Raw genomic sequence first — 56,039 nt, forward strand, 5'->3', positions numbered from 1 at the left:
CGGCGCCAGCACCTGGCCGCTGATCGAGGCGCCCGCGTAAAGGCTCTGGAAGCGGCCCTGCGCGCGGTCGGGGGCCTGGTCGGCGACGTAGGCCGTCGCAGTGGTCTTGTAGAGGATCTCGCCCGCGGTCAGTGACGCCATCATCGTGACGGCGAACAGCGCCCCGGCGCCGGGGATCAGCACCGCGTAACCCAGCCCCACCAGCAGCAGTCCGGTGCCGACGACGGACAGCGGCGCCCGACGGCGCAGTACGTGTGCGGCGGGGAGTTCCAGCAGCAGGATGATCCCGCCGTTGACGGCCAGCAGCCAGCCGTAGAACCGGGTGCCGTGGCCGTGCTCGGCGAGGAAGACGGGCAGGGTCGAGTACTGCTGCCGGTAGACGAGGTCGACACAGAGGATCGCGGCGAGCAGGACCAGCACGGCGGGCCTGGCCCGCAGCTCCCGCCGGAGGCCGGGGGCGCCGGGGTCGCGGCGGGCCGGCCGGGTGTGCGCGGTGCCGTGCGCGGGGAGCACCGCCGCCGCGTACCCGGCGAAGAGCAGGGTTCCGAGGCCGTCGGCGACGAACAGCCAGTCGTACGAGAAGTGCGCGGCGATCAGCGCGCCGAGCGGCGGACCGACGGCGAACCCGGCGTTGCCCGCGGCCCGTACCAGGGCGAAGCTCTGGCGCCGGCCGCCCTCGGGCACGGAGACCGCGACGAGCGCGGCGTTGGCGGCGCGCACGACGCCCGCCGCGTACTGCGCGAGCGGCAGCACCCCGTACATCGCGGCGACCGGAAGGACCGGCAGGACCGCGAGTGCCGCCCCGCCGGCCAGTGCGCCGGCCAGCAGCATGCGGCGGTGGCCGTAGTGGTCGCCGAACCAGCCGCCGGTGAAGTTTCCCGCGACCAGGCCGATGCCACCGATGCCCGCGAGGACTCCGGCCTGCGGGACGCCCAGCCCGCGCGGGCCGGTCAGATAGACGAAGAGGTAGATGAAGGTGAAGCTGACGACCGCGTTGAGGAACGAGCCGAAGGCCAGCAGCCGCACCGTGCGCGGCACGTCCCGCACGAACCCGGAAAACCTCATCCCCAGCACCCTCCCCGGTGAGTTTCCTTTGGGAACGGACTATGTCATCGTGGTTTCCTGCTGGTCAATCCGGTGAGCGGCGAACAGGCGGACACCGGGACGAACGGAGGAGTCCATGCCCCAGCGCACCAGCCTGGCCGACGCCGACTGCGCGATCGCCCAAGCGCTCGATGTCGTGGGCGACTGGTGGACCCTGCTGATCGTGCGGGACACGGCACGCGGGGTGCACCGCTTCGACGCGCTCCAGCAGGAGCTGGGCGTGTCCCGCAAGGTGCTGACCGAGCGGCTGCGACTGCTGGTCGACGCGGGGGTGCTCTCCCGGGAGCCCTACCAGGACCGGCCGCCCCGGTACGAGTACCGGCTCACCAGGCGCGGACGCGCACTGCTGCCCGTGCTGATCGCGCTCCAGGACTGGGGCGACACCTGGGTGCTGGGGGACGGGGAGACGACGGCCACGACCGCGGAGGCCTCGAAGGAGGCGGCGCGGGTGCACGCCCTGGTGGGCACCCGCCTGCCCGAGCTGCGGCTGCTGGACCACGACGGTGCGCCGCGCGACCCGGTCGCCGGCACCCCGTACACCGTCCTGTACTTCTTCCCCGGCGCCCATGCCCGCCGGGACGCCTACCCGCCGGGCTGGTCCGAGATCCCGGGCACGAGCGGCTGCACCCTCGAATCCTGCACCTACCGGGACCGGTCGGCCGAGTTCGCCGAAGCGGGCGCATCCGTGCACGGGGTGTCCACCCAGCGCCCGGACGAGCAGCGGGCCTTCGCGGACGCGGAGCGGCTGCGCTTCCCGCTGCTGTCCGACGCGGAGCTGGAGCTGACGGCGGCGCTGCGCCTGCCCACCTTCCGCGCGGGCGGCACCAGCCGGCTGAAGCGGCTGACGCTGGTGGTGGACCGCGACCGGACGGTCCGCGAGGCGCTGTACCCGATCACCGACATCGAGGCGAGCGTCCGGGCCGCCCTGGCGGCGGTACGGAACGGGGGCCCGCCCGGCGCGTGAGGGGCGGGCGGGTACGGAGCCGTCACTCGACGCCTGCGGACGGAGCCGTCACCCGGCGATCCGCCGCAGCATCTCCCGCGCGTACGCCTCGTCGTACTCGCCGCCGGTGAGCAGCACCTGCAGACAGATCCCGTCCATCAGCGCGATCAGCGCCCGCGCGGTGGCCGGATCGGTGCGCCGGGACAGCAGTTCGGCGGTGCTGTCGGTCCACTCGGCGGCGACGGGCCGCAGCGCGGGCCTGCGGAGCGCGGCGAGATACAGCTCGTACTCCAGCTCGGCCCGTCCGCGTCCGCCGGCGAAGTACTCCCCCAGCAGCCGGGCCAGCTCCCCGGCCAGGTCGGCCGCCGGGTCGGCCAACGCCCCGCTCTCCCCCATGACTTCGGCGAAGTTCTCGTTGGAACGGCGCAGCGCCGCGATCAACAGCTCGTCCAGCGAGGCGAAGTGATAGGTCGTCGAGCCGAGCGGCACATCGGCCTCGGCCGCGACGGAGCGGTGGCTCAGCCCCGCGATGCCCTTGGCGCCGACCACCCTGATCGCGGCGTCGATGATGCGGTCGCGCCGCTCGGGGTCGTAGCGGCGCGCCATCAGTGGGCCCCGCCCAGATTCAGCACCACCACTCCGGCGATGACCAGCGCTATGCCCGCCAGTTTGACCGGGCTGCCGGACTCGCCCATGAAGAGGATGCCGATGGCGGCGACCGCGGCGGTGCCGATCCCGGCCCAGATCGCGTAGGCGGTGCCCACCGACAGCGTCTTCAGCGTCTGGGCGAGCAGCCCGAAGGCCACGAGGTATCCCACGACGGTGATCAGCGAGGGCCAGAGCCGGGTGAAACCCTCGCTGTACTTCATGGCGGTCGTGCCGGCCACCTCCGCCGCGATCGCCGCGGCCAGCAGTCCGTATCCCATGTGTACGAGTGTACGCATCGCCGCCGGTGCGACGGTACGGGCGGGGCCCGCGGACCGGGGCGCTACGGTGTCCCGACCAGCAAACCGGACAACGACACATGACGGAGCGGCAGTGGCGCAGGACGCAGGGTGGGGCGGCGGAGCACCGTACGGAGGGCCCCCGGGACCGCCGGGATGGGGCGGCTGGATGCCACCGCCGAAGCCCGGGGTGATACCGCTGACGCCCCTGAAGCTCGGGGACATATTCGGCGGCGCCTTCAGCACGTTGGGGCGCTACTGGAAGCAGCTGTTCGGCATCGGCGCCGCCGTGTACGGCGGGGCGGTGGTGATCATGGCCGTCACGGCCCTGATCGGGTACTCCGCGGTCAGCGGCCATCTGCACCGGGTCGTCTCGCTCAGCGCCGAGGAGGACCCGGTGCCCTCCGACGTGGTGCCGATGGTGATCGCCTTCGGAGTCGTCTGGCTGGTCGCCATGATCACCTTCGCGGTCGCCACGGCCATGATGTACGCGACCGTTCCCACGGTCCTTCAGGAAGCGGTGCTGGGCAGGTCGACCACCTTCTCCGTCATCTGGCGCCGGGCCTGGTCCCGCGTGCCGGCGGTGTTCGGAACGGTGGTCCTGACCTGCCTGATCGCGGTGATCCCGATGGTGCTCATGGTGGTCGGCTTCTTCGCGTTGATCATCGGCGCCATCACCCTGTCGCAGGGCGACGGGATCGTGCTGTGGACCGTGCTCGGCTTCCTGGGCGCCCTGGCCACCGCGCCGCTCGCGATCTGGCTCTGGGTGAAGTTCTCCCTGGCCCCCTCGGCCGTGGTGTTCGAGGGGCAGTCCCCGGTGGCCGCCCTGCGCCGCTCCTCGCAACTGGTGCGCGGCGACTGGTGGCGGATCCTCGGGATCTCCCTGCTGGCCTTCGCCCTGGCCGGGGCGGCGAGCTACATGATCCAGGTCCCGTTCTCGTTCCTCGGCATGTTCTCCGGCGTCATCGGCGGAGCCACCCTGGACGAGGATCCGAACCCCGCCTCGATCGCCTTCGCCATGAGCGGTTACCTGGTGATCATGGCGCTCGGGCAGCTGATCGGCCAGTTCATCGCGGCGACGTTCCCGCAGCTGGTGACCGGACTGCTCTACGTCGACCGCCGCATGCGCACGGAGAACCTGGGCCCGGCCCTCGCCGAGGCGGCGGCCGTACCTCCGGGGTACGGCCCGCAGTACGGCCACTGACAGCGTCGGCCGGCCGACGGGCCGGGACGATGTGCCCGGCGACCTCGACGGCCGTGTCCGCCGGCTTCCCGGCGGACACGGCCCGTTCGTATCGCCCGGCCGCGACCGATCGCGGGGGCGTCCGGCCGGTCAGCCCCCGACGGTGAACCAGACCGCCCGGGACTTCTTCCACTCGGCGTTGTCGAGGTCCTTCGCCTCCGTGCCGTCCCCGTACAGATCGGCCGATCCGGAATCCGTGATCAGCTGGGCCCGGGCGCCCGGCACCGTAAGGTCCGGCACGTCCACGACGGCCTCCCAGCCGCCCGGGTCGGCGGTCGGCAGATCGGCCCGCTCGACCGGTGCGTGCGAGGCGACCCCGTCCCAGGAGTAGAGGGCGTACGGGTCGGAGTTGTCGTCGGCCGCCCAGGAACCGGCCACGATCAGGTACTGGTCGGCGGCGTTCTTGCGGATGTCCCGGATGCTGAGCCCGCCGAGGTCCAGCTCGATCGGCTCGCCCATGACCGCCTTCGCCCCGCTGCCGGCCACCCGGTCGAAGTTGGTGACGGGCACGATCAGGGCCTTGCCACCGGCCTTCGGCGGCACGAGCGGGGCCCGGAAGCCGAGGTACGCGGTGGTCGTCGAGCCGGGCGCGAACTCCAGGCCCTCGATGTTGAACCCGTCGATCTGCTTGGGTGCCTCACCGTCGTCGGTACCCGCGGCGAAGCCCAGCCGGTCGCCGTTCGCCTCGTCCCACGCGACGAGATCGTCACGGAGCTTTCCGTACTTGCCGCCCACCGTCAGCCGGGTGGCGGCGCCCGAGCCGGTCACCGTCGTGGTGAAGACGGTGTTGCGGTCGGACTTGTACTCGCCGTCCTTGTTGTTGCCGAGCGAACCGGTCCAGTAGATGGTGTCGCCGACCCGGGCCGCGCCCTCGATGTCGACCTCCTTGTCCGCCCCGAGCTCCGAGCCGACGTCCCAGCTCTTCACGGGCCCGCCGGACGCGGAACGGTCGTACAGCCGCAGCGTGTTGGACTCGTCGTCGGCCACGACCACGTAGCCGCCACCGACATCGACGGCGGCCGAGGCGTCCGAGGAGCCGGTGAGGTAGCGGGTGTCGGCGGCGTTCCGCACGGCGGCGGACGCGGCGTAGTGCAGCTTCTTCGTGGCGGTCTTGCCACCGAGCCCGGTGACCTTGATCGTGAGGTCGGTGTAGCCGCGTCCGTGCGCGGTCACGGAGAGCCGCCGGGTGGCGCCGGTGACGGTCACGTCCCCGGTCCCGGCGACGGACGACTTGGAGCTCGCGGACGCCGCCACGCCGAGCGCGCTCGCGTCGGCTCCGCTCTGCGCGACGGTGACGGTCACCACCGGGTCACCGCTCGCGCCGACGGCACCGGAGAGGTAGGAGGCCGAGAAGGCGATCGTCGGCGTTCCGTAACTCGCGGCGTGCGCGGGGGTGTTGAGCCCGAGCGCGGCCAGCAGGAGAATTCCGCCCGCGGTGGCGGCCACCCTGCGGTCGGGGAGCGAAAACTGATGCAGCACGGCATGCCTCTCGTCGGCGTGATGTCGCGGGTACGTTCCGATACCCGTGCCAACGACGGACACACATCATGAGTACGGCAGACGAAACAACGACGAAGAACGGCCCCCGGCGCGAAGCCGGGAGCCGTTCTTCATCCGTGGCGGGCCAGGACGTCTCAGACGTTGAAGCCCAGGGCGCGAAGCTGCTCGCGCCCGTCGTCCGTGATCTTGTCCGGGCCCCACGGCGGCATCCAGACCCAGTTGATCCGCAGCTCGTTGACGATGCCGTCGGTCGCGGACTTCGCCTGGTCCTCGATGACGTCGGTCAGCGGGCAGGCCGCGGACGTCAGCGTCATGTCGAGGGTGGCGATGTTGGCGTCGTCGATGTGGATGCCGTAGATCAGGCCCAGGTTCACGACGTCGATGCCCAGCTCGGGGTCGACCACGTCGTAAAGCGCCTCGCGGACCTCCTCCTCGGAGGCCGGCTTGGTGGTCAGAGTCTCGTTGTCGCTCATGCGGTCTTCCCTTCGGACAGCGCCTTCGCCGTCGCGTCCTTCCACGCCATCCAGCTCAGCAGCGCGCACTTCACCCGGGCCGGGTACTTCGAGACGCCGGCGAACGCGACCGCGTCCTCCAGCACCTCCTCCATCGCGTCGTCCGGCTCCAGCTGGCCCTTCGACTGCATCAGCTCCAGGAAGGTCTCCTGGATCTTCTGCGCCTGGCCCAGCTCCTTGCCGACCAGGAGATCGTTCAGCACGGAGGCGCTGGCCTGGCTGATGGAGCAGCCCTGACCCTCGTACGACACATCGGCGATGGTCTCGCCGTCGTACTTCACCCGGAGAGTGATCTCGTCGCCACACGTCGGGTTGACGTGGTGCACCTCTGCGTCGCCGTCCCGCAGGCCACGCCCGTGGGGGTGCTTGTAGTGGTCCAGGATCACTTCCTGGTACATGGAATCAAGCTTCACCAGTCAACCCTCAGCCGCTCGCCCATTTATCCGAAAAAGTTCCGTACGTGCTCCAGGCCGTCCACCAGGGCGTCGACCTCGGCGGGCGTGGAGTACAGATAGAACGACGCTCGCGTGGTCGCAGGAATTCCGTACCGCAGGCAGACCGGCCGCGCGCAGTGGTGTCCGACCCGGACCGCGATGCCCTGCTCGTCGAGCACCTGGCCCACGTCGTGCGGGTGGATGTCACCGAGCGTGAAGGAGATCGTGGCGCCGCGGTCCTCGGCCGTCGCCGGACCGATGATCCGCAGGTCCGGGACCTCCAGGAGCCGCTTCACCGCGTACTCGGTGATCGCGTGCTCGTGGCGGTAGATCTTCTCCATGCCGATCGCCGAGAGGTAGTCCACGGCCGCGCCGAGGCCGACGGCCTGGGCGATCGGGGGCGTACCGGCCTCGAACTTGTGCGGCGCGGGCGCGTACGTCGACGAGTGCATCGACACGGTCTCGATCATCTCGCCGCCGCCGAGGAACGGCGGCAGGTCCTCCAGGAGCTCCTGCCGTCCCCAGAGCACGCCGATGCCGGTCGGGCCGACCATCTTGTGACCGGTGAAGGCCACGAAGTCGGCCTGCAGCGCCTGCACGTCCAGCACCATGTGCGGGGCGGCCTGCGAGGCGTCGATGCAGACCAGCGCGCCGACCTGCTGGGCCCGGCGGATGATCTTCTCGACCGGGTTGATCGTGCCCATGATGTTGGAGACCAGGGTGAAGGAGACGATCTTCGTCTTCTCGGTGATGATCTCGTCGATGTTGGACAGGTCGAGGCGGCCGTCGTCGGTGATGCCGAACCACTTCAGCTTCGCACCCGTGCGCTGCGAGAGCAGCTGCCACGGCACGATGTTGGAGTGGTGCTCCATCTCCGTGGTGACGATCTCGGTGTCGTGGTCCACCCGGTAGGGCTCGTCGGCCCAGCCGAGCATGTTCGCCACGAGGTTGAGCGACTCGGAGGCGTTCTTGGTGAAGATCACCTCGTCGCGGCTGGGTGCGTTGATGAACGCGGCGACCTTGTCACGGGCGCCCTCGTACAGCGCCGTGGCCTCCTCCGCGATCGTGTACACACCGCGGTGCACATTGGCGTTGTGCCGCTCGTAGTACTCGTTGAGGGCGTCGAGCACCTGGCGCGGCTTCTGCGAGGTCGCAGCGCTGTCCAGATAAACGATCTTCTTCCCGTCGTGGACCGTACGATCCAGCAGGGGGAAGTCCTTGCGGATCGCCTCGGTGTCGAGGAGGCCGGAGAGCCCCTGGCGGGCGTCAGTCACGCGGAAGCGCCACCCTTCACATATGCCTCGTAGCCCTCGTTCTCCAGCTTGTCGGCGAGCTCGGCGCCGCCGGACTCGGCGATGCGGCCGTTGGCGAAGACGTGCACGAAGTCGGGCTTGATGTAACGGAGGATCCGCGTGTAGTGCGTGATCAGCAGGGTGCCGACCTCGCCGGTCTCGCGGACCCGGTTGACGCCCTCGGAGACGATGCGCAGGGCGTCGACGTCCAGGCCGGAGTCGGTCTCGTCGAGGATCGCGACCTTCGGCTTGAGGAGCTCCAGCTGGAGGATCTCGTGGCGCTTCTTCTCACCGCCGGAGAAGCCCTCGTTGACGTTGCGCTCGGCGAACGCCGGGTCCATCTGGAGGCCGGCCATCGTCTCCTTGACCTCCTTCACCCAGGTGCGCAGCTTGGGTGCCTCGCCGCGGACGGCGGTGGCGGAGGTGCGGAGGAAGTTGGAGACCGAGACACCGGGGATCTCGACCGGGTACTGCATCGCGAGGAACAGGCCGGCGCGGGCGCGCTCGTCGACGGTCATCTCCAGGACGTCCTCGCCGTCCAGGGTCACCGAACCGCTGGTGATCGTGTACTTGGGGTGACCCGCGAGGGAGTACGCGAGGGTGGACTTGCCGGACCCGTTGGGGCCCATGATGGCGTGGGTCTCGCCCTGCTTCACGGTCAGGTCGACGCCCTTGAGGATCTCCTTCGTGGCGTTGTCGGCCTCGACGGAGACGTGCAGGTCGCGGATTTCAAGCGTTGCCATGGGTGACTCAGGACTCCTGGGTGACGGAGACGAGCACATCGTCCCCTTCGATCTTGACGGGGTATACGGGGACGGGGCGCGTCGCGGGAAGGCCGGACGGCTTGCCGGTGCGCAGGTCGAAGCTGGAGCCATGCAGCCAGCACTCGATCGAGCAGCCCTCGACCTCTCCCTCGGACAGTGAGACGTTCGCGTGCGAGCAGATGTCGTTGATCGCGAACACCTCGCCCTCGGTTCGGACGACGGACACCGGGACGCCGTCGAGCTCCACCCGCTTCGGGGTGTCGTCCTCCAGCTCACTCAGCGCACAGGCTTTGACGAAGGCCATCACACGGAAGCCTTCAGCTCGGCCTCGATCTTTTCGAGCAGCCGCGCCTCGACGTCCGGCAGGCCGATCTGCTGGACGAGCTCGGCGAAGAAGCCGCGCACGACGAGCCGGCGGGCCTCCTCGGCGTCGATGCCCCGGGACATCAGGTAGAAGAGCTGCTCGTCGTCGAAACGGCCGGTCGCCGAGGCGTGGCCGGCGCCGACGATCTCGCCGGTCTCGATCTCCAGGTTCGGCACGGAGTCGACCCGCGCGCCGTCCGTGAGGACGAGGTTGCGGTTCATCTCGTAGGTGTCGGTGCCCTCGGCGGCGGCCTGGATGAGGACGTCGCCGATCCACACGGCGTGTGCGCCGTCGCCCTGGAGCGCGCCCTTGTAGGCGGCGTTGGACTTGCAGTGCGGGGTGTTGTGGTCGACCAGGAGGCGGTGCTCCTGGTGCTGGCCCTTGTCGGTGAAGTACAGACCGAAGAGCTCGGCCTCGCCGCCGGTGCCCGCGTAGTTGACGCGCGGGTGGAGGCGGACGAGGTCGCCGCCGAAGGTGACGACGATCGACTTGAACGAGGCGTCCCGGCCGACCAGCGCGTTGTGCTGGCCGACATGGACCGCGGTCTCGTCCCAGTCCTGCACGGAGACGACGGTGAGCTTCGCGCCGTCGCCGAGGACGTAGTCCACATTGGCGGCGAGCACCGCGTCACCGGTGTGGTCGATGACGACGACGGCCTCGGCGAAGGCGCCGAGCTCGACGACCTGGTGGCCGTAGGCCACGCCGCCCTCGCCGTGCACCGCGATGCGGATCGGCTCGGTGAGCACGGCCTCCTTGGCGACCGTGACGACGGACGCCTGCTCGAAGGAGGAGTACGCCTGGGCGGCGACGCGGTCCACCGGGGTGCCGGCCCGGCCGAGCCGGGAGTCGTCACGGCCGACGGTCTCGACGGTGACGCCCTCGGGGGCCTCGATCGCGACCTTCACACCGCCGCCGGTGGAGACGGCCGTGCCGTCGTGCAGCCCGCGCAGCCGCTCCAGCGGCGTGAACCGCCACTCCTCCTCACGGCCGTGCGGAACCGGGAAGTCCGCGACGTCGAAGGACGGGGGTGCGCTCATGCGCGTGGCGACGGTCGACTCGGCGGCCACCGCGATGGATCCGGTGGTGGTGGAGCCCGCCGGGATGTTCTGAGCCTCAGCCATGGCTGTCGTGGTGCTCACTTTCTCTGTCGAAATCGGGGAATCCGGTCGTCGGGCGTGTCAGCCGACCGAACCCTCCATCTGCAGCTCGATCAGCCGGTTGAGCTCAAGGGCGTACTCCATCGGCAGCTCCTTCGCGATCGGCTCGACGAAGCCGCGCACGATCATCGCCATCGCCTCGAACTCCGTCAGACCGCGGCTCATCAGGTAGAAGAGCTGGTCCTCGGAGACCTTGGAGACGGTCGCCTCGTGCCCCATCGACACGTCGTCCTCGCGGACGTCGACGTACGGGTAGGTGTCGGAGCGCGAAATCGTGTCGACCAGCAGCGCGTCGCAGAGCACGTTGGACTTCGCGCCCGGCGCGCCCTCGCCGATCTCGATCAGACCGCGGTAGGAGGTACGGCCGCCGCCTCGCGCCACCGACTTGGAGACGATGTTGGAGGAGGTGTTCGGCGCCATGTGGACCATCTTGGCGCCGGCGTCCTGGTGCTGGCCCTCGCCCGCGAAGGCGATGGACAGGGTCTCGCCCTTGGCGTGCTCGCCCATCAGGTAGACGGCCGGGTACTTCATGGTGACCTTGGAGCCGATGTTGCCGTCGACCCACTCCATGGTCGCGCCCTCGTAGGCCACGGCGCGCTTGGTGACCAGGTTGTAGACGTTGTTCGACCAGTTCTGGATCGTCGTGTAGCGGCAGCGGCCGCCCTTCTTCACGATGATCTCGACGACCGCGGAGTGCAGCGAGTCGGAGGAGTAGATCGGGGCGGTGCAGCCCTCGACGTAGTGGACGTAGGCGTCCTCGTCGACGATGATCAGCGTCCGCTCGAACTGGCCCATGTTCTCCGTGTTGATACGGAAGTAGGCCTGGAGCGGGATGTCGACGCGGACACCCTTGGGCACGTAGATGAACGAGCCGCCGGACCATACGGCCGAGTTCAGCGAGGCGAACTTGTTGTCGCCGACCGGGATGACGGTGCCGAAGTACTCCTTGAAGAGCTCCGGGTGCTCCTTCAGCGCGGTGTCGGTGTCGAGGAAGATGACGCCCTGCTCCTCCAGGTCCTCACGGATCTGGTGGTAGACGACCTCGGACTCGTACTGCGCGGCGACACCGGCGACCAGGCGCTGCTTCTCCGCCTCCGGGATGCCGAGCTTGTCGTAGGTGTTCTTGATGTCCTCGGGCAGGTCCTCCCAGGACTCCGCCTGCTTCTCCGTGGACCGCACGAAGTACTTGATGTTGTCGAAGTCGATGCCCGACAGGTCCGAGCCCCAGTTCGGCATGGGCTTCTTGTCGAAGAGCCGCAGGCCCTTGAGGCGCAGCTTCAGCATCCACTCGGGCTCGTTCTTCTTCGCCGAGATGTCGCGGACGACATCCTCGGAGAGCCCGCGCTTGGCTGCGGCGCCTGCCGCGTCGGAGTCGGCCCAGCCGAATTCGTACGTACCCAGACCCTCGAGCTCAGGGTGGGCAGTCTCCGTAGGGAGCGTCATGCGGGGTTCCTCCCGGCCGTGCTTGCAGATGCTGAATTGGTGGTCTGTGGTGCTGAGTGGCCGCTGCGCGGAATGTACGTCGTGCACACACCGTCGCCGTGGGCGATGGTGGCCAGACGCTGCACATGCGTCCCGAGGAGGCTGGAGAAGAACTCCGTCTCCGCCTCGCACAGCTGCGGGTACTGCTCGGCGACGTGGGCGACCGGGCAGTGGTGCTGGCACAACTGCTCGCCCTGCTGCGGGCCGGGCGCGCTACGCGCCGTAGCAGCGTACCCGTCGGCGGACAGGACCTTGGCCAGCGCTTCGGTGCGGGCCTCGGGGTCCGCGGCCTCGACCGCCGTGCGGTACGCCTCGGACTGGGACTCGATCCTGGCGCGGGCGAAAGCGGCGACCGCTTCCTCGCCCGCGGTCTCGGCGATCCAGCGCAGGGCGTCCGCCGCGAGCTTGTCGTAGGACTGGTCGAAGGCGTCCCGGCCGCAGTCGGTGAGGGCGAACACCTTGGCCGGGCGGCCACGGGTCCGAGCCCCGTAGACCCGCTGTTCACGGGCCTCCACGACGCTGTCGGAGACAAGGGCGTCGAGATGGCGCCGGACCGCCGCCTGGGTGAGGCCGAGGCGCTTCGCCAGCTCGGCGACGGTGGACGGGCCATGGTCCAGGATGGAGCGCGCGACCCGGTTGCGCGTCGAGCGCTCTCCGGTCGCGAGTTCCTCCTGCGGAGCCTCGCCAACGTATTTCACAACGCCATTGTTGCGTAATTCATCCGGCCCTGACAACCACGGTCCGAAACGATCTACGGTGCCGCTCATCACTTAGGGTTACCTAATTCGGCCCCGGCAGACGGGGTCGTTCCGCCCCTGCCTAGACTTGACGGCCATGAAGAGCGAGTCGGCCGTAGAGGTCCGCGGCCTGGTGAAGCGCTACGGCCCCAAGACCGCTGTGGACGGCCTCGACCTGTGTGTACGCACCGGCGCCGTCACCGCCGTCCTCGGCCCCAACGGCGCCGGCAAGACCACCACGATCGAGACCTGCGAGGGCTACCGCCGCCCCGACGCCGGGACCGTGCGGGTCCTCGGCCTCGACCCGGTCGCCGACGCCGCCGCGCTCCGCCCCCGGATCGGCGTGATGCTCCAGTCGGGTGGCGTCTACTCCGGGGCGCGCGCCGACGAGATGCTCCGCCACATGGCGAAGCTGCACGCCCACCCGCTGGACGTGGACACCCTGATCGAGCGCCTCGGCCTCGGCAGCTGCGGCCGTACGTCCTACCGGCGGCTCTCCGGCGGCCAGCAACAGCGGCTCGCCCTGGCGATGGCCGTCGTGGGCCGTCCCGAACTGGTCTTCCTGGACGAACCGACCGCCGGCCTGGACCCGCAGGCCCGCCGCTCCACCTGGGAGCTGGTGCGCGAGCTGCGCACCGACGGCGTCTCGACCGTCCTGACCACGCACTTCATGGACGAGGCCGAGGAGCTCGCCGACGACGTCGCCGTCATCGACGCGGGCAAGGTCATCGCCCAGGGCAGCCCCGAGACGCTCTGCCGCGGCGGCGCCGAGAACACCCTGCGCTTCACCGGCCGCCCGGGTCTCGACATGGGCTCGCTGCTGAAGGCGCTGCCCGACGGCTCCGAGGCGGCCGAGATCCTCCCGGGCGCGTACCGCATCACCGGCGACGTCGGCCCGGAGCTGCTGGCCACCGTCACCTCCTGGTGCGCCCAGCACGGAGTGATGCCGTCGGGCATCTCCGTGGAGCGGCACACCCTGGAGGACGTCTTCCTGGAACTGACCGGCAAGGAGCTGCGCGCATGAGCGCCGGTACGTACACCCCGCGGCCGGGCGCCGCCCCGCTGGGCCGCATGATCGCCGCGCAGACCGCGTTGGAGACGCGGATGCTGCTGCGCAACGGCGAGCAGCTGCTGCTGACCGTGATCATCCCGACGCTGCTGCTGGTGCTGTTCAGCGCGGTCGACATCGTGGACACCGGCGCGGGCGAGTCCGTCGACTTCCTGGCACCCGGCATCCTCGCGCTCGCCGTGATGTCCACGGCCTTCACCGGCCAGGCCATCGCCACCGGTTTCGAGCGGCGGTACGGGGTGCTCAAGCGGCTCGCGGCCTCGCCGCTGCCGCGCTGGGCGCTGATGACCGCCAAGACCCTCGCGGTGCTGGTCACCGAGGTGCTCCAGGTGGTGCTGCTCACGGTGATCGCGTTCGCGCTCGGCTGGTCGCCGCAGGGCAACCCCCTCGCCGTCCTGCTGCTGCTCGTGCTCGGCACGGCGGCCTTCTCCGGGCTCGGGCTGCTGATGGCCGGGACGCTCAAGGCGGAGGCGACGCTCGCCGCGGCCAACCTGGTCTTCCTGCTGCTGCTGGTCGGCGGCGGGGTCATCGTGCCGCTGGACAAGTTCCCGGACGCGGTGCAGTCGGCGCTCGGGCTGCTGCCGATCGCGGCGCTGTCGGACGGTCTGCGGGACGTGCTCCAGCACGGTGCGGCGATGCCCTGGGGCGACCTCGGCATCCTGGCGGTGTGGGCGGTGCTCGGGCTGGGCGCGGCGGCGAGGTTCTTCCGCTGGGAGTGAGCCCGGTGGCCTCCCGCACGCGAGCGCGCGGACGCGCTCCGTCGACGTTTCGGGGCAACTCGTCCCCCTCGTGAAAGCTTGCACAAGCCGCCGCCTACGATGGTGCGCGTGCCCAAGCTGACCCGAGCCGAAGTCGCTCAAGCCGCGCGGAACCCGCTCCTGTACATCGCCGAGCGATGGACCCCCTCCCCCCGTACGGTCCGCCGTGCGGCCATGTCCGCCGTCGTCATGGCCGTGCTGATCGTCGTGACTGGTGGCGCGGTACGGCTGACCGGCTCCGGCCTCGGCTGCCCGACCTGGCCCAAGTGCACCGACGAGAGCCTCACGGCGACGAGCGAGATGGGCTTCCACGGCGCCATCGAGTTCGGCAACCGGATGCTGACGTACGTCCTGTGCGCGGCCGTCGGGTGGGCGATCATCGCCGCCCGGTCCGCCAAGCCCTGGCGGCGCAGCCTGACGAAGCTCGGCTGGGTGCAGTTCTGGGTGGTCATGGGCAACGCCGTGCTCGGCGGCATCGTGGTGCTGGTCGGCCTCAACCCGTACACCGTCGCGGCGCACTTCCTGCTCTCCACGGCGCTGCTCACCGTCGCGATGGTGACCTGGCAGCGGACCCGCGAGGGCGACGAGGCGCCCCGGCCGCTGGTCGGCAAGGCGGTGTCCCAGCTGACCTGGCTGCTCACGGTCGCCGCGGGGCTGCTGGTCGCGGTCGGCACGGTCGTCACGGGCGCCGGGCGGCACGCGGGCGACTCCAGCGATGTGCACCGCATCCCGATCGACTGGAAGATGATCGCGCAGCTGCACGCCGATCTGGCCTGGGTCGTGGTGGCGCTGACCGTCGCGCTCTGGTTCGTGCTGAAGGCCGTCGACGCGCCGGCCGGCCCGCTGCACCGCGCCCGTGACCTCTTCCTGGTGCTGATGTCTCAGGGCGTGATCGGCTACGTGCAGTACTTCACCGACACGCCGGAGATCCTGGTCGGCCTGCACATGCTGGGCTCGTGCCTGGTGTGGATCGCGGTCGTGCGGGTGGTCCTGTCGCTGCGTGAGCGCCCCGTGGCCATGGCCGCGGTGCCCGGCCCCGCCGCCGAGCAGCCGGAGCCCGCAGCGGCCGGCTGACCGCGGGCCGCCCCTGCCCCCGTACACGACGATCGCCGGACGGATTCCTTCTCGGAACCGTCCGGCGATCGTCGTTGTACGGGGGCTTGGTCAGGCCTAGGGCCTCTCGTTTGGATCATGCCGGGCTCGCGTGCCCCGGTGCCGCACGGAAGGGCCGCCGATCTGGATGCCGGCCATCCGCGTCCACTCGTACGGGCCGGTGCGGACCTTCGCGGCGAACTCGCCGTCGAACTCGTCGTGCATCGTGATCCCGGCCTTGCGCGTGGCGCTCTCGGCGAGCGCGTACGAGGGAGCGACCAGGTCGCCCCAGCCGCCGTCCTCGCCCACGAGCACGATCCGGGCGCCCCGCTGCCCGATGTAGGCGAGCTGTCCCTCTGCGCCGCCGTGCGCCTTGGCGAAAGCGCCGATCTCCTTGGCGAGCTTCGCCGCCCTGCGCTCCGCGCGGGCTGCCTGCTTGCCGCTCTCCACCTGGGTCTCTGCCGTCTCAGCCATATTCAGGATGCTACCGACGGGTAGCCGAACGTGCGACGGGCGGGGTACGTGGCTTGGGCCACGTACCCCGCCCGTCGGCAGGAGTCGATGGGGGCGGACTACCTCAGGAAGGGGTCGACCGCCACGGCGACGAAGAGCAGCGAGACATAGGTGATGGACCAGTGGAACAGCCGCATCTCCTTGAGCTTGGCCCCGGTCACACCGGACTTGGCCCGGTTCTGCAGGCCGTGCGCCTCCCAGAGCCAGAACCCGCCGGTCAGCACCGCCACCGCCGTGTAGAACCAGCCGGTGTAGCCCAACGGGGTCAGCAGCAGCGAGACGACCACCATCACCCAGCTGTAGACGACGATCTGGCGGGCCACCACCCGGTTGGACGCGATGACCGGAAGCATCGGGACGCCGACCCGGGCGTAGTCCTCCTTCACCTTCATGGAGAGCGGCCAGTAGTGCGGCGGCGTCCAGAAGAAGATGACGGCGAAGAGGATGACGGCCGCCCACGACACGGAGTTCGTCACGGCCGACCAGCCGATGAGGACCGGCATGCAGCCCGCGATGCCGCCCCAGACGATGTTCTGCGAGGTGCGGCGCTTGAGCAGCATCGTGTAGACGACGACGTAGAACAGCAGCGCGCCGAGCGACAGCGCCGCCGACAGCCAGTTGACCAGCAGGCCGAACCAGACCGTCGAGATCGCGGCGAGCGCGAAGCCGAAGGCCAGGCACTCACGCGGGCTCACCATGCCGGTGACCAGCGGGCGCTGCGACGTACGGTCCATCAGCGCGTCGATGTCGCGGTCGATGTACATGTTCAGCGCGTTGGCGCCGCCTGCGGAAAGATAGCCGCCGACCGTGGTGGCGACCACGAGCCACAGGTCGGGCACACCCTGAGCGGCGAGGAACATCACCGGAACAGTGGTGATCAGCAACAGCTCGATGATCCGCGGCTTGGTCAGCGCCACGAATGCCTTGACACGGGCCCCGAACGGGCGATGGCCCCCTGGGCTGGGAGTCAAGGCGACCCCTGCGGGTCGGGACTCGACGGCCGTCACGCACACCCCTGACAGAGAAATCCCAGCAAGCTCCGGGCGTGAAGGCCCGGTAAAGACTTGCGCGAACCAGACCACTGTAGACGTTGGGGACAGGCCGATCTTCGCGGGGGTGGGTCGTGTTGAACAGGCGCGGGAAGCGGCGGGCCCCCTCCTCGTGGTGCGGCGCGCGGACCGGCGGTCCGGTCGTCGTGACACTGCGCGTGAGCGGCCCTTCCGCTCACCGGAGCGGTACAGAAGTACGAGGACACGCTCATCGGAGGGCCCATAAGTAAGGAGAAGCGCTCATCGGAGTGGCGCAGAAGTGAGCCGTCGCGCTCATACGGGAGGCGAACTCCGCGGGCCGCCTGCACCCTGGAAAGCAGCCGGAAAATGCTTGTTCCGACGGGGGTAGGCTCGACAACGCCCGGTGCGGTCACAGTCACCGGTTTACAACAGTGGAGAGGAGCCCTGACTCAGGGTGAGCACCAAGCCGACCACCACAGATCTCCAGTGGACCGAATTGGACCAGCGGGCCGTGGACACTGTCCGTGTCCTTGCAGCGGACGCCGTACAGAAGGTCGGAAACGGCCACCCTGGTACGGCCATGAGCCTCGCTCCCGCCGCGTACACCCTCTTCCAGAAGGTGATGCGCCACGACCCCGCCGATGCGGACTGGGCCGGGCGCGACCGGTTCGTGCTCTCTGCGGGTCACACCAGCCTGACCCTCTACATCCAGCTCTACCTGGCCGGGTACGGCCTGGAGCTCGATGACCTCAAGGCCTTCCGCACCTGGGGCTCCAAGACCCCCGGTCACCCGGAGTACGGCCACACCACCGGCGTCGAGACGACCACCGGCCCGCTGGGCCAGGGTGTCGCCAACGCCGTGGGCATGGCGATGGCCTCCCGGTACGAGCGCGGCCTGTTCGACCCGGACGCGGCCCCCGGCACCTCCCCCTTCGACCACATGGTCTGGGCCGTCGCCGGCGACGGCTGCCTCCAGGAGGGCATCTCCGCGGAGGCGTCCTCGCTGGCCGGGCACCAGAAGCTCGGCAACCTGGTCCTGCTGTGGGACGACAACCACATCTCCATCGAGGGCGACACGGAGACCGCGGTCTCCGAGGACACCCTGAAGCGGTACGAGGCGTACGGCTGGCACGTCCAGCGCGTCGAGCAGCTGCCCAACGGCGACCTGGACCCGGCGGGTCTGTTCGCGGCGCTCCAGGCGGCCAAGGCCGAGACCGGGCGCCCGTCGTTCATCGCGGCCCGCTCGATCATCGCCTGGCCCGCACCGCACGCCCAGAACACCGAGGCCTCGCACGGCTCGGCGCTCGGCGACGAGGAGGTCGCGGCGACGAAGCGGGTGCTGGGCTTCGACCCGGAGAAGAGCTTCGAGGTCGCCGACGAGGTCATCGCCCACACCCGTGAGGCGCTGGACCGCGGCCGCGAGGCCAAGGGCGAGTGGGAGAAGTCCTTCGCCGCCTGGCGCACCGCCAACCCGGAGCGCGCCGCCGAGTTCGACCGGATCTCCGCCGGCGAGCTGCCCGCGGGCTGGGAGGACAGGCTTCCGGTCTTCGAGCCGGGCAAGGGTGTCGCCACCCGCGCCGCCTCCGGCAAGGTGCTCCAGGCGCTCGGCGAGATCATCCCCGAGCTGTGGGGCGGCTCCGCCGACCTCGCCGGCTCGAACAACACCACGATCGACAAGACGTCGTCGTTCCTCCCGGCGGGCAACCCGCTGCCGGGCGCGGACCCGTACGGCCGCACGATCCACTTCGGCATCCGCGAGCACGCCATGGCCGCCGCCATGAACGGCATCGCGCTGCACGGCAACACCCGCATCTACGGCGGCACCTTCCTGGTGTTCTCCGACTACATGCGCAACGCCGTGCGCCTGTCCGCGCTGATGCACCTGCCGGTGACCTACGTGTGGACGCACGACTCGATCGGTCTCGGCGAGGACGGCCCGACCCACCAGCCGGTGGAGCACCTGGCCGCGCTGCGCGCCATCCCGGGCCTGAACATCGTCCGCCCGGCCGACGCCAACGAGACCTCCATCGCCTGGCGCGAGATCCTGCGCCGCTACACCAAGGTGTTCGGCAAGGGCGCCCCGCACGGTCTGGCGCTGACCCGCCAGGGCGTTCCGACGTACGAGGCGAACGAGGACGCGGCCAAGGGCGGCTACGTGCTCTTCGAGGCCGAGGGCGGCCAGCCGCAGGTGCTGCTGATCGGCACGGGCTCCGAGGTGCACCTCGCCGTCGAGGCGCGCGAGGAGCTCCAGGCGGCCGGCATTCCGACCCGGGTGGTCTCGATGCCGTCGGTCGAGTGGTTCGAGGAGCAGGACCAGGCGTACAAGGACAGCGTTCTGCCGCCGTCCGTGAAGGCGCGCGTCGCGGTCGAGGCAGGCATCGGCCTGACCTGGTACCGCTACGTCGGTGACGCCGGCCGGATCGTCTCGCTGGAGCACTTCGGTGCCTCGGCCGACGCCAAGGTCCTCTTCCGCGAGTTCGGCTTCACCGGCGAGCACGTCGCCGCCGCCGCGCGGGAATCTCTCGCCGCAGCCACGCGCTGACGCCGATATACGACTAGTAGGAGATGCAATTCTCATGACAGACGCACTTAAGCGCCTCTCCGACGAGGGCGTGGCGATCTGGCTCGACGACCTGTCGCGCAAGCGGATCACCTCGGGCAATCTCGCCGAGCTGATCGACCAGCAGCACGTCGTGGGCGTCACCACCAACCCGTCGATCTTCCAGAAGGCGATCTCCTCGGGCGACGGGTACGAGCAGCAGCTCACCGACCTCGCCACCCGCAAGGTCACCGTCGACGAGGCCATCCGCATGATCACGACGGCCGATGTACGGGACGCGGCGGACATCCTGCGTCCGGTCTTCGACGCCACGGACGGCCAGGACGGCCGGGTCTCCATCGAGGTCGACCCTCGGCTGGCCCACCACACCGCGGCCACCGTCGCCGAGGCCAAGCAGCTGGCCTGGCTGGTGGACCGGCCCAACACGCTCATCAAGATCCCGGCGACGAAGGCCGGTCTCCCGGCGATCACCGAGGTCATCGGCAAGGGCATCAGCGTCAACGTCACGCTGATCTTCTCGCTGGAGCGCTACCGCGAGGTCATGGACGCCTACCTGGCGGGCCTGGAGAAGGCGAAGGCCGCGGGCCTGGACCTCTCCCTGATCCACTCGGTGGCCTCGTTCTTCGTCTCCCGCGTGGACACCGAGATCGACAAGCGGCTCGACGCGCTGGGCACCGACGAGGCCAAGGCCCTCAAGGGCAAGGCCGCGCTCGCCAACGCCCGGCTCGCCTACGAGGCGTACGAGGAGATCTTCTCCTCGGACCGCTGGGCCGCCCTGGACAAGGCACAGGCCAACAAGCAGCGTCCGCTGTGGGCCTCGACCGGCGTCAAGGACCCCGCGTACAAGGACACCCTGTACGTCGTCGACCTGGTCGCCCCCGGCACGGTGAACACCATGCCCGAGGCCACCCTGGACGCCACGGCCGACCACGGCGACGTCACCGGCAACACGATCGCCGGCACCTACGAGCAGGCCCTCGCCGATCTCGACGCCGTGGCGAAGCTCGGGATCTCCTACGACGACGTCGTCCAGCTGCTGGAGGACGAGGGCGTCGAGAAGTTCGAGGCGTCCTGGATCGACCTGCTCAACTCGACCGAGGCGGAGCTCAAGCGCCTCGCCCCTTCGGAGGGCTGACCACCTTGTCTGGTGTTCCCGGAGCCAACCCGCTTCGTGACCCCCAGGACCGACGGCTCCCGCGCATCGCGGGGCCGTCGGGTCTGGTGATCTTCGGGGTCACGGGTGATTTGTCCCGTAAAAAGCTGATGCCCGCCGTGTACGACCTGGCCAATCGCGGCCTGTTGCCGCCGGGCTTCTCCCTCATCGGATTCGCGCGCCGCGAGTGGCAGGACGAGGACTTCGCACAGGAGGTCCACGACGCCGTCAAGCAGCACGCCCGTACACCGTTCCGCGAAGAGGTCTGGCAGCAGCTCATCCAGGGGATGCGCTTCGTCCAGGGCAACTTCGACGACGACGAGGCCTTCGAGCAGCTGAAGACCACGATCCAGGAGCTGGACAAGGCGCAGGGCACGGGCGGCAACTTCGCCTTCTACCTGTCCGTGCCGCCGAAGTTCTTCCCCAAGGTCGTCCAGCAGCTCAAGAAGCACGGCCTGGCGGACCAGAAGGAGGGCTCCTGGCGGCGTGCCGTCATCGAGAAGCCCTTCGGCCACGACCTGAAGAGCGCGCAGGAGCTCAACCAGATCGTGCACGACGTCTTCCCGCCCAACGAGGTCTTCCGGATCGACCACTACCTGGGCAAGGAGACGGTCCAGAACATCCTGGCGCTGCGGTTCGCCAACACGATGTTCGAGCCGATCTGGAACAGGTCGTACGTCGACCACGTCCAGATCACGATGGCCGAGGACATCGGCATCGGCGGCCGGGCCGGCTACTACGACGGCATCGGCGCCGCCCGTGACGTCATCCAGAACCACCTGCTCCAGCTGCTGGCGCTGACCGCGATGGAGGAGCCCGGCTCCTTCCACCCGAAGGCCCTGGTCGCCGAGAAGCTCAAGGTGCTCACGGCGGTGGAGCTGCCGGAGGACCTGGGCAAGCACACGGTCCGCGCCCAGTACGCGCACGCGTGGCAGGGCGGCGAGGAGGTCCCGGGCTACCTCGAAGAGGACGGCATCGACCCCAAGTCGAAGACCGACACCTTCGCCGCGATCAAGCTGACGATCAACAACCGCCGCTGGGCGGGCGTGCCGTTCTACCTCCGGACCGGAAAGCGGCTCGGCCGCCGGGTCACGGAGATCGCGGTCGTCTTCAAGCGGGCCCCGTATCTGCCCTTCGAGTCCGGCGCCACCGAGGAGCTGGGCGGCAACGCCCTGGTCATCCGGGTGCAGCCGGACGAGGGCGTGACCGTGCGGTTCGGCTCCAAGGTGCCCGGCACCTCGATGGAGGTCCGGGACGTCACGATGGACTTCGCCTACGGCGAGTCCTTCACGGAGTCCAGCCCGGAGGCCTACGAGCGGCTCATCCTCGATGTGCTGCTCGGCGACGCCAACCTCTTCCCCCGGCACCAGGAGGTCGAGCTGTCCTGGAACATCCTCGACCCGATCGAGGAGTACTGGGACAAGCACGGCAAGCCCGCGCAGTACCCGGCGGGCACCTGGGGTCCGGCCGAGGCCGACGAGATGCTCGCACGAGACGGACGGAGCTGGCGCCGGCCATGAAGATCGATCTCACGGAGACCACTTCCAGCAAGATCAACCAGGCGCTGGTCTCGGCCCGCCGCGCCATCGGCACCCCGGCCATCGGCATGGTGCTCACCCTGGTCATCGTCACCGACGAGGAGAACGCGTACGACGCGCTCAAGTCGGCCGGTGACGCCTCGCGCGAGCACCCCTCGCGGATCATCGCGGTGATCAAGCGGGTCAGCCGCTCGCCGCGCAGCCGCCGGGACGCCCGGCTCGACGCCGAGGTGCGGGTCGGTTCCGACGCGGGCACCGGCGAGACGGTCGTCCTGCGTCTCCACGGCGAGCTGGTCAACCACGCCCAGTCGGTGGTCCTGCCGCTGCTGCTGCCGGACGCCCCGGTCGTGGTCTGGTGGCCCGAGGGCGCCCCCGCCGACCCGGCGAAGGACCCGCTGGGCGCGCTCGCCCAGCGCCGGATCACGGACGCGTACTCGGCGGAGCACCCGGGCGAGGAGCTGGCGGTCCGCGCCGACTCGTACACCCCGGGCGACACCGATCTGGCGTGGACCCGCATCACGCCGTGGCGCTCGATGCTGGCGGCCTCGCTCGACCAGCAGTCCGCCCAGGTCGTCTCGGCGACGGTCGAGGGCGAGTCGGAGAACCCGAGCTGCGAGCTGCTCGCCATGTGGCTCGCGGACCGGCTCAAGGTGCCGGTGGAGCGCACCGTCTCCGCCGGTCCCGGTCTGACGGCCGTGCGGATGGAGACCAAGAACGGCGTCATCGTCCTGGACCGTCCCGACGGTTCGCTGGCCACGCTCTCGATGCAGGGCCAGCCGGACCGCGCGGTGGCACTCAAGCGGCGGGACACCGCCGAGCTGCTCGCCGAGGAGTTGCGCCGGCTGGACCCGGACAACACCTACGCGGCGACGGTGAGGTTCGGTGTGGCGAAGCTCGCCGGACAGGCGCGGCCGAAGCCGGCCGAGCCCGCGGCGGACGCCGCCCCGGCCGCCGCGAAGAAGACCGCGGCCAAGAAGGCGGCGTCGAAGTGAGTGCTCCGCAGCTTGTCGTGCACCGCGACAAGGAGCTGATGGCGCTGGCCGCCGCGGCCCGGCTGATCACGAGGATCGTGGACGCCCAGGCCGCGCGCGGCTACGCCTCGGTGGTCCTCACCGGCGGGCGCAACGGCAACGGCCTGCTGGCCGCGCTCGCCGCCGCGCCCGCCCGGGACGCGATCGACTGGTCGCGGCTCGATCTGTGGTGGGGCGACGAGCGGTTCCTGCCCGAGGGCGATCCGGAGCGCAATGTCACGCAGGCCCGTGAGGCCCTGCTGGACTCGGTGCAGCTGGACCCGTCCCGGGTGCACGCGATGCCAGCCTCGGACGGCCCCTGGGGCAACGACGCCGACGCGGCGGCCGCCGCGTACGCCGAGGAACTGGCCACCGCGGCCGGTCCCGAGGACCACGGCCCGGTGCCGACGTTCGACGTGCTGATGCTGGGCGTCGGCCCGGACACGCACGTCGCGTCGCTCTTCCCGGAGCTGCCCGCGGTACGGGAGACCGAGCGCACCGTCGTCGGTGTGCACGGCGCCCCCAAGCCGCCGCCCACTCGCATCTCGCTCACGCTGCCCGCGATCCGGGCGGCGCGCGAGGTGTGGCTGCTCGCCGCAGGTGAGGACAAGGCGGAGGCCGCGGAGATCGCGCTCTCGGGTGCCGGGGAGATCCAGGCCCCGGCGGCAGGTGCGTACGGCCGCTCCCGCACCCTGTGGCTGCTGGACGCGGCGGCGGCCTCCCGGCTGCCGCGCGCGCTGTATCCGCCGGCCTCGGCCTGACGGATCGTCAGTACGGTTGCGCACGGGCCCGGTTCGCTCCTCGGAGCGGCCGGGCCCGTCGCGTGGAAGGCGTGGCAGACTCGGGCCATGGTGCGTATCGGAACCGTGGTGATGGGCGCGTCGGACGTACGGCGTGCGGCGGCGTTCTGGAAGGCGGCGCTCGACTACGTGGAGCGTGACCCGGCGACGGACGACGACTGGATGGTGCTGGTCCCCGCCGAGGGGCCTGGCGTCGGCCTGGCCCTGGGCCTCAGCGGTACGTCCGTGCAGGAGGTCCCCCGGATCCACCTCGATCTGTACACCGCGGAGCAGGACGCCGAGGTGGACCGGCTGATCGGGCTCGGCGCGGTGCGGGTGGACTGGGATCTGTACCCGGACGACCCGGACTTCGTGGTGCTGGCGGACCCCGAGGGCAACCGGTTCTGCGTCATCGACACGACGCACGGCTGACCGGGGCTCACCTGGCGGGCGGGACCCGCTCCAGGAAGGGTTCCAGCAGGCCGGGCACGGCCTCGGCGGCGAAGGCGAGGCCCTCGCTCACCTCCGTATCGTACGCCGTGTACGCGCCCGCTCCGGCGGCCGTCGTCGCGGTGACGCTCAGCACCCCGGCGCGTCGCTGGAAGTAGGTCTGGCGGACCGTCCAGCCGATGACTCCGGCCCGCTCCAGCGCGGCGGTCGAGCGCCGGACCGTGCCCGACCGCACCACCAGGTAGTCGCCGCTGACGGTGTGCCCCAGGCCGCGGTACGCGTCCCTGGCCAGGAACACCCCGGCCGGCAGCCCCACGACGGCGCAGCCGAGCGCGATCCAGAGCAGTACGGGGGTCAGCAGCGCGCCCAGGAGGGCGAGCGCGGCCACCGGGACCAGGACGGCCCAGTACGCGCGGCGCAGCCTGCGGCCGCGGGCCGCGAGGGGGTGTCCGGTCAGCGGGGCGCTAGTCGGGGACGTCGTCTCGCGCAGCACGTCGGCGGCCACCGCGTCGGCCACGGGCCGGGGCGCGGCGGGCAGCAGGGTGTTGTGGTCGCCGTGCTGTTCCTCGTCGTCCTTGGCGAGTCCGGTGGTGATCGCGTCGACCCGGGCGGCGCCGAAGGTCCGGATGCCGAGCGGTTCGACGAGGTCGACCCCGCGCAGTCGCCGTTCCTCGATGGAGACGGACCGGGAGGTCAGCAGTCCGCGCCGGATGCGCAGGGTGCCGCCCGGTTCACGCTCCAGCCGGTAGTTCCACCACATCTCGACCCACAGGCCGAGCGCGCCGACGACTCCGGCGGCCACCGCGGCGACGGCGAGGATCACGATCATGGCGGTCAGCGAGGTGTCCCGGAAGCGCTCGCCGATCCACTCGATGACCCGCCCCTGTGCCCCGAACCAGTCGCTGACCTGCATCACCGCGCCGGCCGCCGCGCCGCCGAGCGCGGGGGCGACGAAGGAGACCGGTGCGTAGCGGATCCAGCGCGGGTCGAGGGCGACGAGCTCGCCCTCGCGGTGGGTGCCCGGGGTTCCGGTGGCGGTGCGCTCCAGCAGTTCGCGACGGAGCCGTTCGCCCTCGGCCCCGGTGACCGGGTCGAGTTCCAGGGTGGAGTCGTTGCCGGAGTGCTCGCCGGTGCCGATGCGGACGGTGACCAGGCCGAGTGCCCGTTGCAGCGGATGGGCGGTGAGGTCGACGCTGCGGATGCGTTCCCGGGCCAGTGAGCGCTTCTTGACCAGGAGCAGCCCGGTGTGGAGCTCGACCCGTTCGGCGCCGATGCGGTAGCGGGTGCGGCGCCACCGTACGTGGTCGCCGGCGGCCGCGGCGCCGATCAGCAGGGCCGCGCCGGCCAGGACCCAGGTGACGGCGGCCCCGAAGCCGAACCTTCCGGAGAGGCCGAGCGTGGTGGGGACGGCGGCGCCGGCCGCCACCCCGGCCGTGACGAGCGCGCTGACGAGGACCGTGCGCCGGTCCAGCCGCCGCCAGTCGACGGCGGTGGCCGCGGCGGGGCCGTGGCCGCCCCCGGTGTCCGGGGATGGGGACACGGCCGCCTCCTGGCTCATGTGGCGTCCCCGGGGGTGGCCTGGGTGATCCGGGTCAGCCGTTCGGCGAGCCCGGCCGCCGTTTCGTGGTCGAGGCCCTCGATCCGTACCGCGCCCTTGGCCGACGCGGTGGTCACGGTGACCGTGGCGAGCCGGTAGAGCTGTTCGAGCGGCCCGCGCACGGTGTCCACGGTCTGGATCCGGGACATCGGGGCGATCCGCCACTCCTGCCGGAAGACCCCGGTCCTGACGTACACCGCTTCGTCGGTGACCTCCCAGCGGTGGGTGCGGAACCACCACGCGGGGAGGAGCACGGCACAGCCGATGCCCAGGGCCGCGAGGATCGCGGCGGGCAGCAGCAGCCAGAACCGGGCGGGCTCGATGAGCGCGCCCAGCACGGCCAGGACGGCCACGGGGGCGGCGGTCAGCAACAGCCACTGGGCCCGCCACCACCCGACAGCCCTCGGGTCCGACATGTTGTTCGGCGGCCGCAGCCGCACCGTCCCCTCCCCCGTGGTCATCGGCTCAGCGCCCCCGGCGGGAGCGGTAGGCCCGCACCAGCGCGGCGGTCGAGCTGTCCAGCTGCTCGGCCCCCGCGCCGTCGGTGAGCACCGGCTCGATCTTCTTGGCGAGGACCTTGCCCAGCTCGACGCCCCACTGGTCGAAGGAGTCGATGTTCCAGACGGCGCCCTGGACGAAGACCTTGTGCTCGTACAGCGCGATCAGCTGGCCGAGGACGGAGGGGGTCAGCCGGTCGGCGAGGATCGTCGTCGTCGGGTGGTTGCCCCGGAAGGTCTTGTGCGGCACCAGTTCCTCGGCGACGCCCTCGGCCCGGACCTCGTCCGGCGTCTTGCCGAAGGCCAGCGCCTGGGTCTGGGCGAAGAAGTTGGCCATCAGCAGATCGTGCTGGGCCACCAAGCCGGGCAGCAGGTCGGCGACCGGCTCGGCGAAGCCGATGAAGTCGGCCGGGATGATCTTGGTGCCCTGGTGGATCAGCTGGTAGTAGGCGTGCTGTCCGTTGGTGCCGGGGGTGCCCCAGACGACCGGTCCGGTCTGCCAGTCGACCGGATTGCCGTCCCGGTCCACGGACTTGCCGTTGGACTCCATGTCCAGCTGCTGCAAGTACGCGGTGAACTTGGACAGATAGTGACTGTACGGGAGCACCGCGTGCGACTGGGCGTCGAAGAACGCGCCGTACCAGACGCCCAACAGCCCCATCAGCATCGGGACGTTGTCCTCGGCGGGAGCGGTGCGGAAGTGCTCGTCGACGAGGTGGAAGCCGTCGAGCATCTCGCGGAACCGGTCCGGGCCGATGGCGATCATCAGCGAGAGGCCGATGGCCGAGTCGTACGAGTAACGGCCGCCGACCCAGTCCCAGAACTCGAACATGTTGGCGGTGTCGATGCCGAAGTCCGCGACCTTCCCGGCATTCGTGGACAGCGCCACGAAGTGCTTGGCGACCGCGTCCTGACCGGCGTTCAGACCGGTCAGCAGCCAGTTGCGCGCGGAGGTGGCGTTGGTGATCGTCTCGATCGTGGTGAAGGTCTTCGACGCGACGATGAAGAGCGTCTCGGCCGGGTCGAGATCGCGCACCGCCTCGTGCAGGTCGGCGCCGTCGACGTTCGACACGAAGCGGACGGTGAGGTCGCGGTCCGTGAAGGAGCGCAGCACCTCGTACGCCATGGCGGGGCCGAGGTCGGAGCCGCCGATGCCGATGTTGACGACGTTCTTGATGCGCCTGCCGGTGTGGCCGGTCCACTCCCCCGACCTGACGCGGTCGGAGAACGCCGCCATCCGGTCGAGCACGGCGTGCACACCCGGCACCACGTTCTCGCCGTCGACCTCGATCACCGCGTCGCGCGGGGCACGCAGCGCGGTGTGCAGAACGGCGCGGTCCTCGGTGGTGTTGATCTTCTCGCCGCGGAACATCGCGTCCCGCAGGCCGGCCACCCCGGTGGCCGCGGCGAGCTCACGCAGCAGCCGCAGCGTCTCGTCGGTGACCAGGTGCTTGGAGTAGTCGACGTACAGATCGCCGACCCGGAGGGTGTATCCGGTGCCGCGCTCCGGATCGTCCGCGAACAGCTGCCGCAGACGGGTCGTCCCGAACTGCTCGCGATGCTTGCCCAGAGCGGTCCACTCGGGCGTCTGGTTGAGCCTGGTTCGGCTTCGTGTGTTCATCCCGGATATCAGCCCAATTCTTCTCGTGCCTGCAGATGCCCCGCTGCACCTCCAACCTAATTGATCAGAAGGGCCGACGAGGCAATGGAGACCGGCGGCACGCAAAAGCAGTCCGGCCGGACACCCTGTGGGTGCCCGGCCGGTGAACTTCTAGATTTCGCCCCGGAGTTTCGCCAGCGCCTCGGCGAGAATGGCCTCGCCGTCCGCGTCGCTGCGCCGTTCGCGTACGTACGCGAGGTGCGTCTTGTACGGCTCGGTGCGCGGCGGGTCCGGCGGGCTGTCCCGGTCCTGGCCGGCCGGGAAGCCGCAGCGCGGGCAGTCCCAAGTCTCCGGTACCTGCGCGTCACTGGCGAAGCTCGGCTGCGTCTCGTGCCCGTTCGAGCACCAGAAGGAGATGCGGAGACGCGGCGCGGACTCGCCGCGCTCGGCCTCCCCCATCGGCCCCGCTCCGACCCGGCTTCCCCGGATCGCGTTGCCACTTGCCACGGTCGTAACTCCCTGCGTGATGGTGCTCGAAGATGCCCCAGTCTACGTAAGGCCCAACGCGCGTCCAGTGAAAGGAGTTACACCGTCACCGGGAATCGCGTACGACGGGTCAGCTGTCCAGCTTGATAAGCAGACCAAGCACCACGATGCACGCGAACCATGCCAGACCGACGACCACGGTGATCCGGTCGAGGTTGCGCTCGGCGACCGAGGAGCCACCGACCGACGACTGCATGCCGCCACCGAACATGTCGGAGAGGCCGCCGCCCTTTCCCTTGTGCATCAGCACCAGCAGCATCAGCAGCAGGCTGAAGACGATCAGGGCGATCTCGAACGCCAAAATCACGGCTGGTCCCTACTTTCCGGAATTCCTCTGGACTGCATGTGCTGAAAACGGGGGCCGGGAGGCTACACCCTCCGCGGCCCCCGCAAGGGTACGACGGATCCGCGCTACCGCATACTCACTGGTCGCGGAAGCGGACGATCTTGACGAACTCGTCGGCGTCCAGCGCGGCACCGCCGACCAGTGCACCGTCCACGTCGGGCTGCGCCATGATCGCGGCGACATTGCCGGACTTCACCGAGCCGCCGTACTGGATGCGGACGCCGTCGGCCAGCTCCTGTGAGTACAGTTCGGCCAGCCGGCCGCGAATCGCACCGCAGACCTCCTGGGCGTCCTCGGGGGTGGCGACCTCGCCGGTGCCGATGGCCCAGACCGGCTCGTACGCGATCACGATGGACTCGGCCTGCTCGGCCGGAACGTCCTTCAGACCGCCGTCGAGCTGCGCGAGGGTGTAGGAGACCTGGTCACCGGCCTTGCGGACGTCCAGTCCCTCGCCGATGCAGAGGATCGGGGTCAGGCCGTGCTTGTACGCGGCCTTCACCTTGGCGTTGCAGATCTCGTCGGTCTCACCGTGGTACTGACGGCGCTCGCTGTGGCCGACGGCGACGTAGGTGCAGCGCAGCTTGGTCAGCATCGGGCCGGAGATCTCACCGGTGTACGCGCCGGAGTCGTGCGCCGAGATGTCCTGGGCGCCGTACTTGATCTTCAGCTTGTCGCCCTCGACCAGGGTCTGCACGGAGCGCAGGTCGGTGAAGGGCGGCAGGACGGCGACCTCGACGGCGTCGTAGTCCTTGTCGCTCAGCGCGAAGCCGAGCTTCTGGGTGTGTGCGATGGCCTCAAGGTGGTTGAGGTTCATCTTCCAGTTGCCCGCCATCAGCGGGGTGCGAGTGGTCATGAAAGGTCAGTCCTCCAGTGCGGCGAGGCCGGGAAGCGTCTTGCCCTCGAGGTATTCGAGGCTGGCACCGCCACCGGTCGAGATGTGTCCGAACGCGTTCTCGTCGAAGCCCAGGGTGCGGACGGCCGCGGCGGAGTCGCCACCGCCGACGACGCTGAAGCCCGAGGAGTCGACGAGGGCCTGAGCGACGGCCCGGGTGCCCTCGGCGTAGTCGGGGTGCTCGAAGACGCCCATCGGGCCGTTCCAGAAGACGGTGGCCGCGTCGGCGAGCTTCGATGCGTACAGCTGGTTGGTCTCGGGGCCGTTGTCCAGGCCGATGAAGCCGGCCGGCATGGCGTCCGCGGGCACGGTGCGGTGCTCGGTCGGGGCCTTGGCCCTGAGGTCCGGGAACTGCTCGGAGACCACGACGTCGACGGGGAGCACGAACTCCACACCCTTGTCCTCGGCGCGCTTGAGGTACTCCAGCACCACCGGGATCTGGTCCTCCTGGAGCAGCGAGCTGCCGACCTCGTGCCCCTGGGCCTTGAGGAAGGTGTACGCCATGCCGCCGCCGATCAGGATGCGGTCGGCGCGCTCCAGGAGGTGGTCGATGACGCCGAGCTTGTCGGAGACCTTGGAGCCGCCGAGCACCACGGCGTAGGGACGCTCGACGTTCTCGGTGAGCTTCTTCAGGACGCCGACCTCGGTGGCGATCAGGTCACCGGCGGCGTGCGGCAGCCGGGCCGGGAGGTCGAAGACCGAGGCGTGCTTGCGGTGCACGGCGCCGAAGCCGTCGCCCACGTACAGGTCGGCGAGTTCGGCCAGCTGGTCGGCGAACGCGCCGCGCTCGGCGTCGTCCTTGGACGTCTCGCCGGGGTTGAAGCGGAGGTTCTCCAGGACGGCGACCTGGCCGTCAGCGAGCCCGGCGACCGTGGCGCGGGCGGACTCGCCGACCGTGTCGGTCGCGAACGCCACGTCGGCGCCGATGAGTTCACCGAGGCGGGCGGCGGCGGGCGCCAGGGAGAAGGCGGGGTCCGGAGCACCCTTGGGGCGGCCCAGGTGCGAGGCGACGACGACCCGCGCGCCGGCCGCGACGAGCTTCTCCACGGTCGGCTGGACGGCCCGGATCCGGCCGTCGTCGGTGATGGTGGTGCCGCTGAGCGGCACGTTGAGGTCGGCGCGGACGAATACGCGCTTGCCGGTGACCCCTTCGGCGATCAGTTCGTCGATCGTCTTCATCTTGCTGGACTCCTTGGAGGGCGGGAGAGCATGCGACGGGGCCCGAACGGCGCGACGTTGCGCTGTTCGAGCCCCGTGCTCACATCTTGGGTCTTCCGTTCGGATCGGGCCGACCCCGGCATGATCCGAACGAGAGGCCCCGGGTGCCTGCCGGCTCGACGGTCAGAGCTGGTTGCCGACGAAGACGGTCAGGTCGACGAGGCGGTTGGAGTAACCCCACTCGTTGTCGTACCAGCCGAGGATCTTCACCGACTTGCCCTCCTGAACCATGGTCAGCGAGGAGTCGAAGGTGCAGGACGCCGGGTCGCCGACGATGTCCGACGACACGATCGCGTCCTCGGTGTAGTACAGGATGCCCTTGAGGTCGCCGTCGTCGGCGGCCTTCTTGAACGCGGCGTTGACCTCGTCCTTGGTGACCTCGCGCTGGAGCTCGACGACCAGGTCGGTGGCCGAGCCGGTCGGGACCGGGACGCGCATGGCGATGCCGTCCAGCTTGCCCTTCAGCTGCGGGAGCACCAGGGCGGTGGCCTTGGCGGCACCGGTGGTGGTCGGGATGATGTTCTCGGCGGCGGCGCGGGCGCGGCGCAGGTCCGAGTGCGGGAAGTCCAGGATGCGCTGGTCGTTCGTGTACGCGTGGACCGTCGTCATCAGGCCCTTGACGATGCCGAAGTTCTCGTCCAGAACCTTCGCCATCGGTGCGACACAGTTGGTCGTGCAGGACGCGTTGGAGATGACGTGGTGGTTGGCCGCGTCGTACTTGTCCTGGTTGACGCCCATCACGATGGTGATGTCCTCGCCCTTGGCCGGAGCCGAGATGAGGACCTTCTTGGCGCCGCCGGCGATGTGCTTCTCGGCGTCGGCCTTCTTCGTGAAGATGCCGGTCGACTCGATGACGATGTCGACGCCCAGCTCACCCCAGGGGATGTCGGCCGGGTTGCGCTCGGAGAGCACCTTGATCGTGTGACCATCGACGGTGATGGTGTCGGCGGTGTGGCTGACCTCTGCCTTGAGACGACCCAGAATGGTGTCGTACTTCAGCAGGTGGGCCGTGGTCGCGGTGTCACCCAGGTCGTTGACAGCCACGATCTCGATGTCCGCACCCTGCTCCAGCAGCGCGCGGAAGTAGTTACGACCGATGCGGCCAAAGCCGTTGATGCCTACGCGGATCGTCACGAACCGATCTCCTCGTTAGGTACGCGGGGTTTTCACCCCGGCGAGTTGTATGAGATGTCCCCGACCGCCTCCGACCCTACCTCTCCGACGGCCGCGGGGTGACATCGAGCGGGGCCGTACGAAGCACCGCGGCCCGTACTCCTCGGTAGGAGTACGGGCCTCCGGATACCCGGCCGTACACGCAGCGACGATTACGGAGCGTCAACACCCCGGAGGGGTCGGCGAGTCCGGAATCCGGCCGGTTTCGACGGCCGTCGGGGGTCAGCCCACCAGGCCGTCTGCGAGCTCCTCGCCGAGGGTGGATTCGGTGCCGGGGATGCCCAGGTCCTGGGCCCGCTTGTCGGCCATCGCCAGCAGCCGGCGGATCCGGCCGGCGACCGCGTCCTTGGTCAGCGGCGGGTCGGCGAGCGCGCCCAGCTCCTCCAGGGAGGCCTGTTTGTGCTCCATGCGCAGCCGTCCGGCGGCCGCGAGGTGCTCGGGCACCTCCTCGCCCAGGATCTCCAGCGCGCGGCCGACCCGGGCGCCCGCGGCGACCGCGGCCCGGGCGGAGCGGCGCAGGTTGGCGTCGTCGAAGTTGGCGAGCCGGTTGGCCGTGGCGCGGACCTCGCGGCGCATCCGCCGCTCCTCCCAGGCCAGCACCGACTCATGGGCGCCGAGCCGGGTGAGCAGGGCGCCGATCGCGTCGCCGTCGCGGACGACGACCCGGTCCACCCCGCGCACCTCGCGGGCCTTGGCCGCGATGGAGAGCCTGCGGGCCGCGCCGACCAGGGCGAGCGCCGCCTCCGGGCCCGGGCAGGTCACCTCCAGCGACGAGGAGCGGCCGGGCTCGGTGAGCGAGCCGTGCGCGAGGAACGCCCCGCGCCAGGCCGCCTCGGCGTCGCAGGTGGCCCCCGAGACCACCTGCGGGGGCAGCCCGCGGATGGGGCGGCCGCGACCATCCACCAGGCCGGTCTGGCGGGCCAGCTGGTCGCCGCCGGCCACCACCCGTACGACGTAGCGGGAGCTGCGCCGCAGACCGCCGGGCGCCATCACGATCAGCTCCGAGCTGTGCCCGAAGATTTCGAGAATGTCCCGCTTCAGCCGGCGCGCCGCCATCGCGGTGTCCAGCTCCGCCTCGATCACAATCCGGCCGCTCACCAGGTGCAGCCCACCCGCGAACCGAAGAATCGCCGAGACTTCTGCCTTCCTGCAGCAGGTCCGGGTCACGGGAAGCCGAGAGATTTCGTCCTTCACCGCGGGCGTCATCGCCATGGGCCGATCCTTCCATGCATCCGAAAAATACGGTCGTACGCGGCGGCCAACAGCTCCGGATCATGGATCGGAACGCCGTCGGGCGATGCCACCGGCGCCAGCTCGACCGCGGCGCCGAGCCGCTTGGCGGCGTCGGCGAGGGACTCACGATCGGGCACAGCGGCTTCGTCGGCCAGCACCACGTCCAGGGCGAGTTTAGGGGCGTGTCGTCCCAAAACCTCCAAATGACGCTGCGGGGAGAAGCCATCAGTTTCACCGGGTTGCGGTGCGAGGTTGAGCGAGAGGACCTTGCGGGCCTTGGTCTCGACGAGTGCGTCGAGCAGTTCGGGGACGAGCAGGTGCGGGATCACGGAGGAGAACCAGGATCCCGGGCCGAGCACCACCCAGTCGGCGTCGAGGACCGCGGCGACGGCCTCGGGGACGGCGGGCGGGTCGTGCGGGACGAGGTGCACGGACTGCACCTCGCCGGGGGTGAGCGCCACGGTGGCCTGTCCGCGCACGGTGTCCACGTCGTCCGGGCGGGCCGGGTCGTGGCCCCGCACCAGCGCCTGGAGCTCCAGCGGCACGGCGGACATGGGGAGCACCCGGCCGTGCGCCCCGAGGAGCTTGCCGACCAGGTCGAGCGCCTGGACATGGTCGCCGAGCTGCTCCCAGAGGGCGACGATCAGCAGATTGCCGACCGCGTGCTCGTGCAGATCGCCCTTGGACTGGAAGCGGTGCTGGATCACCCGGGCCCAGGTCTGGCCCCAGTCGTCGTCACCGCACAGGGCGGCGAGCGCCTTGCGCAGGTCGCCGGGCGGCAGCACGCCGAGCTCTTCGCGGAGCCGGCCGCTGGAGCCGCCGTCGTCGGCGACGGTGACCACGGCGGTGAGATCGCCGGTGATCCGGCGGAGCGACGCGAGCGACGCGGACAGGCCCATGCCGCCGCCGAGGGCGACGACCTTGGGCTGCGCGCCGCGCTTGCGGCCGGACAGCCCGGAGCCGGACAGCGCGGAGGTGGCTCTGCGCAGCCGCCGCAGGCGCAGGTTGCGGCTGGTCACTCGCGCCCCATGTCCCGGTGGACGAGGACGGTCTCGATGCCTTCGGTCGCGAGCCGGGCGGCCAGCTTCTCGGACATGGCGACCGAGCGGTGCTTGCCGCCGGTGCAGCCGACGGCGATGGTCACGTAGCGCTTGCCCTCGCGGCGGTATCCGGCGGCGATGAGCTGGAGCAGCTCGGTGTACTGGTTGAGGAACTCCTTGGCACCGGGCTGGTCGAAGACGTACGCGGACACCTCCTCGTTGAGACCGGTGAAGGGGCGCAGCTCGGGGACCCAGTGCGGGTTGGGCAGGAAGCGGCAGTCGACGACCAGGTCGGCGTCGACCGGCAGGCCGTACTTGAAGCCGAACGACATCACCGTGGCGCGCAGCTCCGGCTCCTCGTCGCCGGCGAACTGGGCGTCCATCTTGGCGCGCAGTTCGTGCACGTTGAGACTGGAGGTGTCGATCACCAGGTCGGCGTCGCCGCGCAGCTCGCGCAGCAGGTCGCGCTCGGCGGCGATGCCGTCGACGATCCGGCCGTCGCCCTGGAGCGGGTGCGGGCGGCGGACCGATTCGAAGCGGCGGACCAGGGCGTCGTCGGAGGACTCCAGGAAGACGATCCGCCGGGTGACGTGCTTGGCCTCCAGGTCGGCGAGGGACTCGCGGAGATTGTCGAAGAAGCGGCGCCCCCGGACATCGACGACGACGGCGATCCGCGCCACGTTGCCCTGCGAGCGGGCGCCGAGCTCCACCATGGTGGGGATCAGCGCGGGCGGCAGGTTGTCGACGACGAACCAGCCGAGGTCCTCCAGACACTTGGCCGCCGTGCTGCGCCCGGCGCCCGACATCCCCGAGATGATGACCAGCTCGGGGATGGTCGCGGGCCCGTCGCCCGTCTCGTTCGTGGTGGCCGTACTCACTTGTGCCGCTCCGTCTGCTCGGTCGGTGCCGTCGGGCACGGCTTCCTGCCCGTGCCCGACTTCTTGCTCGTTCTCACGCTCGGTCATGTCGTGCTGCCCCCGTCGTCCTCTTCAATGATCTCTCCTGTCGCCGTGTTCACGGCGGGCGTGGCCGGGGCGGCCGACGCGAGGGCGACGGCCACTGATTCCGCCGTTCTGCGGCCTATCCCCGGAACCTCGCAGATCTCGTCGATTGTCGCCTGCTTCAGCTTTTTCACGGAGCCGAAATGCTTGATCAACGCCTGTTTCCGGGTTTCGCCGAGACCGGTGACGGCGTCCAGGGGGCTGGCGCGGATCCGTTTGGCCCGCTTGGCACGCTGGTACGTGATCGCGAAGCGGTGGGCCTCGTCGCGGACGCGCTGGAGGAGGTAGAGGCCCTCGCTGGAGCGGGGCAGGACCACGGGGTCGTCGTCATCGGGCAGCCATACCTCTTCGAGGCGCTTGGCGAGGCCGCAGACGGCGATGTCGTCGATCCCCAGCTCGTCGAGGGCGCGCTTGGCGGCGGCGACCTGCGGCTGGCCGCCGTCGACCACGACGAGCTGCGGCGGATAGGCGAACCGCTTGGGGCGCCCGTCGTCCTCACGGGGCTCGGCGTCCGGGTCGGGATCGGTGGTGCCAGGGGCGGGATCGGTGGTGCCGGGAGCCGGAGCGACGGTGCCGAGGGCGGGAGCGACGGTGCCGGGGACGGGAGCGGTGGCGGCGTCCTGTGGCGCCGGGACCGGTCCGGTCGGGGCGGGGGTCTCCTCCCACTCCCCCGTACGTTCCTTCTCCTGGAGGTACCGCTTGAAGCGGCGGCCGATCACCTCGTGCATAGAGCGGACGTCGTCCTGGCCCTCGAAGCCCTTGATCTGGAAGCGGCGGTACTCGCTCTTGCGGGCGAGACCGTCCTCGAAGACGACCATGGAGGCGACCACATCGTCGCCCTGGAGGTGCGAGATGTCGAAGCACTCGATGCGCAGCGGGGCGGTGTCGAGACCGAGCGCCTCCGCGATCTCCTCCAGGGCGCGGGAGCGAGTGGTCAGGTCGGAGGCGCGCTTGGTCTTGTGCAGCCCCAGGGCCTGCAGGGCGTTGCGCTGGACCGTCGCCATCAGGTCCTTCTTGTCGCCGCGCTGCGGGATGCGCAGGCTGACCTGGGAGCCCCGGCGGCCTGCGAGCCACTGGGAGACCGCGTCCGGGTCCTCGGGCAGGGCCGGGACGAGGACCTCCTTGGGGACCGAGTCGCCCGTCTCCTCGCCGTACAGCTGCTGGAGGGCGTGCTCGACCAGGCCCGAGGTGTCGACGTTCTCGACCTTGTCGGTGACCCAGCCGCGCTGGCCGCGCACCCGGCCGCCGCGCACGTGGAAGATCTGGACCGCGGCTTCGAGCTCGTCCTCGGCCACCGCGATCAGGTCGGCGTCGGTGGCGTCGGCCAGCACGACGGCGCTCTTCTCCATGGCGCGCTTGAGGGCCTCCACGTCGTCACGGAGCCGGGCCGCCCGCTCGTACTCCATCTCCTCGGCCGCCGCCATCATGTCCTTCTCCAGGCGGCGGATGTACGTACCGGTCCGGCCGGCCATGAAGTCGCAGAAGTCGTCGGCCAGTTCGCGGTGTTCCTCGGGGGTGACGCGGCCCACGCAGGGGGCCGAGCACTTGCCGATGTAGCCGAGGAGGCAGGGGCGGCCGGTCCTGGCGGCGTTCTTGAAGACGCCGGCGGAGCAGGTGCGCACCGGGAAGACCCGGAGCATCAGGTCGACCGTCTCGCGGATCGCCCAGGCGTGTCCGTACGGGCCGAAGTAGCGCACGCCCTTCTTCTTGGCTCCGCGCATCACCTGGACCCGGGGGAACTCCTCGTTCAGCGTGACCGCGAGGTACGGATAGCTCTTGTCGTCGCGGTACTTGACGTTGAACCGGGGGTCGAACTCCTTGATCCAGGAGTACTCCAGCTGGAGGGCCTCGACCTCCGTGGAGACGACCGTCCATTCCACCGAGGCGGCCGTGGTGACCATCGTGCGCGTACGCGGGTGGAGCGCGGCCAGGTCCTGGAAGTAATTGGCCAGGCGCTGGCGCAGGTTCTTGGCCTTTCCGACGTAGATCACCCGGCGGTGTTCGTCGCGGAATTTGTAGACCCCCGGGGAGTCGGGGATCTGTCCCGGCTTGGGGCGGTAGCTGGAGGGGTCTGCCATGTGTCCCACCCTACTTGCGGGCGGTGACAGTGCGGCCGCCCGGAAGTGGTGCCGTGCTCCGGGGCGCGGATCGCGGGAGCGCGCCCCGGAGCACGGGTCAGCGGGTGCCGCCGCCGGTCACGGGCTCTCCCTGCGGCGACGGTTGCGCAGCACGGTGAGACCACTGAGGGCGAGCACGACGAGGGCGCCCGCTCCGGCGGCGGCCGAGGTGGCGGTCAGCGCCGTGCCGGACGCGGTGCTCGCGGCGACCGTCCGGGGCTCGGTGGCGGGGGCGGCGGCGGGCGGGGCGTAGCCGCCCGCCTTGCCGGAGCGGGCGTATCCGGAGCCGGGGAGCTTGTCGCCGTAGGCGGCGCGCACCCGGGCGCGGTAGGCGGCCAGCGTGGTGCCGCGGGCGCCGACCGCGCGGACCGCGTCCCGGTCCAGCGGGAGCACCTTCGTCCCCTTCTGGACGAACCAGGCGTCGGTCTGCGGCTCACGGAAGACGGTCCCGCCGGGGAGCCTGCGGGTGCCCTCGGCCGCGTACCGCGTCTCGTCGTCGCCGCTGGCGATGTTCACCACCTGCCAGCCGCCGTCCCTCCCTTCCTTCGGAAGGGCCCACAGGGAGGCCTTCTGGCCGTCCGAGGAGACGGCCGTGGTGGCGAGGTAGTCCAGCCTGGCGACGGGCGCTCCCGGCTTCCCGGCCACGAAGTCCGGATCGAGGGTGTTCACGGGGACGGCCGCGCCCTCGATGCGCGGTGCGGCCGCCGACCTGGTGACCGCGCCCTCGCGGGCGAAGAACCGGGCCAGGGTGTCCAGGGTCGCGGGTTCGGCGGCCGCGTGCCGGGCGGCCGCCAGGGCGGCCGGGCCGGCGGTGGGTCCGGTGGCGGCGGCCGCCCCGGGGGCGGCGACGGTCAGCAGCGCGGCGCCGGTCAGGATGCCGGTGGCGGCCAGGGACGCGGCCGCGGACCGGGCGGTGCCGGCGGTCCGTGAGTGACGTGCGGTGCCTGAGTGGCGGACAGTGTCTGAGTGGTGTGCGGTTCCTGAGTGGTATGCGGTGCGTGCGGTGCTGGGGATCATTCCGTCACGCCCCGATCCGGTAGAGCGAGTGGGTCCAGGAGAACTCGTTGTTGTTCACGTACCAGTCGTGCGAGGCCCAGTTGTAGCGGTTGTTGGAGGGCCAGGGATCGCCCCAGTAGACCCAGCTGTCGGAGTCGTCGTAGCCGTACAGGACATGCATGTGACCGCCGCCCGACGACCACTGGATGCGGGTCTCGACGGGGCGGCCCGCGGCGATCTCGGCCTGGACGGTCGGGTAGCGCAGCCAGCCGGTGACGTACGAACCGGGGTTGACGCCGGCCCAGTACAGACCGTCCTGGACATTGCCCAGCGTGGCCTGCGAGTTGGGGCACTCGTAGCCCTGTGCCCGGCCGAAGGCGGCATTGCAGAACTGGTTCTGCGAGTAGTTGCGGCCGAACCAGGTGGCGATGGTGTTGCCGGACGCCGCCCAGCACCAGTTGGTCTTCTGCTGGGCCTGCATGGTGATGTTCAGCCGCTGGGTCGCGGCGAGACCACCGGCGGCCGCACCGGTCGCGGCGGCGGCCCGTGCGGCCGCCGGAGCCGGGGCCGGGGCCGCCGAGGCGGTCGCCGTCGGCACGGCGAGGAGTACGGCGGCCAGCGCGGCCAGGGCCGGGAGCCGTCCCGTTCGAATTCTTCGGATACGCATGACGTTCCTCCCGAGGCGGGGGGTGTGGGATCACAGGAGCGCGTCCGGACGCTGTCCGAGGAGCATCAACCGTTGTCGGGGACGGGTCAACACGCTTCAATGCGGGGGAACATCGCGGTGTGAACGGCGTGGCGGATACGTGAACGGCCGTGCCCCGGCCACCTGCGGCACCACCCCCACCGACGCGGTCCCCCCGACCCGCGTCGTGAACGTTCACCTGGAGGACCCCATGCGGCACACCGAGGCCGAACTGGCACAGGTGCTGCACACCGGCCCGTTCCATCTGGCGCTGCGCACCGCGCTCTCGGTGCGGGGGCTGCCGCTCCAGCGGGTGCAGCACCATCTCGCGCACCGCGGCGTCAAGGTCGGGGTGACGAGCCTGAGTTACTGGCAGCAGGGGGCCAGACGCCCGCAGCGCGCCGAGTCCCTGCGGGCCGTGAAGGCGCTGGAGGAAGTGCTGGAGCTGCCGGGGAACTCGCTGCTCCGGTTACTCGGAAGCGGGAGCACCCGCCCGGAGGCCGACCGTCCGGCCGCGCGTTCGTACCGTTCCCTGATGGAGTCGTCCGGCGCCGTGGAACGGCTGCTCGCGGCCATGGGATCGCCGGTGGACGGTGGGCTGCACACGGTGGGGCACCACGAGCGGGTGCGGATCGGTCCCGGCCGGGAGCTGCGGCAGCGCGAGTCGCAGCATGTGGTGCGCGCCCACCGGGACGACGTCGACCGCTATCTCGCCGTCCATCGGGGCGATCCGGGCTGCGATCCGGCGCGGGTGACGGTGACGGCCGGGGAGAACTGCCGGACGGGGCGGGTCCGCTGGGACCGCGGTACGGGGGTCCTCGTCGCGGAGCTGCTCTTCGACACCCGGCTGAGGGCGGGTGACACCTACCTCTTCGGCTACGGCTTCGACGACGGCACGGGAGGGCCGAGCGGCGAGTACGTGCGGGGGTTCAGCTTCGGCGGTGGGCAGTACGTGCTCCAGGTGGCCTTCGACGAGGCCGCGCTGCCGGTACGGTGCCGGCGCTTCGCCCAGGTCTCGGCGGGGGCGCCGCGCGGCGCCCGCACGGACCTCACGCTGACTGGCCGGCACCGGACCGTCCACCTGGTGGAGCAGGGCGTACGGTCCGGTCTGGTCGGCATCGACTGGGACTGGGAGTGAGTCCGCCCCCGGCCGGTGTCTCGCCGGCCGGTGTCAGGCGTCGGGGCCCGCGACCAGCCGGCCGCCCTCGACCCGGACCGGGACCGCGGGCAGCGGCGCGGTCGCCGGGCCGTGCATCGCCTTGCCGGTCGTCGTGTCGAAGTGGCTGCCGTGGCAGGGGCACGTCCCCACGTTGTCCTCGACCTTGTCCAGCAGACAGCCCGCGTGGGTGCACTGGGCGCTGAACGCCTTGTACTGGCCCTTGGCCGGGCAGTTCACGATGACCCGCTCGTTGCGGAAGAGCTTGGATCCGCCGACCGGGATGTCGTCCGGTGCGCCGAGCTCGACGGGGGCGGTCGGCGTCGGCGTCTCGGCGTGGCCGAGCTTCGATTCGGTCGAGCAGGCGGCCACTCCCAGCCCGGCGGCGCCGGCGAGAGCGGCACCCTTCAGCACGGTACGGCGGGCGGCGGGCTGGCCGGACATGCGGTCTCCACTGGTCGGAGGGGCGGATGGGCACCGGACAAGGCTGAGGCACCGCGAGTACCAGCAGTACCGCGGGCATCGGCGCCATCGGTGACAGAACCGACGATACCGGCGGAGCCGGACGGCCCTGCGGCCGGGCCACCCGAGGCCGGTCGTCCCTGGTCAGCGGCTCGGGCATGGCGGAGAAACGGGGGCGGCGGCCCCCGGGGATCCGGGAGCCGCCGCATTGTTCCGCCCTGGGGCCTTTCGTCAGGCCTTGCGCGTGCGGGTCGCCTTCTTCGCCGCGGGCTTTTTCGCCGCAGCCGTCTTGGCGGTCCCCGCGGTCCCGGCAGCCCTGGCCGCCGTGGCGGACTTCGCGGTCCGGTCCGTGCTCGTCCGGGCCGTGGCCGTCTTCCTGGCCGGGGCCGACTTCGCGGCGACCGCCTTCTTCGCGGCCGCCTTCCGCACCGGCTTGCGGGCCGCGGGCACCGCGGCCTCGCTCACCCGCTCCGGGTCCAGGATGCCCTGGAGGAACTTGCCGGTGTGGCTGGCCGGAGCCCCGGCGACCTGCTCCGGAGTGCCCTCGGCGATGACCAGGCCACCGCCGCTGCCGCCTTCGGGGCCCATGTCGATGACCCAGTCCGCGGTCTTGATCACATCGAGGTTGTGCTCGATGACGATCACCGAGTTGCCCTTGTCGACCAGCCCGGAGAGCACCTTGATGAGCTTGCTGATGTCCTCGAAATGCAGACCCGTGGTCGGCTCGTCCAGGACGTAGACCGTGCGGCCGGTGGAGCGCTTCTGGAGCTCGCTGGCGAGCTTCACGCGCTGCGCCTCACCGCCGGAGAGGGTCGGCGCGGACTGGCCGAGCCGCACATATCCGAGACCCACCTCGTTGAGCGTGCGGAGGTGGCGGGCGATCGTCGGGACGGCCTCGAAGAACTCCAGGCCCTCCTCGATCGGCATGTCCAGCACCTCGGCGATGGACTTGCCCTTGTAGTGGACCTCCAGGGTCTCCCGGTTGTAGCGCGCTCCGTGGCAGACCTCGCACGGGACGTACACGTCCGGCAGGAAGTTCATCTCGATCTTGATCGTGCCGTCGCCGGAGCAGTTCTCGCAGCGGCCGCCCTTGACGTTGAAGGAGAAGCGGCCCGGCAGATAGCCGCGCACCTTCGCCTCCATCGTCTCCGCGAACAGCTTGCGGACGTGGTCGAAGACGCCAGTGTACGTGGCCGGGTTGGACCGGGGGGTCCGGCCGATGGGCGACTGGTCGACGTGCACGACCTTGTCGACCAGGTCGTCGCCGTCGACCCGGGTGTGCCGGCCGGGGACCGACTTGGCGCCGTTCAGCTCGCGCGCCAGGTGGGTGTAGAGGATGTCGTTGACCAGCGTCGACTTGCCCGAACCCGAGACGCCCGTGACGGCCGTGAGCAGGCCGAGCGGGAAGGAGACGTCGATGTCCTGGAGGTTGTTCTCCCGGGCGCCGTGCACGGTGAGCCTGCGCTGCGGGTCGACGGGGCGCCGGATGTCCGGCATCGGGATCTGCTTCTTGCCGGTCAGATACTGGCCGGTGATCGACTCCCCGTTGGCCAGCAGCTCCTTGAGCGATCCGGAGTGGACCACCTTGCCGCCGTGCTCACCGGCGCCGGGGCCGATGTCGACGACCCAGTCGGCGACCTTGATGGTGTCCTCGTCGTGCTCGACGACGATGAGCGTGTTGCCCATGTCGCGGAGCCGGACCAGGGTCTCGATCAGCCGGTGGTTGTCCCGCTGGTGCAGGCCGATGGACGGCTCGTCCAGCACGTACAGCACGCCGACCAGGCCGGAACCGATCTGGGTGGCGAGCCGGATGCGCTGGGCCTCGCCGCCGGACAGGGTGCCGGCCGCGCGGTTGAGCGAGAGGTAGTCGAGGCCGACGTCGACGAGGAACTTCAGCCGCTCGTTGACCTCCTTCAGCACCCGCTCGGCGATCTTCTTGTCACGGGCGTTGAGCTTCATCCGGCCGAGGAACTCGGCGCACTCGCTGATCGACATCGCGGCGACCTGGGCGATGGACTTCTCCATCACCGTCACCGCGAGGACGATCGGCTTGAGCCTGGTGCCCTCACAGGTCGGGCAGGGCACCTCGCGCATGTAGCCCTCGAAGCGCTCCCGGCTGGAGTCGCTCTCGGCGTCGGAGTGCCGCCGCTTGACGAACTGCACCGCGCCTTCGAAGGCGGGCGTGGTGTACGCGCGCTCCCGCCCGTAGCGGTTGCGGTAGCGGACCTCGGTCTGGATCTTGTGGCCGTGGAGCAGGGCCTTCCTGGCACGCTGCGGCAGCCCGGCCCAGGGGATGTCCGTACGGAATCCGAGGGCGTCGGCAAGGGCGCTGATCTGCCTGCCGAAGTACTCCTTGGTGTGGCCGTGCGACCAGGGGTGGATCGCGCCCTCGTCGAGCGACTTCTCCTCGTCGGGGACGATCAGCTCCGGGTCGACCTCCATCCGGGTGCCGATGCCCGTGCAGTCGGGGCAGGCGCCGAAGGGCGAGTTGAAGGAGAAGGAGCGCGGTTCGAGCTCCTCGAAGGAGAGGTCGTCGTAAGGGCAGTAGAGGTGCTCGGAGTACATCCGCTCACGCTCGGGGTCGTCCTCGGGGAGGTCGACGAAGTCGAGCACGACCATGCCGCCGGAGAGCCCGAGCGCGGTCTCGACCGAGTCGGTCAGCCGGCGCTTGGCGCTGTCCTTCACCGTGAGGCGGTCGATGACCACCTCGATGGTGTGCTTCTCCTGCTTCTTCAGCTTGGGCGGCTCGGAGAGCTGGATGGTCTCGCCGTCGACCCGGGCCCTGCTGTAGCCCTTGGTCTGCAGATCGGCGAAGAGGTCGACGAACTCGCCCTTGCGCTCACGCACCAGTGGCGAGAGCACCTGGAAGCGGCTGCCCTCGGGCAGACCGAGCACCTTGTCGACGATCGCCTGCGGCGACTGGCGCGAGATGGGCCGGCGGCACTCCGGGCAGTGCGGCTTGCCGATCCGGGCGAAGAGCAGCCTGAGGTAGTCGTAGACCTCGGTGATGGTGCCGACCGTCGAGCGCGGATTGCGCGAGGTCGACTTCTGGTCGATGGAGACAGCGGGCGAGAGGCCCTCGATGAAGTCGACATCCGGCTTGTCCATCTGGCCGAGGAACTGGCGGGCGTACGAGGAGAGGGACTCCACGTAGCGTCGCTGGCCCTCGGCGAAAATCGTGTCGAACGCGAGAGACGACTTGCCCGACCCGGAGAGCCCGGTGAAGACGATGAGGGAGTCGCGCGGGAGGTCGAGCGAGACGTTCTTGAGGTTGTGCTCGCGAGCGCCACGGACGATGAGACGGTCGGCCACGCCGGTCCGCACCTTTCTGGAGAGAAATGGGGGAACTGAGCCCCTGTCCCAGGGTATGGGGGGCGCCACAGCGATGTACGAAGCTTTCAACCCCGAGCGTATAGCACGCACATTCGATTTATGGACGGCCATGGACTCCTTCACCCGAATGAGTGGCGAGGCTAGGCTCAGCCTCATGATTGATCATGCGCGCGACCTGGACGCCGTACGTGAAGCAACCGATCGGCTGCTCAGCGCCACCGAAAAATTGGACGCCGACGCGCTCACCCAGCCATCGCGATTGCCGAGCTGGAGCCGGGGCCATGTCGTTGCGCACCTCTCTCGTAACGCCGACGCGCTCGTAAATGTTCTCCAGGGCCGCCCCATGTACGCAGACAGCGAAACCCGCGACCGCGACATCGAGCGCGGCGCACCCCGGCCGCAGGCCGAACAGCTGGCCGACCTGGCCGGGAGCGCGGCCCGCTTCGAGGACGCCGCCGCGGCCCCGGCCGACTGGTCGCGCACGGTCGAGCTGCGCAACGGCGTGACCGACTCGGCCTCCCGGATCCCCTTCCGCCGCCGCGTCGAGGTCGAGCTGCACCATGTCGACCTCGGAATCGGCTACGAGCTGGAGGACCTGTCCGACGAGTTCACCGCCCGGGAGATCGACTTCCTGACCGAGCGGTTCGCCGGGCACCCCGCGGTCGTCTCGACGGATGTGACCGACAGCACGGGCCGGCTCTGGACGACCGGTGGCGGCGCGGAGGGCGGGGCCGTCGTGGTCCGCGGCACGGCGCCCGAGCTGCTGGGCTGGCTCAGCGGGCGGCGGGACGGCTCCGCCCTGACCGTCGAAGGCGGGCCCCTGCCCGCGCTGCCCCCGCTATAGGCTGAGAGTCATGACGTACAGCGGAGCGGTCAAGGTCGGCGGGCGTGCGGACGTACACGAGTTGACGGATCTGATGATCTCCAAGGTCGCCGTCGGCCCGATGAACAACAACGCCTATCTGCTGCGCTGCCGGGCCACCGGCGAGCAGCTGCTGATCGACGCGGCCGCCGAGGCCGGGACGCTGCTGCGACTGATCGGTGACGACGGCATCGTGTCCGTCGTCACCACTCACCGGCACGGCGACCACTGGCAGGCGCTGGGCGAGGTGGTGGCGGCCACCGGGGCCCGCACCTACGCGGGGCGGTACGACGCCGAGGGCATCCCGGTCCCGACGGATGTGCTCGTCGAGGACGGCGACACGATCCGCGTCGGGCAGGTCGCGCTGACCGCCCGCCACCTGACGGGCCACACCCCGGGCTCGATCGCGCTCGTCTACGACGACCCGCACGGCGCTCCGCACCTGTTCACCGGGGACTGCCTCTTCCCCGGCGGGATCGGCAACACGTTCAAGGACCCCGAGGCGTTCGTGAGTCTGCTGCACGACGTGGAGACCAGGCTCTTCGACCCGCTGCCCGACGAGACCTGGGTCTACCCGGGCCACGGCCACGACACCACTCTCGGCGACGAGCGCCCGCAGCTGCCGGAGTGGCGCGCCCGGGGCTGGTGACGACGGCGGGGGTACGGGCGCGTGATCCGCGCACCCGTACCCCCGCCCCCGCTCAGGCCTCTATGTCGGCGCCCTTGTCCGCGTCGTCGGCCTTCGCCGCTTCCGCGGCGGCGTCCGCCTGTGCCTGCTTCTTGTTGGCGACGAGGCTGGTGATCGTGGTGATCACCAGCACGCCGCAGATGACGCCGAGCGACACCGGGATGGAGATCTCGGGGACGTGCACTCCGGACTCGTGCAGTGCGTGCAGCACCAGCTTCACCCCGATGAAGCCGAGGATGACCGAGAGCCCGTAGCTGAGGTGGACCAGCTTCTTCAGCAGCCCGCCGATCAGGAAGTACAGCTGCCGCAGCCCCATCAGGGCGAAGGCGTTGGCGGTGAAGACGATGTACGGGTCCTGGGTCAGACCGAAGATCGCCGGGATGGAGTCCAGGGCGAACAGCACATCGGTGGTGCCGATGGCGAGCATGACGACCATCAGCGGTGTCAGGACGCGCTTGCCGTTGTTCCGGATGAAGAGCTTGGTGCCGTGGTAGCGGTCGGCCACCCCGAAGCGGCGCTCGATCGTCTTGAGGAGACGGTTCTCCTCGAACTCCTCCTCTTCCTCGTCGGCCCGCGCCTCCTGGATGAGCTTCCAGGCGGTGTAGATCAGGAACGCGCCGAAGATGTAGAAGACCCACGAGAAGTTGGCGATCACGGCGGCACCGGCGGCGATGAAGATCGCCCGCAGCACCAGCGCGATCAGCACACCGACCAGCAGCACCCGTTGCTGGAGGTGCGAGGGCACCGAGAACTTCGCCATGATCAGGACGAAGACGAAGAGGTTGTCGACACTGAGCGACTTCTCGGTGATGAAGCCGGCGAAGAACTCGCCCGAGGCCTGGCCCTCACCGAAGACCAGCAGGCCGAGCCCGAAGAGGGCGGCCAGCGCGATCCAGACGATCGTCCAGATTCCGGCTTCCTTTGTCGTCACGTCATGGGGCTTGCGCCCGATGAAGAAGTCGACGGCGATAAGGGCTGACAGACCAAGAATGGTCAGCACCCAGAGGGTCCACGAAACGTCCACTGCGCCTCCGGCAGTTCGCTACGGCTACTGATCAGCGTCGTCGCTGCCGGAGGTCTCTTCCACCCGGGCGCGCGGGCTGCGCACCACGGGCCGGCGCCCCGGGACCGGTCACGGTCCGTATTGACGGGTACGCCGCGTATGGGAGTACTCCCCTCCGTTCAAAGAACAGTACAGGGAACACCAAGGAAAGGTAAAGAAGAGGGTAAAGATCTTTCAAAAGCGCTGGTCAGAGGGGTAAGGATCAGATGCCGGTAGGCCCGGCACTCAGGGGCGGCGGGGGCGGCGGGCGGCCGCCACCTTGGCGAGCACCTGCTCCAGGACCCGGCTGCCGGACGGCATCCGGGGCGGCTCGTACGTCCAGGCGTGCCCCACCCAGGGGTCGGACAGATGGTCGTCGGCGACCGGAGTGACGCGCAGCAACGAACGCCACAGCGGGTCCAGCACCGGCCCGTAGGCACTGGCGTCCTCCCGGTCCGCGACCATCATCAGATGGACGCCGACCGAGGGCCCCTCGTCGGCGAGGTAGCGCAGCTGGGTGACGGACCGGTCGTCGAAGCCGTGCGGGAAGTCGTTGACGATCAGCAGCTGCTCGCCGGTGTCCACGTCCGGCGGGAGCGAGTCGGCGGCGCCGGCCCGGACCGCCATCTGCACCAGGTCGACGCGACGGGTGAGATGGGCGAGGACCGAGGCCACTCCCCCGGCTCCGGAGGCGGGCGGCCCGGCCAGCACCCCGGACCGGACCAGAGGTGCGAGCGCTCCGGCCGCGGAGCCCGCCGGGTCGATGACATGGACCGAGAACTCGTCGGCCGGGTAGACCGCCAGCAGCCGGGCCGCGTGCGCGACCGCGCACTCCATGGCGAGGCTGCGCAACCGGGCGCCGTCCATCAGGGCCGCGGCGTCGGACGTCGTACGGCCGCTGTCGATCCACATCCCGCGCTCCAGCGGCAGCCGGACCAGCAGCGGGATGTGCAGGGCGGGGTTCTCGGGCAGGTGGAGGTCGCCGATGCGCAGCGCCATGGGGATCTCCATGGGGACGCGGTAGGCATGCCAGACGGGGTTGTCCCAGCCCGCGAACGCGGCGGGCAGCGCGGGTTCCACCACGGCGGCCTCGGCGACGAGCTGGGCCAGGTCGCGGTCGAGGGCCTCGCGGGCGCGGGTGGTCAGCTCGTCGCGCTTGGCGCGGGCCTCCTCGCGGGCCCGGTCCCCCGCGCCGCCGATCCGGCTGCGCGGGTCGGACAGGGTGCGGTCGAGCTCCTGGCCCATGCGGGACTCGGCGAAGTCGACGGCGCTGCGATAGGCGGCGGTGGTGCGGGCCAGATCCTCGAACATGCCCCAGATCTGGTTGTAGAGGCGCTCGTCCATGGACCAGCCGGTCGCGTCCCCGGCGACGGGCTGTGCGGGGCGGCCCGGCTCGGCGGGCGGCGCGGTGGGAGGGGGCGGCGGGGGTGCGGCGGACTGGCGGCGCGGATGCGCGTAGCTGATGGGACCGCCCGTCGTGGCGCCGGGCGGCGGGGTGGCGGGCTCCGCGATCGGCTCGGGCTGCTGGGGGGCGGGCCGGCGGCCGTCCGCGGGCGGTACGGGGCCGGGCGCGCCGGCGCCGGGGGCGACCCGGTCGGCGTCCGGGGTGCGCGGCGGAGGCGGGGCGACCGAGCGGGCCATCGCCCGGGTGACCGCGTCCTGGATGGAATGGGCCAGCTCGGCGGCCCGGGGCACGCCCTGATCGGCGAGCATGGCGTCCAGGCCGCCCGCGTAACCCTGGCCGACCGCGCGTACCTTCCAGGCGCCCTGCCTGCGGTACAGCTCCAGGGCGGCGACCGCGGATTCGGTGTCCAGGCCGGTGAGCGTGAAGGTGGCGATCTCGGTGCCGTCGAGCCCGGTGACGGCGACGAACGGGGAGGCCACCGCGCCGAACCGGACCGGGCCGCCGACGCCGGTCGGCAGGGCCAGCAGCACGGTGACCCGGTGCACCGGGCCGGGCAGTGCGTCGAGGTCCACGGCGAGCCGGTGGTCGGCGGCGGCCTGCCGGGATACTTCGAGCCCGGGGAGCTGGGGCGATCCCGGGTGGGCTATCCATTCGGTGCCGCGCACCGTGCCGTTCTCGTCGCCGAGCGTGGCACCGGCCACGACGGGCGTGCCGGCCGATACCCGGATCTCCAGACGGGTCTGGGGCAAGGTGTGGTTCTGCCCCCGGACCAGCTCGGCCGTCATTGCCCTGTCCCCTCGACGATTCGCTGCTGCGTGTTGCGCGTCGTGCCGCGTGCGGTGCGGCGCGATGTGTCGCAGCTCCCGGCGGCCGATGCCTCCGGGAGCTGCGGGTACCGGTGTGTACCGGCTGGGAGGGTGCCGGGGATCCCCGGCACCCTCCATCGGTCGGGCCCTGCCTACAGGTGCGGCAGGATCGCCGGCATCAGGTCCTGGAAGGTGCGGCCGTTGGCCGGGTTGCCCAGCGCGGTCATCTGCCAGCCGTTCCCCGCGCGGTGCACCTTGGCCATGATCTGGGCGGTGTACTGCCCGCCGCCGTCCAGCGTGTAGCGGGCGAGCTCCTGGCCGTTGGTCTCGTCGACGATGCGGCAGAAGGCGTTCTGCACCTCCTGGAACGTCTGGCCGGTGAAGGAGTTCACCGTGAAGACGATCTGGTCGATGTGGACCGGCACCCGCTGCAGGTCGACGAGGATCGCCTCGTCGTCGCCGCCGGAGCCGGCGCCGCCGACCAGGTTGTCCCCGGTGTGCTTGACCGATCCGTCGTCACTGACGAGGTGACGGAAGAAGACCACGTCGACCGGCTGCTTGTCGGCGAAGAGAACCGCCGACGCGTCGAGGTCGATCTCCCGTGTACGTGAACCGAACAGACCCCGGCGCGGCGCTGCCTGCCAACCGAGCCCCATCCGCACCGCGGTCAGGGTCCCCCCGTCGCTCTTCTGCAGGCTGATGGCCTGACCCTTGGTCATATTGACCGTCACGCGCTGTCCCCTCTCCGCTTTCCCCGCAACCGTCCGTGCGCGGTTTCCCCGCACCCTACGCAGTCGCGCCGGCGACGCGACCGCTCGGGGCCGTTTTGTGTCGGTTCTGCAACACACCGGATGCCGCGGGCTCAGGCAAGCCCCGCTTCGCGCATCTGGCGCAGTTCCTTCTTCAACTCCCCGACCTCGTCACGCAGTCGCGCGGCCACCTCGAACTGGAGGTCCGCGGCCGCCGCCCGCATCCGGTCGGTCATCTCCTCGATGATCCCGGCGAGTTCGGTGGCGGGCCGGTCGGTGACCGTCTCGCCGCCGCCCCTGGCCTTCTTGGCGCCGGCCGTCTTGATGCCGAGCGCGGGAACGGGTGCCTTGGCGCCCTTCGCCTGGCGGTAGCCGGTGCCGAGCAGCTGCTCGGTGTCGACCTCCTCGCGGGCGATCGTCGCGACGATGTCGTTGATCTTCTTCCGCAGCGGCTGCGGGTCGAGACCGCGCTCGGTGTTGTAGGCGATCTGCTTCTCGCGGCGGCGGTTGGTCTCGTCGATGGCCTGCGCCATAGCCGGGGTGATCTTGTCCGCGTACATATGAACCTGTCCCGAGACGTTTCGGGCGGCTCGCCCGATGGTCTGGATCAGGGACGTCCCCGAGCGCAGGAAGCCCTGCTTGTCCGCGTCGAGGATGGCGACGAGCGACACCTCGGGCAGGTCGAGGCCCTCGCGCAGGAGGTTGATGCCGACCAGTACGTCGTACTCGCCGGAGCGCAGTTCGCGCAGCAGCTCGATACGGCGCAGCGTGTCGACGTCGCTGTGCAGATAGCGGACCTGGATGCCGAGCTCCAGGAAGTAGTCCGTGAGGTCCTCGGCCATCTTCTTGGTGAGGGTGGTGACCAGGACCCGCTCGTCCTTCTCGGCGCGCGTACGGATCTCGTGCACCAGGTCGTCGATCTGGCCCTCGGTGGGTTTGACGACCACTTCCGGGTCGACGAGGCCGGTGGGGCGGATGATCTGTTCCACGAAGCCGTCGCCCCGGGACAGCTCGTACTTCCCCGGAGTGGCGGAGAGATAGACGGTCTGGTCGATCCGGCCCAGGAACTCCTCCCACTTCAGCGGGCGGTTGTCGAGCGCGGAGGGGAGCCGGAAGCCGTGGTCGACCAGGGTGCGCTTGCGGGAGGCGTCGCCCTCGTACATGGCGCCGATCTGCGGCACGGTGACATGCGACTCGTCGAGGACGAGGAGGAAGTCCTCGGGGAAGTAGTCGAGGAGGGTGTTGGGGGCGGTGCCGGGCGAGCGGCCGTCGAAGTGCATCGAGTAGTTCTCGACGCCGGAGCAGGTGCCGATCTGGCGGAGCATCTCGATGTCGTACGTGGTGCGCATCCGCAGCCGCTGGGCCTCCAGCATCTTGCCCTGCTTCTCCAGCTCGGCGAGGCGCTGCTCCAGCTCCTGCTCGATGCCGCTGACCGCCTTCTCCATGCGCTCGGGACCGGCGACGTAGTGGCTGGCGGGGAAGACGTGGAGCGACTGGTCCTCGCTGATCACCTCGCCGGTGAGCGGGTGGAGGGTGGAGAGCGCCTCGATCTCGTCGCCGAACATCTCGATGCGGACGGCGAGCTCCTCGTAGACCGGGAAGATCTCGATGGTGTCGCCGCGGACCCGGAAGGTGCCCCGGGCGAAGGCGAGGTCGTTGCGGCTGTACTGGATCTCTACGAAGCGGCGCAGCAGCTGGTCCCGGTCGATCTCGTCACCGACCTTGAGCTGGACCATCCGGTCCACGTACTCCTGGGGCGTGCCGAGGCCGTAGATGCAGGAGACGGAGGCGACCACGACGACGTCGCGCCGGGTGAGCAGCGAATTCGTCGCGGAGTGGCGCAGCCGCTCGACCTCCTCGTTGATCGAGGAGTCCTTCTCGATGTAGGTGTCCGACTGCGGTACGTACGCCTCGGGCTGGTAGTAGTCGTAGTACGAGACGAAGTACTCGACGGCGTTGTTGGGCAGCAGCTCGCGGAACTCGTTCGCCAGCTGTGCGGCGAGCGTCTTGTTCGGTGCCATCACGAGCGTGGGGCGCTGCAGCTTCTCGATCATCCACGCGGTGGTCGCCGATTTACCGGTGCCGGTCGCGCCGAGCAGGACCACGTCCTTCTCGTCCGCGCGGATGCGCCGCTCCAGCTCGGCGATGGCCGCGGGCTGGTCGCCGCTGGGCTGGAAGGGACTGACGACCTCGAAAGGCGCCACCGAACGTTCGATCTTCGAAACGGGCCGCATGGAACCACCGTACGACCCACCACTGACAACCGGGCCGGGTCAGCCCGGATGCCGGGGCCGCGTCACCATTCTCCCGGTGGCGCGGGGTCGCGCGGCCGGGAGTGGAAGGACGCCGGGTCGGCGTGCGTCCCGAACCTGGGCACCTGCCGCTGGGCCGGGATCCCGGGCTTCCGGCCGGCCCCGCCCGGGGCCCCGGGGTCGTCCCAGTCCGGGGTGCCCATCACCATCAGCGGATCGAACATCACGACCACCGCGGCGAGGATCAGGAAGCAGGCGGGGCCGATCAGCAGCGGGACCAGCGGTGCGCTCGATCCGTCGCCCGCGACGGCGTCGGGGTGCAGATGGACGCTGAGCGCGGCCATGCCCGTGTAGTGCATGCCGCTCACCGCGACGCCCATGACGACACTGGCCCCGAGGCTGGGCAGGAATCCGTGGACGGAGACGGCCGCCCAGAGCGCGGTCGTCGCGGCCACCACGGCGATGACGACGGAGAGCGCCACGGTGAACGTGTCGTACTCGAACTGTCCGTCCAGACGCATTCCGGCCATGCCCAGGTAGTGCATGGTGGCCACGCCGAGCCCGGTGATCGTGCCGCCCGTCACCAGGGCCATCCTGGTGGCGCCCCGGTAGCCGACGATGAAGATGCCGACGCCGACCATGGCGACGGCGACCCCGAGACTGGCGAAGGTGATCGGCATGTCGTAGCCGATGCTCACCCCGTCCACGGAGAAACCCATCATCGCTATGAAGTGCATCGTCCATATGCCGGAGCCTATGGAGGTGGCGCCGAGGGCCAGCCAGCCTGCCTTGAAGGAACGCTCGGTGCGCAGCGAGCGGTTGGTGCAGCGCAGTCCGAGGGCCGCGCCCAGGCAGGCCATGAGGAAGGCCGCGACGGGCGTCACCGCTCCGTAGCTGAAACCGTCGATCGTGCCCTGCATGCTCGTACGCCCTTCGCGGAAGCCCGGGTTCGGGGTGACCCTAAGGCGCGAGTCCCGGCAGACAAACAGAAGAGCTGCATTTTATCGAGAGGGAATCCGGCCCGTTACCCGGCATCGTCGGCCACGTTCACGTTGTGGCCATCCTTCGCCTGTCCCCCGTTGGGGCGCGGCTGTCACTCTCGGCCCGTCCGCAACTCTGACGCAAGGAGCACCCGTGTACGTACGCACCGCGACCGCCGCCCTCTCCGCCGCCGCTCTGATGGGCGCCGGCGCGTATCTGATGTCGCCCGCCGATACGCAGACCACGGGCCGGACCACCGCGGCCGGGCACACGACGGCGGTCACCGGCGTCAGCGCCGTGAGCGCCCGGACCCCGGGCACGAAGCGGACCGCCCCCGTCGTCTTCGCCCACCGGGGCGCCTCGGCCTACGCGCCGGAGAACACCCTGGCCGCCGTCGACAAGGCCGACGCCCTCGGCTTCGACTGGGTGGAGAACGACGTCCAGTTCACCAAGGACGGCGTGCTGGTGGTCGTGCACGACACCGATCTGAAGCGGACCACCGACGCCGAGGAGGTCTTCCCGGGCCGGACCTCGTGGGCGGTCAAGGACTTCACGGCGGCGGAGATCGCCCGGCTGGACGCGGGCAGCTGGTTCGGTCCGGAGTTCGCCGGGACCCGGGTGCCCACGCTCAAGCAGTACCTGGACCGGGTCGAGCGCAACCGCCAGAAGCTGCTCCTGGAGATCAAGAGCCCCGAAATCTACCCGGGGATCGAGAAGGAGACCCTGCGGGTGCTGCGCCAGAAGGGGTGGCTCGACCGTTCGCACGTGAAGAACAGGCTCGTCATCCAGAGCTTCGGCGCGGACAGCGTGAAGAAGGTGCACCAGCTGCGCCCGGACGTCACGACGGGCTTCCTCGGCACTCCCGCGGTGGCCGATCTGCCCTCGTACGCGGCCTTCACCGACCAGATCAACCCGTCCTACACATCGGTTTCGGCCGACTACGTGGACGCGGTGCACGCGCTGAAGGGCGCACACGGCAAGAAGCTCCGGGTCAACACCTGGACGGTCAACGACGCGGCGACCGCCGCGAAGGTGGCGGGCCTGGGCGTGGACGGGATCATCACCAACAACCCCGACGTGGTGCGCGAAGCCACCCGCTGACCCCTCCGGTCGGCCGGTCCGCCCCGCCCGTCCGCCCCGCCGGTCCGCCCGGCCCCGTTGTCAGTGGCCGGCCGTACGGTGGTCCACATGAACAGCAACGGGGTTGTCGAGTGGGCCGTCGTCGGGAGCGACATCGGCCCGCTGCTGCTCGCCGCGACCGGCAAGGGGCTGGTGGGCGTCTTCTTCCACGCCCGTCCCGAGGCGCGGGAGAAGGCGGTCGAACAGCTGCGGACGCGACTGGGCGCGGAGCCGGTGGAGTCTCCCGGCTCCGCCCGGCTCGCCGAGCCGATACGTCAGCTCGCGGCGTATTTCGCGGGCTCGTCGCGGGAGTTCTCGCTCGATCTGGACTGGTCGCTGACCTCCGGTTTCAACCGCCAGGTGCTCCGCGAGCTGGCCACGGGCGTGCCGTACGGGACGGTCGTCGGGTACGGGGATCTCGCCGGGCGGGTGGGGCAGCCGGGCGCCGCGCAGGCGGTCGGGGCGGCCATGGGGTCCAATCCGCTGCCGGTGGTGGTGCCGTGTCATCGGGTGGTGGAGAGCGACGGCGGTCTCGGCGGGTTCGGCGGCGGGCTGGAAACCAAGCGGCAGCTGCTGGCTCTGGAGGGTGTGCTGCCCCGGCCGCTGTTCTGAGCCGGGTGCCGGAGCCCTCCGGTCCGGCCCGCCGGGGGCGGGCTGCGAAGGGTCGGGCTGCGAGGGGTCGGGCGATCCCGGACCCCGCGCGGAGCCGCGCCGGCCGCACCCGGCCCGGACCCTGTTTCGCACCCGTGTACGTCACTGGCACACTGCGCCAGTGACCAACACCCTCGACGCACCTGACACCCCCACCGGGCCCGGCCGCCCCGCCGCCCCGGTCTCGGAGGCCGAGCTGCCCGGGCTCCGGCGCAGAACGTCCGCGGTGCTCATCGGCAGCCAGATACTCGGCGGCCTCGGCGTGCCCATCGGCATCGCCCTGGCCCCCGTGCTGGCCACCGAGGTGAGCGGCTCCGAGGCGCTGTCCGGTCTGGCCCCGACCGCTTCGGTGACCGGAACGGCGCTGCTCTCGCTGCCGTTGGCCGCGCTGATGACCGCGCGCGGTCGGCGCCCCGGTCTCGTACTGGCGTATCTGATCGGTGCGCTCGGTGCGGGGCTGGTGGTCCTGTCCACGCTCGTGGACAGCTTCCCGTTGCTGCTGCTCGGCATGGCCGGGTTCGGCGCCGGGTCCTCGGCCAATCTGCAGGCCCGGTTCGCCGCTGCGGATCTGGCCGAGCCCGACCGGCGCGGCCGGGCGATCTCCACCGTCATCTGGGCCACCACGATCGGCTCCGTCCTCGGGCCGAACATCGCCGCCCCGGTGGGCCATCTCTTCCGGGGCGGCCCGGTGTCCGAGAAGGCGGGCCCGTTCGTCTTCGCGGCCGGGATCTTCCTGCTGGCCGCCCTGGTGGTCGGGGCGCTGCTGCGGCCGGACCCGCTGCTCACGGCGCGGGCGCTGGCGCCACAGGGCGACGGTTCGCCGGCCGGCCGGTCGCTGCGCGCCGGGATCGCGGCGGTGCGGGCCTCGCCGATGGCACGGCTGGCGCTGGTCACGGTGGCCGTCTCGCACACCGCGATGGTCTCGATCATGGTGATGACCCCGGTCGATCTGGGCCATCACGGCGCCGGGCTCCAGCTGATCGGCCTGGTCATCAGCGGCCACATCGCGGGGATGTACGCGTTCTCCCCGGTGATGGGCTGGCTGTCGGACCGCTTCGGCCGGCTCGCCGTGATCGGTCTGGCGGTCGGGCTGCTCTCCTGCGCCGCGCTGCTGGCCGGAACGGCGGGCCCCAGCCACGGGCAGACGGCGGCCGGTCTCTTCACGCTCGGTCTCGGCTGGTCGG

At 70.5% G+C, this 56,039-nt stretch carries 52 protein-coding genes (2 of these 52 only partly in view); 17 read left to right on the forward strand and 35 right to left on the reverse strand.

Annotated elements, in window-relative coordinates; genetic code table 11:
• Window positions 1-1,065, reverse strand: partial view of an MFS transporter gene (locus tag ABZ622_RS05020; RefSeq protein WP_360540482.1) — the 5' portion only. Its footprint begins 222 nt before the window's first position; only the first 1,065 of its 1,287 coding nucleotides appear in the window; the start codon lies at window positions 1,063-1,065; the stop codon falls past the left edge of the window.
• Between the two features lie 115 nt (window positions 1,066-1,180).
• Between ABZ622_RS05020 and ABZ622_RS05025 the strand changes: the two genes are divergently transcribed.
• Window positions 1,181-2,068 carry a winged helix-turn-helix transcriptional regulator gene (locus tag ABZ622_RS05025; protein ID WP_360540484.1) on the forward strand — a complete coding sequence of 296 codons (888 nt, stop codon included), beginning with the start codon at window positions 1,181-1,183 and terminating at the stop codon, window positions 2,066-2,068.
• A gap of 48 nt (window positions 2,069-2,116) precedes the next feature.
• Here the strand turns inward: ABZ622_RS05025 and ABZ622_RS05030 are convergent, their stop codons facing one another.
• Together ABZ622_RS05030 and ABZ622_RS05035 are read right to left on the reverse strand one after the other, a co-directional pair.
• Window positions 2,117-2,653 (reverse strand): TetR family transcriptional regulator, encoded by a 537-nt coding sequence (locus ABZ622_RS05030; protein ID WP_360540486.1) that lies wholly within the window; start codon window positions 2,651-2,653, stop codon window positions 2,117-2,119.
• Complete coding sequence (locus ABZ622_RS05035) at window positions 2,653-2,973, reverse strand: multidrug efflux SMR transporter (RefSeq protein ID WP_342282776.1); 321 nt, start codon at window positions 2,971-2,973, stop codon at window positions 2,653-2,655. The genes ABZ622_RS05030 and ABZ622_RS05035 overlap by 1 nt, the downstream gene beginning before the upstream one ends.
• Before the next feature lie 187 nt (window positions 2,974-3,160).
• Between ABZ622_RS05035 and ABZ622_RS05040 the strand changes: the two genes are divergently transcribed.
• A complete protein-coding gene (locus ABZ622_RS05040; RefSeq protein ID WP_360540489.1) occupies window positions 3,161-4,195 on the forward strand; it encodes a hypothetical protein in 1,035 nt (344 codons plus the stop codon).
• A gap of 129 nt (window positions 4,196-4,324) precedes the next feature.
• On the opposite strand, the gene ABZ622_RS05045 is transcribed toward ABZ622_RS05040, so the two are convergent.
• The 9 genes from ABZ622_RS05045 to ABZ622_RS05085 all read right to left on the reverse strand — a co-directional run bounded on the left by ABZ622_RS05045 (window position 4,325) and on the right by ABZ622_RS05085 (window position 12,437).
• A complete protein-coding gene (locus tag ABZ622_RS05045; protein WP_360540491.1) occupies window positions 4,325-5,713 on the reverse strand; it encodes a DUF3616 domain-containing protein in 1,389 nt (462 codons plus the stop codon).
• A gap of 155 nt (window positions 5,714-5,868) precedes the next feature.
• Window positions 5,869-6,207 carry a metal-sulfur cluster assembly factor gene (locus ABZ622_RS05050; RefSeq protein ID WP_093539690.1) on the reverse strand — a complete coding sequence of 113 codons (339 nt, stop codon included), beginning with the start codon at window positions 6,205-6,207 and terminating at the stop codon, window positions 5,869-5,871.
• A complete protein-coding gene (gene sufU, locus ABZ622_RS05055; protein ID WP_072483050.1) occupies window positions 6,204-6,659 on the reverse strand; it encodes a Fe-S cluster assembly sulfur transfer protein SufU in 456 nt (151 codons plus the stop codon). The genes ABZ622_RS05050 and sufU overlap by 4 nt, the downstream gene beginning before the upstream one ends.
• A 26-nt stretch (window positions 6,660-6,685) precedes the next feature.
• Window positions 6,686-7,954: a cysteine desulfurase gene (locus ABZ622_RS05060; protein WP_360540493.1), complete on the reverse strand. Its 1,269-nt coding sequence runs from the start codon at window positions 7,952-7,954 to the stop codon at window positions 6,686-6,688.
• On the reverse strand, window positions 7,951-8,715 hold the full coding sequence (gene sufC, locus ABZ622_RS05065; protein ID WP_124718331.1) for a Fe-S cluster assembly ATPase SufC: 765 nt from the start codon (window positions 8,713-8,715) through the stop codon (window positions 7,951-7,953). Before sufC ends, ABZ622_RS05060 begins: the two co-directional genes overlap by 4 nt.
• Window positions 8,716-8,722: 7 nt before the next feature.
• Complete coding sequence (locus ABZ622_RS05070) at window positions 8,723-9,040, reverse strand: bifunctional 3-phenylpropionate/cinnamic acid dioxygenase ferredoxin subunit (protein ID WP_360540495.1); 318 nt, start codon at window positions 9,038-9,040, stop codon at window positions 8,723-8,725.
• Entirely contained in the window at window positions 9,040-10,221 is a 1,182-nt protein-coding gene (gene sufD, locus ABZ622_RS05075; RefSeq protein WP_360540497.1) for a Fe-S cluster assembly protein SufD, read from the reverse strand. Before sufD ends, ABZ622_RS05070 begins: the two co-directional genes overlap by 1 nt.
• A 57-nt stretch (window positions 10,222-10,278) precedes the next feature.
• Entirely contained in the window at window positions 10,279-11,700 is a 1,422-nt protein-coding gene (sufB, locus tag ABZ622_RS05080; protein ID WP_093899511.1) for a Fe-S cluster assembly protein SufB, read from the reverse strand.
• A complete protein-coding gene (locus tag ABZ622_RS05085; protein ID WP_360540500.1) occupies window positions 11,697-12,437 on the reverse strand; it encodes a metalloregulator ArsR/SmtB family transcription factor in 741 nt (246 codons plus the stop codon). Before ABZ622_RS05085 ends, sufB begins: the two co-directional genes overlap by 4 nt.
• A 136-nt stretch (window positions 12,438-12,573) precedes the next feature.
• Between ABZ622_RS05085 and ABZ622_RS05090 the strand changes: the two genes are divergently transcribed.
• The 3 genes from ABZ622_RS05090 to ABZ622_RS05100 all read left to right on the forward strand — a co-directional run bounded on the left by ABZ622_RS05090 (window position 12,574) and on the right by ABZ622_RS05100 (window position 15,377).
• Window positions 12,574-13,500: an ABC transporter ATP-binding protein gene (locus ABZ622_RS05090; RefSeq protein WP_360540502.1), complete on the forward strand. Its 927-nt coding sequence runs from the start codon at window positions 12,574-12,576 to the stop codon at window positions 13,498-13,500.
• On the forward strand, window positions 13,497-14,264 hold the full coding sequence (locus ABZ622_RS05095; protein WP_360540504.1) for an ABC transporter permease: 768 nt from the start codon (window positions 13,497-13,499) through the stop codon (window positions 14,262-14,264). The genes ABZ622_RS05090 and ABZ622_RS05095 overlap by 4 nt, the downstream gene beginning before the upstream one ends.
• Window positions 14,265-14,363: 99 nt before the next feature.
• Window positions 14,364-15,377 carry a COX15/CtaA family protein gene (locus ABZ622_RS05100; RefSeq protein ID WP_360540506.1) on the forward strand — a complete coding sequence of 338 codons (1,014 nt, stop codon included), beginning with the start codon at window positions 14,364-14,366 and terminating at the stop codon, window positions 15,375-15,377.
• A 96-nt stretch (window positions 15,378-15,473) separates the two neighbouring features.
• Here ABZ622_RS05100 and ABZ622_RS05105 read toward each other — a convergent pair whose 3' ends face one another.
• Both ABZ622_RS05105 and ABZ622_RS05110 read right to left on the reverse strand, forming a co-directional pair.
• Window positions 15,474-15,869 carry a hypothetical protein gene (locus ABZ622_RS05105; protein ID WP_360540508.1) on the reverse strand — a complete coding sequence of 132 codons (396 nt, stop codon included), beginning with the start codon at window positions 15,867-15,869 and terminating at the stop codon, window positions 15,474-15,476.
• A 98-nt stretch (window positions 15,870-15,967) separates the two neighbouring features.
• Window positions 15,968-16,921, reverse strand: a complete 954-nt coding sequence (locus ABZ622_RS05110) for a heme o synthase (RefSeq protein ID WP_360540510.1) — start codon at window positions 16,919-16,921, stop codon at window positions 15,968-15,970.
• Window positions 16,922-17,372: 451 nt separating this feature from the next.
• Here ABZ622_RS05110 and tkt point away from each other — a divergent pair, with 451 nt between their 5' ends.
• From tkt to ABZ622_RS05140, 6 genes are all read left to right on the forward strand, one after another.
• The gene (gene tkt, locus ABZ622_RS05115; RefSeq protein ID WP_360540512.1) at window positions 17,373-19,460 is read left to right on the forward strand and encodes a transketolase; all 2,088 of its coding nucleotides are present in this window, start codon (window positions 17,373-17,375) and stop codon (window positions 19,458-19,460) included.
• Window positions 19,461-19,494: 34 nt separating this feature from the next.
• On the forward strand, window positions 19,495-20,613 hold the full coding sequence (gene tal, locus ABZ622_RS05120; RefSeq protein ID WP_360540514.1) for a transaldolase: 1,119 nt from the start codon (window positions 19,495-19,497) through the stop codon (window positions 20,611-20,613).
• A gap of 5 nt (window positions 20,614-20,618) precedes the next feature.
• Window positions 20,619-22,151: a glucose-6-phosphate dehydrogenase gene (gene zwf, locus ABZ622_RS05125; protein WP_266916651.1), complete on the forward strand. Its 1,533-nt coding sequence runs from the start codon at window positions 20,619-20,621 to the stop codon at window positions 22,149-22,151.
• The gene (gene opcA, locus ABZ622_RS05130; protein WP_360540517.1) at window positions 22,148-23,161 is read left to right on the forward strand and encodes a glucose-6-phosphate dehydrogenase assembly protein OpcA; all 1,014 of its coding nucleotides are present in this window, start codon (window positions 22,148-22,150) and stop codon (window positions 23,159-23,161) included. The genes zwf and opcA overlap by 4 nt, the downstream gene beginning before the upstream one ends.
• Window positions 23,158-23,940: a 6-phosphogluconolactonase gene (gene pgl, locus ABZ622_RS05135; protein ID WP_360540519.1), complete on the forward strand. Its 783-nt coding sequence runs from the start codon at window positions 23,158-23,160 to the stop codon at window positions 23,938-23,940. Before opcA ends, pgl begins: the two co-directional genes overlap by 4 nt.
• Window positions 23,941-24,027: 87 nt before the next feature.
• Window positions 24,028-24,390, forward strand: a complete 363-nt coding sequence (locus ABZ622_RS05140) for a VOC family protein (RefSeq protein ID WP_360540521.1) — start codon at window positions 24,028-24,030, stop codon at window positions 24,388-24,390.
• Window positions 24,391-24,397: 7 nt separating this feature from the next.
• Here ABZ622_RS05140 and ABZ622_RS05145 read toward each other — a convergent pair whose 3' ends face one another.
• The 14 genes from ABZ622_RS05145 to ABZ622_RS05210 form a co-directional block, all read right to left on the reverse strand.
• Window positions 24,398-25,948, reverse strand: a complete 1,551-nt coding sequence (locus ABZ622_RS05145; RefSeq protein ID WP_360540523.1) for a PH domain-containing protein — start codon at window positions 25,946-25,948, stop codon at window positions 24,398-24,400.
• Between the two features lie 14 nt (window positions 25,949-25,962).
• The gene (locus tag ABZ622_RS05150; protein ID WP_360540525.1) at window positions 25,963-26,466 is read right to left on the reverse strand and encodes a PH domain-containing protein; all 504 of its coding nucleotides are present in this window, start codon (window positions 26,464-26,466) and stop codon (window positions 25,963-25,965) included.
• 4 nt (window positions 26,467-26,470) lie between these two features.
• Entirely contained in the window at window positions 26,471-28,123 is a 1,653-nt protein-coding gene (gene pgi / locus ABZ622_RS05155) for a glucose-6-phosphate isomerase (protein ID WP_360540527.1), read from the reverse strand.
• Between the two features lie 150 nt (window positions 28,124-28,273).
• Window positions 28,274-28,609 carry an RNA polymerase-binding protein RbpA gene (locus ABZ622_RS05160; RefSeq protein WP_072483070.1) on the reverse strand — a complete coding sequence of 112 codons (336 nt, stop codon included), beginning with the start codon at window positions 28,607-28,609 and terminating at the stop codon, window positions 28,274-28,276.
• A gap of 109 nt (window positions 28,610-28,718) precedes the next feature.
• A complete protein-coding gene (gene secG / locus ABZ622_RS05165) occupies window positions 28,719-28,955 on the reverse strand; it encodes a preprotein translocase subunit SecG (RefSeq protein WP_069172160.1) in 237 nt (78 codons plus the stop codon).
• A 115-nt stretch (window positions 28,956-29,070) separates the two neighbouring features.
• On the reverse strand, window positions 29,071-29,847 hold the full coding sequence (gene tpiA / locus ABZ622_RS05170; RefSeq protein ID WP_124718314.1) for a triose-phosphate isomerase: 777 nt from the start codon (window positions 29,845-29,847) through the stop codon (window positions 29,071-29,073).
• A 6-nt stretch (window positions 29,848-29,853) separates the two neighbouring features.
• Window positions 29,854-31,065 (reverse strand): phosphoglycerate kinase, encoded by a 1,212-nt coding sequence (locus ABZ622_RS05175; RefSeq protein ID WP_360540530.1) that lies wholly within the window; start codon window positions 31,063-31,065, stop codon window positions 29,854-29,856.
• Window positions 31,066-31,227: 162 nt separating this feature from the next.
• Window positions 31,228-32,238: a type I glyceraldehyde-3-phosphate dehydrogenase gene (gene gap / locus ABZ622_RS05180; protein WP_266916638.1), complete on the reverse strand. Its 1,011-nt coding sequence runs from the start codon at window positions 32,236-32,238 to the stop codon at window positions 31,228-31,230.
• Between the two features lie 261 nt (window positions 32,239-32,499).
• Window positions 32,500-33,489 (reverse strand): DNA-binding protein WhiA, encoded by a 990-nt coding sequence (whiA, locus tag ABZ622_RS05185; protein WP_259929390.1) that lies wholly within the window; start codon window positions 33,487-33,489, stop codon window positions 32,500-32,502.
• Complete coding sequence (gene yvcK, locus ABZ622_RS05190; RefSeq protein ID WP_360540533.1) at window positions 33,480-34,529, reverse strand: uridine diphosphate-N-acetylglucosamine-binding protein YvcK; 1,050 nt, start codon at window positions 34,527-34,529, stop codon at window positions 33,480-33,482. Before yvcK ends, whiA begins: the two co-directional genes overlap by 10 nt.
• A complete protein-coding gene (gene rapZ / locus ABZ622_RS05195) occupies window positions 34,526-35,515 on the reverse strand; it encodes an RNase adapter RapZ (RefSeq protein WP_360540535.1) in 990 nt (329 codons plus the stop codon). Before rapZ ends, yvcK begins: the two co-directional genes overlap by 4 nt.
• Window positions 35,512-37,629, reverse strand: a complete 2,118-nt coding sequence (uvrC, locus tag ABZ622_RS05200; RefSeq protein WP_360540537.1) for an excinuclease ABC subunit UvrC — start codon at window positions 37,627-37,629, stop codon at window positions 35,512-35,514. The genes rapZ and uvrC overlap by 4 nt, the downstream gene beginning before the upstream one ends.
• A gap of 117 nt (window positions 37,630-37,746) precedes the next feature.
• Complete coding sequence (locus tag ABZ622_RS05205; RefSeq protein ID WP_360540539.1) at window positions 37,747-38,685, reverse strand: hypothetical protein; 939 nt, start codon at window positions 38,683-38,685, stop codon at window positions 37,747-37,749.
• Window positions 38,686-38,689: 4 nt separating this feature from the next.
• Window positions 38,690-39,331, reverse strand: coding sequence for a papain-like cysteine protease family protein (locus ABZ622_RS05210; RefSeq protein ID WP_360540541.1), 642 nt, complete (start codon window positions 39,329-39,331; stop codon window positions 38,690-38,692).
• Between the two features lie 229 nt (window positions 39,332-39,560).
• Here ABZ622_RS05210 and ABZ622_RS05215 point away from each other — a divergent pair, with 229 nt between their 5' ends.
• Window positions 39,561-40,487 (forward strand): hypothetical protein, encoded by a 927-nt coding sequence (locus ABZ622_RS05215; protein ID WP_360541011.1) that lies wholly within the window; start codon window positions 39,561-39,563, stop codon window positions 40,485-40,487.
• A gap of 33 nt (window positions 40,488-40,520) precedes the next feature.
• Here ABZ622_RS05215 and ABZ622_RS05220 read toward each other — a convergent pair whose 3' ends face one another.
• Both ABZ622_RS05220 and uvrA read right to left on the reverse strand, forming a co-directional pair.
• Window positions 40,521-40,949 (reverse strand): Rieske (2Fe-2S) protein, encoded by a 429-nt coding sequence (locus tag ABZ622_RS05220; protein WP_360540543.1) that lies wholly within the window; start codon window positions 40,947-40,949, stop codon window positions 40,521-40,523.
• A 249-nt stretch (window positions 40,950-41,198) separates the two neighbouring features.
• Window positions 41,199-44,279, reverse strand: coding sequence for an excinuclease ABC subunit UvrA (gene uvrA / locus ABZ622_RS05225; protein ID WP_360540545.1), 3,081 nt, complete (start codon window positions 44,277-44,279; stop codon window positions 41,199-41,201).
• A gap of 175 nt (window positions 44,280-44,454) precedes the next feature.
• Between uvrA and ABZ622_RS05230 the strand changes: the two genes are divergently transcribed.
• Together ABZ622_RS05230 and ABZ622_RS05235 are read left to right on the forward strand one after the other, a co-directional pair.
• Window positions 44,455-45,144 (forward strand): maleylpyruvate isomerase family mycothiol-dependent enzyme, encoded by a 690-nt coding sequence (locus ABZ622_RS05230; RefSeq protein ID WP_360540547.1) that lies wholly within the window; start codon window positions 44,455-44,457, stop codon window positions 45,142-45,144.
• Between the two features lie 10 nt (window positions 45,145-45,154).
• A complete protein-coding gene (locus ABZ622_RS05235; protein WP_360540549.1) occupies window positions 45,155-45,811 on the forward strand; it encodes an MBL fold metallo-hydrolase in 657 nt (218 codons plus the stop codon).
• 52 nt (window positions 45,812-45,863) lie between these two features.
• Here ABZ622_RS05235 and ABZ622_RS05240 read toward each other — a convergent pair whose 3' ends face one another.
• The 5 genes from ABZ622_RS05240 to ABZ622_RS05260 form a co-directional block, all read right to left on the reverse strand.
• A complete protein-coding gene (locus ABZ622_RS05240) occupies window positions 45,864-46,874 on the reverse strand; it encodes a TerC family protein (protein ID WP_360540551.1) in 1,011 nt (336 codons plus the stop codon).
• A 264-nt stretch (window positions 46,875-47,138) separates the two neighbouring features.
• Window positions 47,139-49,082 carry a TerD family protein gene (locus ABZ622_RS05245; RefSeq protein ID WP_360540553.1) on the reverse strand — a complete coding sequence of 648 codons (1,944 nt, stop codon included), beginning with the start codon at window positions 49,080-49,082 and terminating at the stop codon, window positions 47,139-47,141.
• A 173-nt stretch (window positions 49,083-49,255) separates the two neighbouring features.
• Window positions 49,256-49,834, reverse strand: a complete 579-nt coding sequence (locus tag ABZ622_RS05250) for a TerD family protein (RefSeq protein ID WP_124718298.1) — start codon at window positions 49,832-49,834, stop codon at window positions 49,256-49,258.
• 131 nt (window positions 49,835-49,965) lie between these two features.
• Window positions 49,966-52,086, reverse strand: a complete 2,121-nt coding sequence (gene uvrB, locus ABZ622_RS05255) for an excinuclease ABC subunit UvrB (protein ID WP_360540555.1) — start codon at window positions 52,084-52,086, stop codon at window positions 49,966-49,968.
• 62 nt (window positions 52,087-52,148) lie between these two features.
• A complete protein-coding gene (locus ABZ622_RS05260) occupies window positions 52,149-53,024 on the reverse strand; it encodes an MHYT domain-containing protein (protein ID WP_360540557.1) in 876 nt (291 codons plus the stop codon).
• Window positions 53,025-53,238: 214 nt separating this feature from the next.
• Between ABZ622_RS05260 and ABZ622_RS05265 the strand changes: the two genes are divergently transcribed.
• The 3 genes from ABZ622_RS05265 to ABZ622_RS05275 form a co-directional block, all read left to right on the forward strand.
• Window positions 53,239-54,186 (forward strand): glycerophosphodiester phosphodiesterase family protein, encoded by a 948-nt coding sequence (locus ABZ622_RS05265; protein WP_360540559.1) that lies wholly within the window; start codon window positions 53,239-53,241, stop codon window positions 54,184-54,186.
• A gap of 87 nt (window positions 54,187-54,273) precedes the next feature.
• Entirely contained in the window at window positions 54,274-54,816 is a 543-nt protein-coding gene (locus ABZ622_RS05270) for a methylated-DNA--[protein]-cysteine S-methyltransferase (protein WP_360540561.1), read from the forward strand.
• Window positions 54,817-54,976: 160 nt separating this feature from the next.
• Window positions 54,977-56,039: the 5' portion of an MFS transporter gene (locus tag ABZ622_RS05275; protein ID WP_360540563.1), read on the forward strand. 314 nt of this gene lie beyond the right edge of the window; the window shows 1,063 of its 1,377 coding nt (coding positions 1-1,063); its start codon is at window positions 54,977-54,979; its stop codon lies off the right edge, out of view.

Origin of the sequence: Streptomyces sp. NPDC007164 (assembly GCF_040634135.1) — a bacterium.
In the GTDB taxonomy this organism is placed as follows: domain Bacteria; phylum Actinomycetota; class Actinomycetes; order Streptomycetales; family Streptomycetaceae; genus Streptomyces; species Streptomyces sanglieri.

What these genes read in the sequence shown, in the direction of transcription:
- ABZ622_RS05025 (WP_360540484.1), top strand. Translation starts at nt 1,181, where the DNA reads ATGCCCCAGCGCACCAGCCTGGCCGACGCCGACTGCGCGATCGCCCAA.
- ABZ622_RS05030 (WP_360540486.1), bottom strand. Translation starts at nt 2,653, where the DNA reads ATGGCGCGCCGCTACGACCCCGAGCGGCGCGACCGCATCATCGACGCC.
- ABZ622_RS05035 (WP_342282776.1), bottom strand. Translation starts at nt 2,973, where the DNA reads ATGGGATACGGACTGCTGGCCGCGGCGATCGCGGCGGAGGTGGCCGGC.
- ABZ622_RS05040 (WP_360540489.1), top strand. Translation starts at nt 3,161, where the DNA reads ATGCCACCGCCGAAGCCCGGGGTGATACCGCTGACGCCCCTGAAGCTC.
- ABZ622_RS05050 (WP_093539690.1), bottom strand. Translation starts at nt 6,207, where the DNA reads ATGAGCGACAACGAGACTCTGACCACCAAGCCGGCCTCCGAGGAGGAG.
- sufC (WP_124718331.1), bottom strand. Translation starts at nt 8,715, where the DNA reads ATGGCAACGCTTGAAATCCGCGACCTGCACGTCTCCGTCGAGGCCGAC.
- ABZ622_RS05070 (WP_360540495.1), bottom strand. Translation starts at nt 9,040, where the DNA reads ATGGCCTTCGTCAAAGCCTGTGCGCTGAGTGAGCTGGAGGACGACACC.
- sufD (WP_360540497.1), bottom strand. Translation starts at nt 10,221, where the DNA reads ATGGCTGAGGCTCAGAACATCCCGGCGGGCTCCACCACCACCGGATCC.
- sufB (WP_093899511.1), bottom strand. Translation starts at nt 11,700, where the DNA reads ATGACGCTCCCTACGGAGACTGCCCACCCTGAGCTCGAGGGTCTGGGT.
- ABZ622_RS05090 (WP_360540502.1), top strand. Translation starts at nt 12,574, where the DNA reads ATGAAGAGCGAGTCGGCCGTAGAGGTCCGCGGCCTGGTGAAGCGCTAC.
- ABZ622_RS05095 (WP_360540504.1), top strand. Translation starts at nt 13,497, where the DNA reads ATGAGCGCCGGTACGTACACCCCGCGGCCGGGCGCCGCCCCGCTGGGC.
- ABZ622_RS05100 (WP_360540506.1), top strand. Translation starts at nt 14,364, where the DNA reads ATGGTGCGCGTGCCCAAGCTGACCCGAGCCGAAGTCGCTCAAGCCGCG.
- ABZ622_RS05105 (WP_360540508.1), bottom strand. Translation starts at nt 15,869, where the DNA reads ATGGCTGAGACGGCAGAGACCCAGGTGGAGAGCGGCAAGCAGGCAGCC.
- tal (WP_360540514.1), top strand. Translation starts at nt 19,495, where the DNA reads ATGACAGACGCACTTAAGCGCCTCTCCGACGAGGGCGTGGCGATCTGG.
- opcA (WP_360540517.1), top strand. Translation starts at nt 22,148, where the DNA reads ATGAAGATCGATCTCACGGAGACCACTTCCAGCAAGATCAACCAGGCG.
- ABZ622_RS05140 (WP_360540521.1), top strand. Translation starts at nt 24,028, where the DNA reads ATGGTGCGTATCGGAACCGTGGTGATGGGCGCGTCGGACGTACGGCGT.
- ABZ622_RS05150 (WP_360540525.1), bottom strand. Translation starts at nt 26,466, where the DNA reads ATGACCACGGGGGAGGGGACGGTGCGGCTGCGGCCGCCGAACAACATG.
- pgi (WP_360540527.1), bottom strand. Translation starts at nt 28,123, where the DNA reads ATGAACACACGAAGCCGAACCAGGCTCAACCAGACGCCCGAGTGGACC.
- tpiA (WP_124718314.1), bottom strand. Translation starts at nt 29,847, where the DNA reads ATGACCACTCGCACCCCGCTGATGGCGGGCAACTGGAAGATGAACCTC.
- ABZ622_RS05175 (WP_360540530.1), bottom strand. Translation starts at nt 31,065, where the DNA reads ATGAAGACGATCGACGAACTGATCGCCGAAGGGGTCACCGGCAAGCGC.
- whiA (WP_259929390.1), bottom strand. Translation starts at nt 33,489, where the DNA reads ATGGCGATGACGCCCGCGGTGAAGGACGAAATCTCTCGGCTTCCCGTG.
- rapZ (WP_360540535.1), bottom strand. Translation starts at nt 35,515, where the DNA reads ATGACCGAGCGTGAGAACGAGCAAGAAGTCGGGCACGGGCAGGAAGCC.
- uvrC (WP_360540537.1), bottom strand. Translation starts at nt 37,629, where the DNA reads ATGGCAGACCCCTCCAGCTACCGCCCCAAGCCGGGACAGATCCCCGAC.
- ABZ622_RS05205 (WP_360540539.1), bottom strand. Translation starts at nt 38,685, where the DNA reads ATGATCCCCAGCACCGCACGCACCGCATACCACTCAGGAACCGCACAC.
- ABZ622_RS05210 (WP_360540541.1), bottom strand. Translation starts at nt 39,331, where the DNA reads ATGCGTATCCGAAGAATTCGAACGGGACGGCTCCCGGCCCTGGCCGCG.
- ABZ622_RS05215 (WP_360541011.1), top strand. Translation starts at nt 39,561, where the DNA reads ATGCGGCACACCGAGGCCGAACTGGCACAGGTGCTGCACACCGGCCCG.
- ABZ622_RS05220 (WP_360540543.1), bottom strand. Translation starts at nt 40,949, where the DNA reads ATGTCCGGCCAGCCCGCCGCCCGCCGTACCGTGCTGAAGGGTGCCGCT.
- ABZ622_RS05230 (WP_360540547.1), top strand. Translation starts at nt 44,455, where the DNA reads ATGATTGATCATGCGCGCGACCTGGACGCCGTACGTGAAGCAACCGAT.
- ABZ622_RS05235 (WP_360540549.1), top strand. Translation starts at nt 45,155, where the DNA reads ATGACGTACAGCGGAGCGGTCAAGGTCGGCGGGCGTGCGGACGTACAC.
- ABZ622_RS05245 (WP_360540553.1), bottom strand. Translation starts at nt 49,082, where the DNA reads ATGACGGCCGAGCTGGTCCGGGGGCAGAACCACACCTTGCCCCAGACC.
- uvrB (WP_360540555.1), bottom strand. Translation starts at nt 52,086, where the DNA reads ATGCGGCCCGTTTCGAAGATCGAACGTTCGGTGGCGCCTTTCGAGGTC.
- ABZ622_RS05260 (WP_360540557.1), bottom strand. Translation starts at nt 53,024, where the DNA reads ATGCAGGGCACGATCGACGGTTTCAGCTACGGAGCGGTGACGCCCGTC.
- ABZ622_RS05270 (WP_360540561.1), top strand. Translation starts at nt 54,274, where the DNA reads ATGAACAGCAACGGGGTTGTCGAGTGGGCCGTCGTCGGGAGCGACATC.